The 54,304-nt window shown below is 64.7% G+C and carries 67 protein-coding genes (2 of these 67 only partly in view); 42 read left to right on the forward strand and 25 right to left on the reverse strand.

Translation table 11 applies throughout. The features are described from left to right. From U1702_RS09010 to U1702_RS09020, 3 genes are all read right to left on the reverse strand, one after another. Window positions 1–83 carry the beginning of a UDP-2,3-diacylglucosamine diphosphatase gene (locus U1702_RS09010; RefSeq protein WP_332723677.1) on the reverse strand. It extends 805 nt beyond the left edge of the window, so the window shows 83 of its 888 coding nt (coding positions 1–83); it begins with the start codon at window positions 81–83; its stop codon lies beyond the left edge, outside the window. A gap of 84 nt (window positions 84–167) precedes the next feature. After that, window positions 168–788: a glutathione S-transferase family protein gene (locus U1702_RS09015; RefSeq protein WP_332723678.1), complete on the reverse strand. Its 621-nt coding sequence runs from the start codon at window positions 786–788 to the stop codon at window positions 168–170. After that, window positions 785–1,789 carry an NAD(P)H-quinone oxidoreductase gene (locus U1702_RS09020; RefSeq protein WP_332723679.1) on the reverse strand — a complete coding sequence of 335 codons (1,005 nt, stop codon included), beginning with the start codon at window positions 1,787–1,789 and terminating at the stop codon, window positions 785–787. The genes U1702_RS09015 and U1702_RS09020 overlap by 4 nt, the downstream gene beginning before the upstream one ends. 120 nt (window positions 1,790–1,909) lie before the next feature. Between U1702_RS09020 and U1702_RS09025 the strand changes: the two genes are divergently transcribed. Then, window positions 1,910–2,104 carry a DUF1192 domain-containing protein gene (locus U1702_RS09025; RefSeq protein WP_332723680.1) on the forward strand — a complete coding sequence of 65 codons (195 nt, stop codon included), beginning with the start codon at window positions 1,910–1,912 and terminating at the stop codon, window positions 2,102–2,104. A 105-nt stretch (window positions 2,105–2,209) separates the two neighbouring features. Beyond that, window positions 2,210–4,534 (forward strand): ATP-dependent Clp protease ATP-binding subunit ClpA, encoded by a 2,325-nt coding sequence (clpA, locus tag U1702_RS09030; RefSeq protein WP_332723681.1) that lies wholly within the window; start codon window positions 2,210–2,212, stop codon window positions 4,532–4,534. A 44-nt stretch (window positions 4,535–4,578) separates the two neighbouring features. On the opposite strand, the gene U1702_RS09035 is transcribed toward clpA, so the two are convergent. After that, complete coding sequence (locus U1702_RS09035; RefSeq protein ID WP_332723682.1) at window positions 4,579–5,142, reverse strand: FMN-dependent NADH-azoreductase; 564 nt, start codon at window positions 5,140–5,142, stop codon at window positions 4,579–4,581. A gap of 97 nt (window positions 5,143–5,239) precedes the next feature. Here U1702_RS09035 and U1702_RS09040 point away from each other — a divergent pair, with 97 nt between their 5' ends. Further along, complete coding sequence (locus U1702_RS09040; RefSeq protein WP_332723683.1) at window positions 5,240–5,623, forward strand: winged helix-turn-helix transcriptional regulator; 384 nt, start codon at window positions 5,240–5,242, stop codon at window positions 5,621–5,623. Here the strand turns inward: U1702_RS09040 and U1702_RS09045 are convergent. Next, the gene (locus U1702_RS09045) at window positions 5,610–6,002 is read right to left on the reverse strand and encodes a UrcA family protein (RefSeq protein ID WP_332723684.1); all 393 of its coding nucleotides are present in this window, start codon (window positions 6,000–6,002) and stop codon (window positions 5,610–5,612) included. The two genes, U1702_RS09040 and U1702_RS09045, sit on opposite strands and share 14 nt — an antisense overlap. 212 nt (window positions 6,003–6,214) lie before the next feature. On the opposite strand from U1702_RS09045, the gene U1702_RS09050 reads away from it, so the two are divergent. From U1702_RS09050 to U1702_RS09060, 3 genes are all read left to right on the forward strand, one after another. After that, window positions 6,215–7,882, forward strand: a complete 1,668-nt coding sequence (locus U1702_RS09050) for a GGDEF domain-containing protein (protein WP_332723685.1) — start codon at window positions 6,215–6,217, stop codon at window positions 7,880–7,882. An 85-nt stretch (window positions 7,883–7,967) separates the two neighbouring features. Beyond that, on the forward strand, window positions 7,968–8,180 hold the full coding sequence (locus U1702_RS09055) for a hypothetical protein (protein WP_332723686.1): 213 nt from the start codon (window positions 7,968–7,970) through the stop codon (window positions 8,178–8,180). Between the two features lie 52 nt (window positions 8,181–8,232). Further along, window positions 8,233–9,951 carry an AMP-binding protein gene (locus U1702_RS09060; protein ID WP_332723687.1) on the forward strand — a complete coding sequence of 573 codons (1,719 nt, stop codon included), beginning with the start codon at window positions 8,233–8,235 and terminating at the stop codon, window positions 9,949–9,951. Between the two features lie 136 nt (window positions 9,952–10,087). On the opposite strand, the gene U1702_RS09065 is transcribed toward U1702_RS09060, so the two are convergent. Continuing rightward, window positions 10,088–11,446: an NAD-dependent succinate-semialdehyde dehydrogenase gene (locus tag U1702_RS09065; RefSeq protein ID WP_332723688.1), complete on the reverse strand. Its 1,359-nt coding sequence runs from the start codon at window positions 11,444–11,446 to the stop codon at window positions 10,088–10,090. 85 nt (window positions 11,447–11,531) lie between these two features. Between U1702_RS09065 and U1702_RS09070 the strand changes: the two genes are divergently transcribed. The 9 genes from U1702_RS09070 to U1702_RS09110 all read left to right on the forward strand — a co-directional run bounded on the left by U1702_RS09070 (window position 11,532) and on the right by U1702_RS09110 (window position 17,720). Further along, on the forward strand, window positions 11,532–11,777 hold the full coding sequence (locus U1702_RS09070; RefSeq protein ID WP_332723689.1) for an exodeoxyribonuclease VII small subunit: 246 nt from the start codon (window positions 11,532–11,534) through the stop codon (window positions 11,775–11,777). Continuing rightward, window positions 11,774–12,685, forward strand: a complete 912-nt coding sequence (locus U1702_RS09075; RefSeq protein ID WP_332723690.1) for a polyprenyl synthetase family protein — start codon at window positions 11,774–11,776, stop codon at window positions 12,683–12,685. The genes U1702_RS09070 and U1702_RS09075 overlap by 4 nt, the downstream gene beginning before the upstream one ends. Further along, window positions 12,682–13,134, forward strand: a complete 453-nt coding sequence (locus U1702_RS09080; protein ID WP_332723691.1) for a hypothetical protein — start codon at window positions 12,682–12,684, stop codon at window positions 13,132–13,134. Before U1702_RS09075 ends, U1702_RS09080 begins: the two co-directional genes overlap by 4 nt. Beyond that, a complete protein-coding gene (gene coaD, locus U1702_RS09085) occupies window positions 13,131–13,637 on the forward strand; it encodes a pantetheine-phosphate adenylyltransferase (RefSeq protein ID WP_332723692.1) in 507 nt (168 codons plus the stop codon). The genes U1702_RS09080 and coaD overlap by 4 nt, the downstream gene beginning before the upstream one ends. Window positions 13,638–13,800: 163 nt before the next feature. After that, on the forward strand, window positions 13,801–14,481 hold the full coding sequence (locus U1702_RS09090; RefSeq protein ID WP_332723693.1) for a peptidylprolyl isomerase: 681 nt from the start codon (window positions 13,801–13,803) through the stop codon (window positions 14,479–14,481). Window positions 14,482–14,515: 34 nt separating this feature from the next. Next, entirely contained in the window at window positions 14,516–15,553 is a 1,038-nt protein-coding gene (gene queA / locus U1702_RS09095; protein ID WP_332723694.1) for a tRNA preQ1(34) S-adenosylmethionine ribosyltransferase-isomerase QueA, read from the forward strand. Next, window positions 15,550–16,077: an EF-hand domain-containing protein gene (locus tag U1702_RS09100; RefSeq protein ID WP_332723695.1), complete on the forward strand. Its 528-nt coding sequence runs from the start codon at window positions 15,550–15,552 to the stop codon at window positions 16,075–16,077. The genes queA and U1702_RS09100 overlap by 4 nt, the downstream gene beginning before the upstream one ends. Window positions 16,078–16,129: 52 nt before the next feature. Next, entirely contained in the window at window positions 16,130–17,065 is a 936-nt protein-coding gene (locus tag U1702_RS09105; RefSeq protein ID WP_332723696.1) for a cation diffusion facilitator family transporter, read from the forward strand. Then, window positions 17,058–17,720 (forward strand): HAD hydrolase-like protein, encoded by a 663-nt coding sequence (locus tag U1702_RS09110; protein WP_332723697.1) that lies wholly within the window; start codon window positions 17,058–17,060, stop codon window positions 17,718–17,720. Before U1702_RS09105 ends, U1702_RS09110 begins: the two co-directional genes overlap by 8 nt. On the opposite strand, the gene U1702_RS09115 is transcribed toward U1702_RS09110, so the two are convergent. After that, a complete protein-coding gene (locus U1702_RS09115) occupies window positions 17,700–18,314 on the reverse strand; it encodes a cupin domain-containing protein (RefSeq protein ID WP_332723698.1) in 615 nt (204 codons plus the stop codon). The two genes, U1702_RS09110 and U1702_RS09115, sit on opposite strands and share 21 nt — an antisense overlap. Window positions 18,315–18,342: 28 nt before the next feature. On the opposite strand from U1702_RS09115, the gene tgt reads away from it, so the two are divergent. The 6 genes from tgt to U1702_RS09145 all read left to right on the forward strand — a co-directional run bounded on the left by tgt (window position 18,343) and on the right by U1702_RS09145 (window position 24,933). Continuing rightward, window positions 18,343–19,470: a tRNA guanosine(34) transglycosylase Tgt gene (gene tgt, locus U1702_RS09120; RefSeq protein ID WP_332723699.1), complete on the forward strand. Its 1,128-nt coding sequence runs from the start codon at window positions 18,343–18,345 to the stop codon at window positions 19,468–19,470. Then, complete coding sequence (locus U1702_RS09125) at window positions 19,460–20,248, forward strand: GNAT family N-acetyltransferase (RefSeq protein WP_332723700.1); 789 nt, start codon at window positions 19,460–19,462, stop codon at window positions 20,246–20,248. Before tgt ends, U1702_RS09125 begins: the two co-directional genes overlap by 11 nt. A gap of 51 nt (window positions 20,249–20,299) precedes the next feature. Next, window positions 20,300–20,506: a hypothetical protein gene (locus tag U1702_RS09130; RefSeq protein ID WP_332723701.1), complete on the forward strand. Its 207-nt coding sequence runs from the start codon at window positions 20,300–20,302 to the stop codon at window positions 20,504–20,506. 24 nt (window positions 20,507–20,530) lie between these two features. Further along, a complete protein-coding gene (locus U1702_RS09135; RefSeq protein ID WP_332723702.1) occupies window positions 20,531–23,359 on the forward strand; it encodes a M16 family metallopeptidase in 2,829 nt (942 codons plus the stop codon). 160 nt (window positions 23,360–23,519) lie between these two features. Next, window positions 23,520–24,518 carry a cell wall hydrolase gene (locus tag U1702_RS09140; protein WP_332723703.1) on the forward strand — a complete coding sequence of 333 codons (999 nt, stop codon included), beginning with the start codon at window positions 23,520–23,522 and terminating at the stop codon, window positions 24,516–24,518. 31 nt (window positions 24,519–24,549) lie between these two features. Beyond that, window positions 24,550–24,933, forward strand: coding sequence for a hypothetical protein (locus U1702_RS09145; protein WP_332723704.1), 384 nt, complete (start codon window positions 24,550–24,552; stop codon window positions 24,931–24,933). A gap of 64 nt (window positions 24,934–24,997) precedes the next feature. Here the strand turns inward: U1702_RS09145 and U1702_RS09150 are convergent, their stop codons facing one another. Further along, window positions 24,998–25,327: a hypothetical protein gene (locus tag U1702_RS09150; RefSeq protein WP_332723705.1), complete on the reverse strand. Its 330-nt coding sequence runs from the start codon at window positions 25,325–25,327 to the stop codon at window positions 24,998–25,000. A gap of 195 nt (window positions 25,328–25,522) precedes the next feature. Here U1702_RS09150 and U1702_RS09155 point away from each other — a divergent pair, with 195 nt between their 5' ends. Continuing rightward, complete coding sequence (locus U1702_RS09155; RefSeq protein WP_332723706.1) at window positions 25,523–25,750, forward strand: hypothetical protein; 228 nt, start codon at window positions 25,523–25,525, stop codon at window positions 25,748–25,750. 54 nt (window positions 25,751–25,804) lie between these two features. On the opposite strand, the gene U1702_RS09160 is transcribed toward U1702_RS09155, so the two are convergent. Next, window positions 25,805–26,416 (reverse strand): glycine zipper 2TM domain-containing protein, encoded by a 612-nt coding sequence (locus U1702_RS09160; protein WP_332723707.1) that lies wholly within the window; start codon window positions 26,414–26,416, stop codon window positions 25,805–25,807. 94 nt (window positions 26,417–26,510) lie between these two features. Next, entirely contained in the window at window positions 26,511–27,335 is an 825-nt protein-coding gene (locus U1702_RS09165; protein WP_332723708.1) for a cupin domain-containing protein, read from the reverse strand. Window positions 27,336–27,644: 309 nt separating this feature from the next. Between U1702_RS09165 and U1702_RS09170 the strand changes: the two genes are divergently transcribed. From U1702_RS09170 to U1702_RS09180, 3 genes are all read left to right on the forward strand, one after another. After that, window positions 27,645–28,514, forward strand: a complete 870-nt coding sequence (locus U1702_RS09170; protein ID WP_332723709.1) for an outer membrane protein assembly factor BamD — start codon at window positions 27,645–27,647, stop codon at window positions 28,512–28,514. Between the two features lie 192 nt (window positions 28,515–28,706). Beyond that, window positions 28,707–30,368, forward strand: coding sequence for a DNA repair protein RecN (gene recN, locus U1702_RS09175; protein ID WP_332723710.1), 1,662 nt, complete (start codon window positions 28,707–28,709; stop codon window positions 30,366–30,368). Next, window positions 30,365–31,444 (forward strand): M23 family metallopeptidase, encoded by a 1,080-nt coding sequence (locus U1702_RS09180; RefSeq protein ID WP_332723711.1) that lies wholly within the window; start codon window positions 30,365–30,367, stop codon window positions 31,442–31,444. Before recN ends, U1702_RS09180 begins: the two co-directional genes overlap by 4 nt. On the opposite strand, the gene U1702_RS09185 is transcribed toward U1702_RS09180, so the two are convergent. Genes U1702_RS09185 through U1702_RS09205 form a run of 5 tightly spaced genes read right to left on the reverse strand, consistent with a single transcriptional unit; the run spans window position 31,445 to window position 35,480 of the window. After that, a complete protein-coding gene (locus U1702_RS09185) occupies window positions 31,445–32,005 on the reverse strand; it encodes a class I SAM-dependent methyltransferase (protein ID WP_332723712.1) in 561 nt (186 codons plus the stop codon). Further along, on the reverse strand, window positions 32,002–33,321 hold the full coding sequence (locus U1702_RS09190) for an APC family permease (RefSeq protein WP_332723713.1): 1,320 nt from the start codon (window positions 33,319–33,321) through the stop codon (window positions 32,002–32,004). The genes U1702_RS09185 and U1702_RS09190 overlap by 4 nt, the downstream gene beginning before the upstream one ends. 25 nt (window positions 33,322–33,346) lie before the next feature. Continuing rightward, window positions 33,347–33,640 (reverse strand): winged helix-turn-helix domain-containing protein, encoded by a 294-nt coding sequence (locus U1702_RS09195; RefSeq protein WP_332723714.1) that lies wholly within the window; start codon window positions 33,638–33,640, stop codon window positions 33,347–33,349. Window positions 33,641–33,645: 5 nt separating this feature from the next. After that, window positions 33,646–34,263: a hypothetical protein gene (locus U1702_RS09200; RefSeq protein ID WP_332723715.1), complete on the reverse strand. Its 618-nt coding sequence runs from the start codon at window positions 34,261–34,263 to the stop codon at window positions 33,646–33,648. Further along, on the reverse strand, window positions 34,260–35,480 hold the full coding sequence (locus U1702_RS09205; RefSeq protein WP_332723716.1) for an acyltransferase family protein: 1,221 nt from the start codon (window positions 35,478–35,480) through the stop codon (window positions 34,260–34,262). The genes U1702_RS09200 and U1702_RS09205 overlap by 4 nt, the downstream gene beginning before the upstream one ends. A gap of 159 nt (window positions 35,481–35,639) precedes the next feature. Between U1702_RS09205 and U1702_RS09210 the strand changes: the two genes are divergently transcribed. The 7 genes from U1702_RS09210 to U1702_RS09240 all read left to right on the forward strand — a co-directional run bounded on the left by U1702_RS09210 (window position 35,640) and on the right by U1702_RS09240 (window position 41,647). Then, a complete protein-coding gene (locus tag U1702_RS09210) occupies window positions 35,640–37,397 on the forward strand; it encodes a DUF885 domain-containing protein (protein WP_332723717.1) in 1,758 nt (585 codons plus the stop codon). A gap of 205 nt (window positions 37,398–37,602) precedes the next feature. Then, window positions 37,603–38,346, forward strand: coding sequence for a hypothetical protein (locus tag U1702_RS09215; protein WP_332723718.1), 744 nt, complete (start codon window positions 37,603–37,605; stop codon window positions 38,344–38,346). 149 nt (window positions 38,347–38,495) lie between these two features. Next, complete coding sequence (gene crcB / locus U1702_RS09220; RefSeq protein ID WP_332723719.1) at window positions 38,496–38,873, forward strand: fluoride efflux transporter CrcB; 378 nt, start codon at window positions 38,496–38,498, stop codon at window positions 38,871–38,873. After that, window positions 38,870–40,093, forward strand: coding sequence for an RluA family pseudouridine synthase (locus U1702_RS09225; RefSeq protein ID WP_332723720.1), 1,224 nt, complete (start codon window positions 38,870–38,872; stop codon window positions 40,091–40,093). The genes crcB and U1702_RS09225 overlap by 4 nt, the downstream gene beginning before the upstream one ends. Next, on the forward strand, window positions 40,090–40,749 hold the full coding sequence (locus U1702_RS09230; RefSeq protein ID WP_332723721.1) for an HAD-IA family hydrolase: 660 nt from the start codon (window positions 40,090–40,092) through the stop codon (window positions 40,747–40,749). Before U1702_RS09225 ends, U1702_RS09230 begins: the two co-directional genes overlap by 4 nt. After that, window positions 40,746–40,961 (forward strand): hypothetical protein, encoded by a 216-nt coding sequence (locus tag U1702_RS09235; RefSeq protein ID WP_332723722.1) that lies wholly within the window; start codon window positions 40,746–40,748, stop codon window positions 40,959–40,961. Before U1702_RS09230 ends, U1702_RS09235 begins: the two co-directional genes overlap by 4 nt. Beyond that, a complete protein-coding gene (locus U1702_RS09240) occupies window positions 40,958–41,647 on the forward strand; it encodes an ATP12 family chaperone protein (protein WP_332723723.1) in 690 nt (229 codons plus the stop codon). The genes U1702_RS09235 and U1702_RS09240 overlap by 4 nt, the downstream gene beginning before the upstream one ends. Here the strand turns inward: U1702_RS09240 and U1702_RS09245 are convergent. From U1702_RS09245 to U1702_RS09280, 8 genes are all read right to left on the reverse strand, one after another. After that, window positions 41,633–42,217, reverse strand: coding sequence for a hypothetical protein (locus tag U1702_RS09245; RefSeq protein WP_332723724.1), 585 nt, complete (start codon window positions 42,215–42,217; stop codon window positions 41,633–41,635). The two genes, U1702_RS09240 and U1702_RS09245, sit on opposite strands and share 15 nt — an antisense overlap. 74 nt (window positions 42,218–42,291) lie before the next feature. Further along, window positions 42,292–42,966 (reverse strand): guanylate kinase, encoded by a 675-nt coding sequence (gene gmk / locus U1702_RS09250; RefSeq protein WP_332723725.1) that lies wholly within the window; start codon window positions 42,964–42,966, stop codon window positions 42,292–42,294. 339 nt (window positions 42,967–43,305) lie between these two features. Further along, entirely contained in the window at window positions 43,306–43,503 is a 198-nt protein-coding gene (locus tag U1702_RS09255) for a hypothetical protein (protein WP_332723726.1), read from the reverse strand. After that, a complete protein-coding gene (locus tag U1702_RS09260) occupies window positions 43,500–43,697 on the reverse strand; it encodes a hypothetical protein (protein ID WP_332723727.1) in 198 nt (65 codons plus the stop codon). Before U1702_RS09260 ends, U1702_RS09255 begins: the two co-directional genes overlap by 4 nt. Beyond that, a complete protein-coding gene (locus U1702_RS09265; RefSeq protein ID WP_332723728.1) occupies window positions 43,694–43,828 on the reverse strand; it encodes a hypothetical protein in 135 nt (44 codons plus the stop codon). Before U1702_RS09265 ends, U1702_RS09260 begins: the two co-directional genes overlap by 4 nt. A 65-nt stretch (window positions 43,829–43,893) precedes the next feature. Then, window positions 43,894–45,279, reverse strand: coding sequence for a class II fumarate hydratase (fumC, locus tag U1702_RS09270; protein ID WP_332723729.1), 1,386 nt, complete (start codon window positions 45,277–45,279; stop codon window positions 43,894–43,896). A gap of 57 nt (window positions 45,280–45,336) precedes the next feature. Further along, window positions 45,337–45,807 carry a MarR family transcriptional regulator gene (locus U1702_RS09275; RefSeq protein WP_332723730.1) on the reverse strand — a complete coding sequence of 157 codons (471 nt, stop codon included), beginning with the start codon at window positions 45,805–45,807 and terminating at the stop codon, window positions 45,337–45,339. A 103-nt stretch (window positions 45,808–45,910) separates the two neighbouring features. Further along, window positions 45,911–46,393 carry an SspB family protein gene (locus U1702_RS09280; RefSeq protein ID WP_332723731.1) on the reverse strand — a complete coding sequence of 161 codons (483 nt, stop codon included), beginning with the start codon at window positions 46,391–46,393 and terminating at the stop codon, window positions 45,911–45,913. A gap of 102 nt (window positions 46,394–46,495) precedes the next feature. Here U1702_RS09280 and hisB point away from each other — a divergent pair, with 102 nt between their 5' ends. The 10 genes from hisB to U1702_RS09330 all read left to right on the forward strand — a co-directional run bounded on the left by hisB (window position 46,496) and on the right by U1702_RS09330 (window position 52,567). Then, window positions 46,496–47,083, forward strand: coding sequence for an imidazoleglycerol-phosphate dehydratase HisB (hisB, locus tag U1702_RS09285; protein ID WP_332723732.1), 588 nt, complete (start codon window positions 46,496–46,498; stop codon window positions 47,081–47,083). Beyond that, window positions 47,083–47,394, forward strand: a complete 312-nt coding sequence (locus U1702_RS09290) for a YciI family protein (protein WP_332723733.1) — start codon at window positions 47,083–47,085, stop codon at window positions 47,392–47,394. The genes hisB and U1702_RS09290 overlap by 1 nt, the downstream gene beginning before the upstream one ends. Continuing rightward, window positions 47,391–47,990 (forward strand): imidazole glycerol phosphate synthase subunit HisH, encoded by a 600-nt coding sequence (hisH, locus tag U1702_RS09295; RefSeq protein ID WP_332723734.1) that lies wholly within the window; start codon window positions 47,391–47,393, stop codon window positions 47,988–47,990. Before U1702_RS09290 ends, hisH begins: the two co-directional genes overlap by 4 nt. Then, window positions 47,987–48,703 (forward strand): 1-(5-phosphoribosyl)-5-[(5-phosphoribosylamino)methylideneamino]imidazole-4-carboxamide isomerase, encoded by a 717-nt coding sequence (gene hisA / locus U1702_RS09300; protein WP_443026816.1) that lies wholly within the window; start codon window positions 47,987–47,989, stop codon window positions 48,701–48,703. The genes hisH and hisA overlap by 4 nt, the downstream gene beginning before the upstream one ends. A 103-nt stretch (window positions 48,704–48,806) precedes the next feature. Next, complete coding sequence (gene hisF, locus U1702_RS09305; RefSeq protein WP_332723736.1) at window positions 48,807–49,574, forward strand: imidazole glycerol phosphate synthase subunit HisF; 768 nt, start codon at window positions 48,807–48,809, stop codon at window positions 49,572–49,574. A gap of 83 nt (window positions 49,575–49,657) precedes the next feature. Further along, window positions 49,658–49,927 (forward strand): PEP-CTERM sorting domain-containing protein, encoded by a 270-nt coding sequence (locus U1702_RS09310; protein ID WP_332723737.1) that lies wholly within the window; start codon window positions 49,658–49,660, stop codon window positions 49,925–49,927. A 41-nt stretch (window positions 49,928–49,968) separates the two neighbouring features. Further along, the gene (locus U1702_RS09315; protein WP_332723738.1) at window positions 49,969–50,169 is read left to right on the forward strand and encodes a hypothetical protein; all 201 of its coding nucleotides are present in this window, start codon (window positions 49,969–49,971) and stop codon (window positions 50,167–50,169) included. Between the two features lie 32 nt (window positions 50,170–50,201). After that, window positions 50,202–50,525 carry a phosphoribosyl-ATP diphosphatase gene (locus U1702_RS09320; protein ID WP_332723739.1) on the forward strand — a complete coding sequence of 108 codons (324 nt, stop codon included), beginning with the start codon at window positions 50,202–50,204 and terminating at the stop codon, window positions 50,523–50,525. 2 nt (window positions 50,526–50,527) lie between these two features. Beyond that, window positions 50,528–50,905 (forward strand): HIT domain-containing protein, encoded by a 378-nt coding sequence (locus tag U1702_RS09325; protein ID WP_332723740.1) that lies wholly within the window; start codon window positions 50,528–50,530, stop codon window positions 50,903–50,905. Window positions 50,906–51,091: 186 nt separating this feature from the next. Beyond that, on the forward strand, window positions 51,092–52,567 hold the full coding sequence (locus tag U1702_RS09330) for an amino acid permease (protein ID WP_332723741.1): 1,476 nt from the start codon (window positions 51,092–51,094) through the stop codon (window positions 52,565–52,567). Between the two features lie 98 nt (window positions 52,568–52,665). Here U1702_RS09330 and U1702_RS09335 read toward each other — a convergent pair whose 3' ends face one another. Beyond that, the gene (locus tag U1702_RS09335; RefSeq protein WP_332723742.1) at window positions 52,666–53,616 is read right to left on the reverse strand and encodes an L-lactate dehydrogenase; all 951 of its coding nucleotides are present in this window, start codon (window positions 53,614–53,616) and stop codon (window positions 52,666–52,668) included. A 66-nt stretch (window positions 53,617–53,682) separates the two neighbouring features. Next, window positions 53,683–54,304, reverse strand: the 3' portion of a protein-coding gene (locus tag U1702_RS09340) for an adenosine kinase (protein WP_332723743.1). It continues 374 nt past the right edge of the window; only the last 622 of its 996 coding nucleotides appear in the window; its start codon lies beyond the right edge, outside the window; its stop codon occupies window positions 53,683–53,685.

A 54,304-nucleotide genomic window follows, 5' to 3' on the forward strand; every position in this document is an offset into this window, starting at 1 on the left:
TCCGGGATCGACGGCGCGGACGCCGTGAAATCCGCGAGATCGGTGACGTTGCCGTCGAACGGAAGCCGTGTGATCGTGGCCATCTGGTCGCCCCGCGCTAGCCCTTGCCTGCGCCGCCTATGGCTACCGAATGTTACAGCTCGAATCGTTCGCGCGTCACCGAAATGTCATGCGGTGATCGGGATATAGCCAGCCAGTGCTTCGACCCGCTTGAGCCACGCCCGCACCGCCGGCCACGGCGACAGCGCGAACCCGCCCTCCTCCGCGACATGGGTATAGGCATAGAGGCACACATCGGCGACGGTCGGCCCATCCCCGACGAACCAGTCGCGCCCCGCCAGATGCTCGTCCATCAGCTTCAACGCCGCATCGCCGCTGTCACGCTTGCCGGGCAACATCGCGCGTTGCAGGTCGGAGAGGTTCGCCTCCCCGACCCAACCCATCCAGAACCGCACCGTCGCAATGTTCGGTTCGTGATTATACTGCTCCCAGAACATCCAGCGCAGCATGTCCGCCCGGTCGAAAGCATCGGCCGGGATCAGCGCGCTGTCATCTGCGACATAAAATGCCGCCGCATTGCTCTCCGGCAATAACCGGTTGCCATCCTGCAATACCGGAATCCGCCCGTTGGCATTGACGTTCGCCAGAAACGCAGGCGTCCGCGTCTCCCCCGCCACAATGTCATATTCGCGCCGCTCGATCGTCTTGCCGACAAGCGCCCCCGTCAGCCGGATCTTGTAGCAATTCCCCGACGCGGCATATTCATGCAGGATCAACGCGCCGCTCATGGTCTGACCGTCAGCACGATCTTCCCCATATGCTCGCCCGCTTCCATCCGCCGGTGCGCCTCGGCCGCCTCGGCCAGCGGGAATACCTTGTCGATCACCGGCTTCAGCCGCCCCGCCTCGACATAGGGCCACACCGCCCGCGACAGTTCGTCGGCGACCAGCGTCTTGAACGACACGCTGCGCGCCCGCAGCGTCGATCCGGTCAGCGTCAGCCGCCGCCGCATGATCTCGAACACCGGCACCGTCGCTTGTCCGCCGCCCTGCACCGCGATCGAAACGTGCCGTCCATCCTCGGCCATGCACTGCATGTTGCGCGCGACATAATCGCCGCCGACCATGTCGAGCACGACATTGACCCCGCGCCCCTCGGTCAGGTCCTTGACCCGCGCGACGAAATCCTCGGTCCTGTAGTTGATCGCATGATCCGCCCCGTGCGCGATGCAGGCCGCGACCTTGTCGTCGCTGCCCGCCGTCACGATCACCGTCACCCCGAACAGCTTGCACAGCGAAATCGCCATCGTGCCGATGCCGCTGGTCCCGCCATGCACCAGCGCGACATCGCCTTCGCTGGCATAGCCGCGCTCGAACAAATTGGTCCACACAGTGAACAGGGTTTCGGGCATCGCCGCCGCCTCGATCATGCTCAGCATTTCCGGCACCGGCAAACACTGGCCCAGCGGCGCGACCGCATATTCGGCGTAGCCCCCGCCCGCGATCAGCGCGCACATCGGCTGGCCGATAATCTCCGGCGGCACATCCGCGCCTACCGCGACGACCTCGCCCGCGACTTCCAGCCCCGGAATGCTCGTCACCCCCGGCGGCGGCGGATAGGCACCCATGCGCTGGATCACGTCAGGGCGATTGACGCCCGCCGCAGCAACGCGGATCAGCACCTCGCCCTCCCCCGGCACTGGCACGGGACGTTCGATCGTCACCAGCACTTCCGGCCCACCGGGTTGTGCCGGGTCGATCGCCGTCATCCGGTCTGGCAGGTCGGTCATGCTTGGTTCCCCTTGCCTGTCTGAATCGGGATGCAAGCCCGCGACGTCAAGGCTTCGCTGCCCCAATTCGACTGTATATCGCGGTTGACATCGCCACCGGCTGGCCCGACCTTGCCGCATATGGACGCCGACGATCTTCCCCGTCGCCCCGACGACACCGCCGCGCACCTCGCCCGGCAAGACCTCGATCCGTTCTCGGTCGAGGAACTGGCCGAACGCATCGAATTGCTGGAGGCGGAAATCGCCCGTGCCCGGCAAAAAATGGAACGCGCCGTTAACCATCGCGCAAGCGCTGATTCCCTATTCAAGCGATGACACAGGCCGCGACGCTTCCCGCGACAAGGCTTGATGCGGGTGCTCGCACTTCCAACATTGGAAAAGACGGGTCCTGTTCCGATGGCCCGACTGGAGTTCCCCTGAATGCCTAGCTTCGCCTCCGCCCTCGAATCGACCCTTCACCGCGCGCTCGAAGCGGCCAGCGCGCGCCGCCACGAATATGCCACGCTGGAGCATCTCCTCCTCGCCCTCGTTGATGACGAGCATGGGTCGAAGGTGATGGAGGCATGCGGCGTCGATATCGGCGAACTCAAAACCACCGTCGCGCATTACCTCGATACCGAGCTTCAGGCGCTGCGCGTCGACCAACAAACCGATCCGTCGCCGACCAGCGGCTTCCAGCGCGTCGTGCAGCGCGCGATCCTCCACGTCCAGTCCTCGGGCCGCGATGAGGTGACCGGTGCCAACGTGCTGGTCGCATTGTTCAGCGAGCGCGAAAGCTATGCCGTCTATTTCCTGCAACAACAGGATATGAGCCGCCTCGACGCGGTCAGCTTCATCAGCCACGGCGTTGGCAAGGGCAGCAACCCGACCGATTCCACCCCGCCCAAGGGCGCGATGGAAGAGGAAAAGCCGCAAAAGGGTGAGGCCAAGGGCAAGGGCGAAAGCGCGCTCAAGCAATTCTGCGTCGATCTCAATGAAAAGGCGAAGGCGGGCAAGGTCGATCCCCTGATCGGTCGCGGTCCGGAGGTCGATCGCACCGTTCAGATCCTGTGCCGCCGCAGCAAGAACAACCCGCTCTATGTCGGCGATCCCGGCGTCGGCAAGACCGCCATCGCCGAAGGTCTGGCGCGGAAAATCGTCGAGGGCGACGTTCCCGAAGTGCTGCTCCCCGCCGTGATCTACTCGCTCGACATGGGCGCGCTGCTCGCGGGCACCCGCTATCGCGGCGATTTCGAGGAGCGCCTGAAGCAGGTCGTCAACGAGCTGGAGAAGCTGCCGCACGCGGTGCTGTTCATCGACGAAATCCACACCGTGATTGGCGCGGGCGCGACCAGCGGCGGCGCGATGGACGCCTCGAACCTGTTGAAACCGGCGCTGTCCGGCGGCACGATCCGCTGTATCGGATCGACCACTTACAAGGAATTCCGCAACCATTTCGAAAAGGATCGCGCGCTGCTGCGCCGGTTCCAGAAGATCGATGTCAATGAACCGACGATTGAGGATACGATCAAGATCATCACCGGCCTGCGCTCGGCGTTCGAAGACCATCACAAGGTGAAATACACGCCCGACGCGATCAAGACGGCGGTGGAATTGTCCGCGCGCTATATCAACGATCGCAAGCTGCCGGACAAGGCGATCGACGTGATCGACGAAGTCGGCGCGATGCAGATGCTGGTGCCGCCATCGAAGCGCAAAAAGACCATCACCACACGTGAGATCGAACAGGTCATCGCGACGATGGCGCGGATCCCGGCCAAGACCGTCTCGGCCGACGACACCCGCGTCCTCGCCAGCCTCGACACCGACCTGAAGCGTGTCGTGTTCGGTCAGGACAAGGCGATCGAGGTGCTGTCGTCCGCGATCAAGTTGTCGCGCGCCGGCCTGCGCGATCCGTCCAAGCCGATCGGCAATTACTTGTTCAGCGGCCCGACCGGCGTCGGCAAGACCGAAGTCGCCAAGCAGTTGGCCGAAATTCTGGGCATCCCGCTCCAGCGCTTCGACATGTCCGAATATATGGAGCGCCATTCGGTCAGCCGCCTGATCGGCGCGCCTCCGGGTTATGTCGGTTACGATCAGGGCGGTCTGCTGACCGACTCGGTCGATCAGAACCCGCATTCTGTGCTGCTGCTCGATGAGATCGAAAAGGCGCATCCCGACCTGTTCAACATCCTGTTGCAGGTGATGGACAACGGCAAGCTGACCGATCACCACGGCAAGACCGTCGATTTCCGCAACACGATCCTGATCATGACCACCAATGCCGGTGCGTCCGATATGGCCAAGGAATCGATCGGCTTCGGCGAAAGCAGCCGCGAGGATGTGCAGGAAGAGGCAGTGAAGAAACTCTTCACCCCCGAATTCCGCAACCGCCTCGATGCGATCGTGCCGTTCGACTATCTGCCGCCCAAGGTGGTCGAGCGCGTGGTGGAGAAGTTCATTCTCCAGCTCGAACTCCAGCTGGCCGATCGCAACGTCCATATCCAGCTGGATGACGAGGCCCGGGAATGGCTGATGCAGCGCGGCTATGACAAGCTCTATGGCGCACGCCCGATGGGCCGCCTGATTCAGGAGAAGATCAAGCAGCCGCTGGCCGAGGAACTGCTGTTCGGCAAGCTCGTCCATGGCGGCGAGGTCGAGGTGAAGGTCAAGGACAACGTCCTCGTCTTTGCCACCGTATCCGCTCCGCCCAAACGCCCCAAGAAGGGCGGCGGGAAGAAAACCGAGGCGGCAAAAGCCAAGTGAAGAAAGGGCCGGGAGCGATCCCGGCCTTTTCCTTATCATGACCGTCAGGCCGCGATCGCCTGCGCATCCGCCAGACCCTGCGCAATTCCCGAAGCGCGCGCTTCCTCGCCCATCGCAAGTCCATCGGCGTGGACGAATACGGGGTTGCCGATCCCGATGAACTCCAGCACGCCTCGCAAATAGGTTTCGGCATGCTCGAGCGACACGACCGGCGAGTCCACGCCGAACAAGCCGCCCCGCGCCAGTGCAACGAACACGCGCTTGTCGCCTGAAAGCCCCTTCACGCCATCGGGTCCGTAACCGAAAGTCCGGCCCGCCACTATGATCCGGTCCAGCCACGCCTTGAGTTGGCTGGGGATCGAGAAATTATACATCCCCGCGCCGATCACCACGATATCGGCGGCCTCGAACGCGCGTAGTTCGGCATTGGCTTCGGGGTCCGCCAGCACGTCCAGCGTCAGATGCGGCAGCGGATCGGTAGCGAGGTCGCGATAGGTGACGGTGAGCGCAGGATGCGCGCCGCGAAGCCGCTCAACCACCGCCGCGCTGATGCTGCGGCTCGCTGATTGCGCGCCCTGGATGCTCGAATCGATATGAAGCAGGTTCATTGGTCAGTCCTTAAGTCTGGATTTGTGACCAGGACCAGTTATGTGACCGACATGCCCACGCCAAGAACGCATATTTTCAGGACCTGGTCACACCGATATGACTGACTCCCAACCCACCCACAGCGAATGCCGCACCGTCACCGGCATCCTCGCGCGCGTCGGCGACAAATGGACGGTGCTGGTGGTGATGACGCTGCGTCAGCAACCGCGCCGCTTCAACGACCTGAAACGCGCGGTACAGGGCATCTCGCAACAGATGCTGACGCGCACGCTCAAAGCGCTGGAGCGCGATGGACTGGTGTCACGCACCGTTCACGCGACCGTCCCGCCGCAGGTCGAATATGGCCTGACCAATCTCGGCCATTCGCTCGCCGAACCCGTCAAAATCCTCGGGCAATGGGCGTTTGAAAATCTCGGGACGATCTACGATCACCGCGACCGCTATGACCGCACGGACGACGCGCGCGTCAGTTCCGGATGACGATCACCGTCGTCGCGGCGGGCTGCGGCGGCGCATAATAACCGGCGGGCTGCGAACAGCGCTGGCGGCACACGCGCAGTTGCGCCGCGCGCTCATTTGCCAGCCGCCGCCATGCCTGCGCCCGGTCGATCAGTCGGCCGACCTGCCACTCGGTGCTTTCCCATGCCTCTTCCCGGCATCGGCGATCGCCACCGCAGATTCGCTTGACCGCATGGTCGATCCGGGCGGCCAATATATCGACGCCCGCGTCGCTCGACAGATCCAGCCCCGCCGCAGGCACGGCGATCTGGCGTTCCTCATAGCGGTCCGAATCGCGCGCCGACGCTGGTGATGCCAGACATGCGGACAACGCAACTATGCTCGTCACGGTTCGCAGCATTTTCACGGCCTCCTTCCCGACAGTCTAGCGCTGGCGCAGACCGCCGTTAACCATTCTTGTCCGCAGATCGTCCCGGCGTCGGACATGTCGCATCGCTCCGGATATCGGCGTCGGGCCGTCCGATTCATCGCTAACAGCCGGTAATCTTTACCAGTTGTTCGCCATCCGCCGCCTAGAATGCATTCATGGGTCGGGGGATCATATCGTGCTTTGTGGCAGTTTTGGTCGCGGCGCTGGCGTTCGTCGTCGCGCCCGCCCATGCGCAACCTGCGGGTCTCAGCGCGGGTCAGGTCGGCCGCCCCTTGCAGGTTTGCGTTCGCGCCGTGCGACCCGGCGACGATCCGGCCAGGCTGATCCGTCAGCCACAAAGCTTCGACTGCACCACCAGACAAACCGCGTTCGGCCCGGGCAGTTACTGGGTAATCTCCAGCCCGATCGACCAACGATCGCGCTCGCGGCAACCGCTGGCGGCGCGCATCGGCAGCGTCTGGCAGGACAGGCTGACGCTCCATATACTCTATACCGACGGTCGCATCGCCACGATGGCCGACGACCGATACAGTGTCAGCCGCCGCATTCAGCTCGGCGCGATCATCGAATACCCGCTGCCGCGCGATCGGGCCAAGGTCAAACGGCTGATGTGGCGGGTCGACGGTGCGGCAAATTTGCGCGGCATCGTCGTCGGGGCGCGGCTGGCGACCAAGGCGGAAAGCGATCTGTCGAACCTCACAATGGCCGCGATCTACAGCGGCTTTGGCGGACTCGCGCTGGCGCTGCTCACCTATAATCTCGCTTTATGGGCGTCGCTGCGTCACCGGTTCCAGCTCGCTTACTGCCTGATGGTAAGCGCGCTGATGGCCTATGCCTTCACTTCGTCGGGCGCGATGGCATGGGCGTTTCCCGATGTCGCCAACAATGATCGGCTGCGGATCAACTATCTGCTGCTGACACTCGCCTGCGCCTCGGCACTGCTGTTCGCCCGCGCCTTTTTCGAGGAGCATGTCTTCGGCCCGCGCTTGCGGCTGACCATGCGCATTGCCGTCGGCGTGCTGGTGGCCGCCGGACTGTTCTTCGTGCTGCTCGCACCCATTGGCGTCCAGATGGTGGATCGCATCTATTCCTGGGTGTTCCTCGGCGTCATCATCAGCGTCGTTGCGACCTTGTGGAGCGCGTGGCGCAACCGTTCCAATTTCCTGTGGCTGTTCGCCATCGCCTGGGCCGTGCCGATCTTCGCCGCCAGCCTGCGCGTCTTCGCCAATCTCGGGCTGATCCGCTGGAACTTCTGGCTCGACAATTCGACCATATTGTCGATGGCGGCAGAGGCGCTGATCTCGTCGGTCGCCATCGCCTATCGCATACGCCTGCTCAGCCAAGAACGCGATTCGGCTGTCGCGGCGGAGGCGGTGGCGCGCCGCCTTGCCGATACCGATCCGCTCACCGGCCTGTTCAACCGCCGTGCGTTCCTCGCCAATGCGATCGGGCGCGAAGGGCCGCAGACCCTGCTCGTCCTCGATCTCGATCACTTCAAACAGGTCAACGAGACGCTGGGCCATGATGGCGGCGACGAAGTCCTGCGCGTCGTCGCCCGCACGCTGCGCGCGCTCGCGCCATCGCACGCGCTGGTCGCGCGCATCGGCGGTGAGGAGTTCGCGGTGCTGACCGACATGGCCCATCCGCTGGATGCCGAGGCGCTGCTCGCCCGTCTGCGCGCGACCCGCATGCCGTTCGACCTGCGCGTCACCGCCAGCGTCGGCGCCGCGACCGGCCCGCTCGCCGTCGAGGCGCACTGGAAAACGATCTATCGTGCCGCCGACACTGCGCTGTTCGCCGCCAAATCCGCCGGCCGCGACCGCGTCAGGGCCGCACCGCTGGCGGCATAGCTTGCCGTCTCGGCGCGCTACCCACCCCAATTCAGTTGCCGTTCATCGGCCATAAGCGTAACAACGGAGCCATCGGGAGGACGCGATGGACAGGTTGGACAAGCGGAAGATCGCACTGATCGGCGGTGGCGCGGCATTGCTTGCGCTGACCGTCCTGCCGCATCCGACGGCGGACATCCGCATCCTCACCCACGACGTGACCGACACCGCCCCGCGCAAGGTTCAGGCGGCGGTCGATCTGGGCGTGATGGCCGTGTCCGTGCTCTATACATGGACCGCGAAACGCGCGCTGCGCTGACGTTTACGTCAAGCGCTTGCCTCGTTCGGGCGAGTTGCTTACACCTGTGTAAATGAGCGTTCCCGAACAGCTTTGGCCTGAGCAGGTCTGGCGCACAGCCTATCTCCATCCCGGCCCATGGGATCAGCATCTGCCGCCGCTCTCGATGGCCGCCGCCTTCGACGAATCGGCAAAGCGCATGGGGCACGCCCCGCTGCTCGACTTTCTCGGCCGTCATTACAGCTATGCCGAGACGCTGGATGGCGCGAACCGCGTCGCCTGTGGGCTGCGCGCACTTGGCTATGGCCCCGGCGACCGCATCGGCCTGTTCCTGCCCAACGTCCCACATTACGTCGCCGCTTACTACGGCATCCTCAAGCTCGGTGCGACGGTCGTCAATTTCTCGCCGCTCTATTCTGTCGAGGAACTCGCGGCCCAGGTAGCCGATTCGGGCACCCGTATCCTGTTCACAATCAGCGCCACGGCATTGCTGCCCACCGCGTTGAAGGTGCTGGACCAGAGCGGGCTTGAGCGATTGGTCGTAGGTTCGGTCGCGGGCGCGCTGCCGCCAACCAAGTCGATCCTCTACCGCCTGTTCAAGCGCAAGGAGGTCGCCGAAAAGCCCGACGATCCTCGCATCCTCGCCTTCTCGCACCTCATCGCCAATAACGGCGCATGCGAGACCGCGACGATCGATCCCGAAACCCACCTCGCGCTGATCCAATATACCGGCGGCACCACCGGCGTACCGAAGGGCGCGATGCTCACGCATCAGAACCTCACCGCCAACGCACGCCAGGTCGCCAAGCTCGACCCCGAACTCGGCGAAAGCCACGACAAGGTACTCGGCGTCCTCCCCTTTTTCCACGTTTTCGCCAACACCTGCGTCCTGAACCGCACGATCTTCACCGGCGGCGAAATCGTCATGCTCCCGCGCTTCGACGCAGCACAGGCGCTGGCGGCGATCCACCGTACCAAACCGACCGCGCTTCCCGGCGTCCCGACGATGTTTCAGGCGCTGATCGACCATCCCAACGCCGCGACCACCGACTGGTCGAGCCTGAAATACTGCATCACCGGCGGTGCCCCCCTCCCCGCCGAATTGCGCACCCGCTTCGAGGCGAAAACGGGTGCCCGCCTGATCGAGGGTTATGGCCTGTCCGAAAGCTCGGGCGTCGTCTCGACCAACCCGTATCAGAACCTCAACAAGTCCGGCACGATCGGCCAGCCGCTGATCGCCACGCGCGTGCGGCTGGTGGACAAGGAGGATGCCACCCGCCCCGCACCCGAGGGCGAACCGGGTGAAATCGTCGTCGCGGGGCCACAGATCATGGCTGGTTACTGGAACCGTGAAGAGGCGGACGACACCACATTCTGTGTCGATGCCACCGGCCAGAAATGGCTGCGCACCGGCGATGTCGGCCAGATCGACCAGGACGGTTTCATCTGCATCGTCGATCGCATCAAGGACATGATCGCGGTCGGCGGCTTCAAGGTATTCCCCAAGCATATCGAGGACGTGCTCTACCGCCACCCGGCGGTGAAGGAGGCTTTGGTGGTGGGAATGCCCGATGCCTATCGGGGCGAGACCCCGCGAGCCTATGTATCGCTCAACGACGATGCCGAACCCGTCACCGGCGAAACACTGCGCGACTGGGTGAATCCTCAGATCGGCAAACACGAGCGCGTCGATGCCGTGGTGATCCGCGAGAAACTGCCCAAGACGATGATCGGCAAGTTGAGCCGCAAGGATTTGTTGATCGAGATCGCGGCGGGAGCATGCCGCACCTGATAATCAATCGTCACCCCGGGCTTGACCCGGAGTCCCGCTTCTTGGCCGGGCGAGCTAGCCGGACCCCGGGTCCATCCCGGGGTGAGGAAAGATAGAATATCACAGTTGGCACATTGGCCTGGATAATAATCCCGCCCTAATCCGCCAGCATCACCCCCTTCAAATTCATGAACTCGTGCAATCCCCATGGCCCCAGCTCACGGCCATGCCCTGACAGCTTCACACCCCCGAATGGCGCTTCCGGCGTCGACGCCAGCATCGCGTTCACCGCGATCATCCCCGCCTCGATATCGCGCAAGAACCGCTCGATCTCCGTCTGATCCTGCGACCATACGCTCGACCCCAGCCCGAACGGCACGTCGTTCGCCAGCGCCACCGCCGCATCCACATCGTTCGCGCGAAACACCATTGCCACCGGCCCGAAAATCTCCTCCTGCGCAAAGTCGGCATCGGGATCGACGCCGGTCAGCACCCCCGGCTCCATCCACGCGCCGTCACGCTCGATCTTCACGCCACCCGTCAGCGTCGCCCCCGCCGCCACCGCCCGCTGCAGCTGCTCCAGCACCGTATCGCGCTGCTCGACACTCGACAGCGGTCCCATATCGACGCCGGTCATGGGATCGCCGACCTGCACCGCCTTCATGCCCGCGACGAACTTTTCCAGAAATGCATCATAGACGTCAGTATGCACGACCATCCGCTTGGCGCAGATGCACGACTGCCCCGCATTCTGGATGCGTGCCTTCACCGCCACCTTCGCCGCTTCGTCAATATCTGCAGAGGGCATCACGATGAACGGGTCCGACCCGCCCAGTTCCAGCACGACCTTCTTCAACGCCCGCCCCGCAGCCTCACCGACTTTTGCGCCCGCGCCCTCGCTGCCCGTCAGCGTCACCGCCACCACGCGCTTGTCGGCGATGATCCGCGACACCTTGTCCGATTTGACGGCCAAATTCTGGAACAGCCCGTCGGGTGCGCCCGCCGCGCTTACCAGCTGCTGGATCAACGCCGCGCACCCTTGCGTAAGCGAAGCATGTTTCAACAGCCCGACATTCCCCGCCATGATCGTCGGGGCCAGCCAGCGCACGGCCTGCCAATAGGGGAAGTTCCACGGCATGATCGCCAGGATCGGCCCCAACGCTTGCCACTGCGCCACCGCGCGCCCGGTCGGCGTCTTCGTCTCGACCGGCTCCAGAAACCCCGGCCCGTTCGCGGCGTAATAGCGAAACCCCGCAACGCATTTCTCGACCTCGGCCACGGCGGATGCCACCGTCTTGCCCATTTCCTGCGTCGCCACTTCCGCCAGATGCTGCTTGTTCGCTTCGAACTGATCGGCGATCGCACTCAGCAACGCCGTCCGCTGCTCCAACGCGCTCACCCGCCACGATCGATACGCCGCCGCCGCCCGCACCAGCGCCGCCTCGATCCCGGCGTCATCCAGTTCCTCAAACGTCGCACCGTCTTTGCCGGTCGCCGGATTGATGCTGGTGAACATGGGTATCTCCTTCGCGCTATATCTAGCGAACCCAACGAACGCACGGGAGGTTGAATCCGCCCCGCCCGTGTCGCATAGCGGCGGCATGACAGAGGCCCCCGACATCGCCGCGCTTTCGTTCGAGGACGCACTCAAGGAACTGGAACGTATCGTCGGTCGGCTCGAAAGCGGCGATGCACAGTTGCAGGAGGCGATCGACCTGTACGAACGCGGCGACGCGCTGCGCAAGCAATGCGCGGCCCGGCTCGACGCGGCGCAAGCGCGGATCGAGGCGATTCGCGTCGATGCCGACGGGCGCGTGACCGGCACCACACCTTTCGCAGCCGGATGAGCGTCGTCGTGGGGGATGCTTCGCTCACGCTCGAATCCGCGATCCGCGATGTCGCGAGCGAAGTCGATCGCCAGTTCGACCTGCTCCTTCCCGTCCCCGCTGACGCCCGCGCGCGCCTGTATGAAGCGATGCGCTACGCCGCGATCGGCGGCGGCAAGCGGCTGCGTCCGCTGCTCACTTTCTCGACCGCACGCCTGTTCGGCGTCGATCGCACTTGCGCTGCCCGCGCCGCCACCGCGATCGAGTGCATCCACGTCTATTCGCTGATCCATGACGACCTCCCCGCGATGGACGATGACGACATGCGCCGCGGCAAGCCGACCGTTCATCGCGCTTATGACGAGGCGACGGCGATTTTGGCGGGCGATTGCCTCCATGCCCTTGCCTTCGAAATCCTCGCCGATCCGGCGACTCACGCCGACCCGTTCGTCCGCGCCGAGCTGATCGCCGACCTCGCCCGCGCCGCCGGCCCGGCTGGCATGGCAGGCGGCCAGATGATGGACCTGGTCGCGGAAGGCACGACCTTCGACCTCGCCACCGTTACCCGGCTTCAGGCGCTCAAGACCGGTGCGCTGATCGCCTCCTCGGTCGAGGCAGGCGCAATCCTCGGCCGCATCCCGCCCGAAGGCCGCACCGGCCTGCGCGGCTATGCCCGCGACATCGGCCTCGCCTTCCAGATCGCCGACGACATCCTCGACGTCGAGGGTGACGAGGAAGCGGCGGGCAAGAAACTGCGCAAGGACGCCGAGGCCGGCAAGGAAACCTTCCTCTCCCTCCTCGGCCTCGACCGTGCGCGCGAACAGGCGCGGATGCTGGTCGATCAGTCGATCGCCCATCTCCACAGCTTTGGCGCGGAGGCCGACCTGCTACGCGCCATCGCCCGCTACGTGCTTGAGCGGGATCGGTGACGGCGACTGTCAGTGCCGGGCGCTTGAGGCCATGGCGGATTCGAAAGATCGCCGGAATCCTCGCAGCCTTGCTGTTTCTCTACCTGCTTATAACCGGCCCCGGCCGCCAACTCTACATGTTCGGCCAGCTTCCCTATCTCACTGACAATATACCAAATACAAATTGCACCGCCGCCCGATTTGCTTTGGTAGAAGAGAGTGTTGGGCTGCTCGGGGACGGCTATGTAAAGGTGGCCATTCACGGTCTCGATTGCGCGAAATCCATACGCACTTCGTTGGCCGCCAATGGCGCGCGTGAAGTCTATATCGCCGAGGGACTCGGCGGCTTGGCAATACCCGGCAAACATCGTCTTTTGGGGCGTCCTGAAGTCATGTTCAAAGGACCAGTGCTGAACGCATTCGCCTTCGGGGACGATGGCATCACAATCTGGTTGAGGTATTCAGAATGACCACCCGCACCGGCGTCTATCCCGGCACCTTCGATCCGATCACGCTTGGCCATATGGACATCATCCGGCGCGGCGCGAAGCTGGTCGACCGGCTCGTCATCGGCGTCACCACCAATCCGTCGAAAAACCCGATGTTCACGGTCGAGGAGCGAATGGACATGGTCCGCCGCGAGACCGCCGGGATCGGCGGCGACATCCGTGTCGTCAGCTTCGATTCGCTGCTGATGGACTTTGCCGAGCGCGAGGGCGCGAGCATGATCGTGCGCGGCCTGCGCGCCGTCGCCGACTTCGAATATGAGTATCAAATGGCCGGCATGAACCAGCAGCTCAATGGCCGGATCGAGACCGTTTTCCTGATGGCGGACGTTTCGCTGCAACCGATCGCCAGCCGCCTGGTCAAGGAAATCGCCATGTTCGGCGGCGAAATCGGTAAATTCGTGCCCGCCATGGTGCGTGATGAAGTCGTCGCCCGCGTCGATAAGATCGGACGTAAAGGATCATAGCGGCACCTTCGGGCATGCTGGGGGCATGCCCTGCCGCGAAGATCGACTGCAAAATGCAGCCGTCGAAGCCGTTCGCCGCAATTCCGCCACCAGCCGCATTCATTTTGCGGCCAGCGGCGAATTGCTCTAAGCCGTTCCAAACTGACCTCCGCTGGGGATATCGATGCGTTTTGTTGCCCTGTTTCTTGCCCTTGCGGGTTCGCTCTTCACTTTGTCCGCAAGCGCCCAGATCGTTCCCGCTCCCACCGGCCGAGCGACGCCGCCCGCCACCACGGACAAGGAGAATCTGTGGATTCTCGACCTGTCCACCGGCGGTCGCGTCACCATCTGGCTGCGTCCCGATGTCGCGCCCAAGCAAGTCGAGCGGATCAAGGAACTGACTCGCAAGAAATTCTACGACGGCCTGCTGTTCCACCGCGTGATCGAAGGATTCATGGCGCAGGGCGGCGATCCCAAGGGTGACGGCACCGGCGGCTCGGACCTTCCCGACTTGCCCAAGGAGTTTAACTATCTGCCCCACGTGCGCGGTGCAGTCTCGGCGGCGCGCAACGGGGCCCCCGACAATGCCCCGGCGGACGTGAAGGAAAAGGCGGAGAACAGCGCGAACAGCCAGTTCTTCATCATGCTGGTGCCGCGCCTCTCGCTCGATCAGAAATACACCGTCTTCGGTCGCGTGATCGACGGCATGCAATATGTCGATGCCATCCCGCGGGGCGAGCCACCGGCGAACCCCGCGCGCGTCGTCCGCGCCTATATCGCCATTGACAACCCGCCGGCCTATGTCGCAGCGCCCGCTGCGCCGGTCGAACAACCGGCGGCACTCCCGCCCGGCCCCGGCAAGTAATGCCCCGCCCGGCGCGTCCGGGCAAAGGCCGTCGATGAACGTCGATCTGTTCGATTTCGAGCTTCCGCCAGAGCGGATCGCGCTGCGCCCCGCGTCCCCGCGCGATTCGGCGCGCCTGCTGCTGCTCGACGGCGACGAGACAAGCGACCGCTCGGTCGCCGACCTCCCCGCATTGCTCCGGCACGGCGATCTGCTGGTCTTCAACGACACCCGCGTCATCCCGGCCCAGCTTGAAGGCACACGCGGTGCGGCGAAAATCGGCGCAACTCTGCACAAGCGCGAAGGCCCGCGTCACTGGATCGCCTTCATCCGCAACGCCAAGCGGCTGCGCGTGGGCGAAACCGTCGACTTCGGAACCGGCGTCACGGCAGTCGCCGAAGCCCGCCATGAAGACGGCAGCTTCACGCTATTTTTCTCGGGCGACGAGCCTGTCGAACTCCTGCTCGAACGCGCCGGGCGCATGCCGCTCCCGCCCTATATCGCCGCCAAACGCCCAACCGATGCGCGTGACGCCGCCGATTACCAGACAATGTTCGCAAACGAACCCGGCGCCGTCGCCGCCCCCACCGCCGCGCTGCACTTCACGCCCGAGCTAATTGCCGCGCTCGACGCAGCGGGCATCGGACACACCACGCTGACCCTGCATGTCGGCGCAGGCACCTTTCTGCCGGTCAAGGCCGACGACACCGCCGATCACAAGATGCACGCCGAATGGGGCCGCATTGACGCCGCCACCGCCGACCGCCTCAACGCCGTCCGCGCCGCCGGGGGGCGCGTCATCGCGGTCGGCACCACCAGCCTGCGCCTGATCGAGAGCGCGACTGGCGAAGACGATATCGTCCGCCCGTTCGCTGGCGACACCGCGATCTTCATTACCCCAGGTTATCGCTTCAAGGGGATCGACGGTCTGCTGACCAACTTCCACTTGCCTCGCTCGACCCTGTTCATGCTGGTATCGGCGCTGATGGGGCTCGACCGGATGCAGGCGGCCTATGCCCACGCCATCGACAATGGCTACCGCTTCTATAGCTATGGCGACGCCAGCCTGCTTTTACCGGACAAGCCTTCATGATCCTTGCCACTCTCCTCAGCCTCGCTGCGCAGACCTCGGAGGGGATGCCCAACCGCGGTCGCGTGCCTGTCACTGTCGATCTTCGGGGCCAGCCTCAGCAACCGGCCACGCCAGCCCCGATCCCGCTGATGATCGCTGAGCCGGTGGCCATGGCCATCGCCGCGTTCGATGCGGACGGCGACGGCATCGTCACCCGCACCGAATTCGACGCAGGGGTGAAGCGCTCGTTCGACGTGATCGCAAAGGGGCAGCCATCGTTCGGCTATATCGCGTTCGGCGACTGGTCCGATCGCTGGCTGGGCAACCGCAACGCCCTGCCCAGCCCGTTCGAGGTCGATCAGAATGGCGACAACCGCATTTCGCTGCCCGAACTTCAGGCGCGTTTCGACCTGTTCTTCACCCGTTTCGATGCCGACAAGGATGCTTCGATCCGCCGCAGCGAACTACTTACGATCCGTCAGCCGCCGCAACCGGGCGGCCGCCCCGGCGAGGAAAAAGATGATAAGCGGAGCCGCCGTCGCTGAGAGCAATCAGTGTCCTAGCATCACATGGTGCAGTGCGGCTAAGGTCGGCTCGATGCACGGCTCGCACAAACATTCGCACGGCGACCACGGCCACAGCCACGCCCCCGCCGATTTCGGCCGCGCCTTCGCGGTCGGCACCGCGCTCAACCTCGCCTTCGTTCTGGTCGAGGGTGCGGCGGGCATCCTCACCGGATCGATGGCGCTGCTCGCCGATGCGGGCCACAATCTCTCCGACGTTCTTGGCCTGTTGATCGCATGGGGCGGCGCGTCGCTCGCCAAGCGTCCGGCCTCGCCGCGCTTCACCTATGGTCTGCGCAGTTCCACCATCCTCGCCGCGCTCGCCAACGCGGTGCTGCTACTCGTCGCGGTCGGCGCGATCACGATGGAGGCGGTTCAGCGCTTCAACGATCCCCGCCCGATCGAGGGGCTGACGGTGATGATCGTGGCAGGGATCGGTATCCTCATCAACGGGGCGACCGCGATGATGTTCGCACGCGGTCGCAAGGGCGACATCAACATTCGCGGCGCGTATCTGCACATGGCCGCCGACGCCGCCGTCTCCGCCGGAGTCGTGATCGGCGGTGCGTTGATCCTGTACACCGCCGCCACCTGGATCGATCCCGCGATCAGCCTGGTCATCGTCGCGGTGATCCTGTGGAGCACCTGGGGGCTGCTGCGCGATTCGATCACGATGGCGCTCCACGCCGTCCCGCCCGGCATCGACCCGGAAAAGGTTGAGGCGACGCTTGCCGCGCTGCCCGGCGTCACCCGTGTCCACGATCTGCACATCTGGCCGATGAGCACGACCGAGGTGGCGATGACCGCGCATCTGCTGATTCCTTCCGGCCACCCCGGTGACGCCTTTCTTGACGATGCCCAGCACCGACTGGCGCACGATCACGGCATCGAACATGTCACGCTCCAGATCGAGATCGGCGACGGCGATCCCTGCCGCCTTCATGCAGGCCACGGTCAGCCAGATGCCTGACCCGGCCGCCCCGGTGCGGCTGGTGATCTTCGATTTCGACGGCACGCTATCGGACAGCGGCGGGTGGTTCCTGTCGGTCATGGACCACCTGTCCGATCGCTACGGCTTCCGCCGCGTCGCGCCGGAGGAGGTTGAGCCGATGCGCCGTCTCAGTTCGCGCGACGTCATCCGTCGCCTCGCCATCCCGCGCTGGAAACTCCCCTTCATCGCCCGCTATATCCGCCGCCTGTTCGGGCAGAACACGCATGCGGTTCACCTGTTCGACGGCGTGCCCGAAATGCTCGCGGCGATTCAGGCGGCTGGGGTGAAACTCGCCATCGTGACCTCCAACAGCGAAACCAATGCCCGCGCCGTGCTCGGTCCCGAAAACGCCGCCCGCATCAGCTGGTGGGCATGTGGCGCATCGCTGTTCGGCAAGGCGCCCAAGTTTAGCAAGGTGATGCAGGCCAGCGGCGTCCCCGTCGCGCACATCCTCTCGCTCGGCGACGAAACCCGCGACATCGACGCCGCGCGCGAAACCGGCATCCGTGCCGGGGCCGTGCTGTGGGGCTATGCCAACCCGGCGGCGTTCGCGCATCTGCATCCCGACATCGCGTTCGACAGCCCCGCTGCGGTTGCCGCCCACGTCGTCGCATCAGCCCAGATGGACGGCTAACCACACTGTCGGCACATCGGCGTCGGTCCGCGTCACCCGATGCCGCACCCCCGCCGGGATCGTCAGATGATCGCCCGGTTTCAACGAAACTTCCGCATAGCCGTCCAGCCGGATCGCCGCACTTCCCGCCAGCAACATCACCCATTCGTCCGCATCCTGCTCGAACGGCTTGTCTGCCGGCGTCACCTGCCCGCCCGACACGATCCGCTCGATCCGTACCCCGGGTCGCGCCAGCACTTCCGTAAACACCTCGTCGCGCTTGGCCGATGGGAGCTTCGCCAGCAGATTGGCCACCGCAAGCTTCTTCAACTTCGGCTTTGGCGCGGCCTTGGGCTTCGGCTCTGGCTTCCGCTTCGGCAACCCCTTCGCCGCTTCCGCCCAGTCGCTCCGGCTCGCCCCGCGCAGATAATCGGCAATCTCGTCGGCACTGGCGGTCAGCCCGTCCGCACCGAACCCGAACAACTCTTTCCCGCTCGCATCGGTCAGCCCGAACTTGCCTGCATCGCCGCCCGCCTTGCGCCGCCGCGACTTGACCAGTTTCAACCCCCGGTGCCGCGCACTTTCGCGCAGATCGTCGTCACGCTCGCTTGCCATCGGGCCTCCAACGCATCAATCGGGCGAAATGTCTCCCCGTTTCGACTTCACCATCTCCGCCACCGATGGCAAGGCCCGCACCGGGACCATCGCCATGCAGCGCGGCGATATCCGCACCCCCGCCTTCATGCCGGTCGGCACCGCCGCCACGGTCAAGGCGATGAAGCCACAGGACGTTTGCGCATCGGGCGCCGACATCATCCTCGGCAACACCTATCACCTGATGCTCCGCCCCACCGCCGAACGTATCGACCGGCTGGGCGGCCTGCACCAATTCATGGGTTGGGACCGCCCGATACTCACCGACAGCGGCGGTTATCAGGTGATGAGCCTGTCCGACCTGACCAAGCGCAGCGAGGAAGGGATTGTCTTCAAATCGCACCTCGACGGGTCGCGCCATATGCTCAGCCCCGAACGCTCGATGGAAATCCAGCGGCTGCTCGGCTCGAACATCGTGATGGCATTCGACGAACTGGTCCCCACCACGTCCACGCGCGAAGTGCAGGTCGCGGCGATGGAACGCTCGATGCGCTGGGCCAAGCGCAGTCGTGACGCCTTCGACAGCGGCGGCGCGCATGCTGAAAACAATGCCCTGTTCGGTATCCAGCAGGGGGCGCTCGACAAGGGTTTCCGCAAGGCCAGCGCCGATGCCCTGCTCGACATCGGCTTCGACGGTTACGCGGTCGGTGGCCTCGCGGTCGGCGAGGGGCAGGAGGCGATGTTCGCATGCCTCGACTACGCCCCCGGCCAGCTCGACGCCGCCAAACCGCGCTATCTGATGGGCGTTGGCAAGCCCGACGACATCGTCGGCGCGGTCGAGCGCGGCATCGACATGTTCGACTGCGTCCTGCCGACGCGCAGCGGTCGTACCGGCCAGGCCTTCACCGCACGCGGCCCGCTCAACATCCGCAACGCGAAGCATGCCGAGGATCAGGGGCCGCTCGACCCCAGCTGTGCCTGCCCGGTCTGCGCAACCAGCACCCGCGCCTATCTCCACCACCTCGTCCGCTCCGGCGAAATCCTTGGCGCCATGCTGATGACCGAGCACAACCTGTATTTCTACCAGAGCCTGATGGCCGGCCTCCGCACCGCCATCGCCGCCGGACGCCTGACCGATCACGCCAACGCCTTCCGTACCGGCTATTATGGGGGCTGAGCTCGCCGATCGCATTGCCGAAGCGTATCGCTGGCACCACGCCTTGGGCAATTCGACAATCGATGCCGGATTTTGCCGCATCGTCGCCAACCCGGCGATTCCACGCATCTGGGATGCCAATCATGCCGATGGCGTCATCATCGACACCGCTGCGGGGTTCACCGATCTGCTCGCGGTAATGGACCGCGAACTTGCCCATTGCCCTGACCGCATGGTCCATACCGATCATCGCAGCCCACCGGCGCTGCTCGCGATGCTCGCGCTGGCCGATTTCCGCGAGCAACTGACGATCATTCAGATGGCGTTGACCGGCCCCGTCAGGGGCGATCACCGCGCGCTCCACCTTCATCCGGTCGTGACTGATGCCAACTGGACGATGCTCGCCGATCTTGTCGCCACCGATTATGCCGAGGGTGCCCGCAGCGGCGGGGTCAGCCATGGCCGTGACATCAGCGACGCGCTCGTCGCCGGTTACCGCGCAAAGGGTGCCGCCTATCGCTTCCATCTTGTGATCGAAGATGATGAACCGGTCGCCTATGGCGCATCCGTCGTTTGCCCGGACGGCATCGGTATGATCGAGGATCTTTATACGCACCCCGAGCACCGCCGCCGCGGCATCGCAAGCGCACTGATCGCCGAATACAGCACGCGGCTGGTTGCGGTCGGCTGCGATACGATATTCCTGGGCGCGATCACCAGCGAGCCGGCCAAGCATCTTTACCACCGCCTGGGCTTTCAGCCGGTCGCACTTGCCCGCGCCTGGTTACGCGAAGGCTGATTGCACGACCCGGCCCACTGTCTTACTGTGTTGTCACGCAAGGAGTATCGCGTGACTGACAGCCCCGAAGAAGACGCTATCGCCAACGAAATTACCGCCGCCGCCCGCGCCGCCCGTGAAAGCGCCGAACGCGCCGAGGGGACGCCGGAACCCGCCGATAAAAAGAAGTGGCCGCTAACCCAGATCGGCATCGGTATCGGCTCCGCCGCGCTCGCTGCCGCCGTCATCTATGCCGCGCGCCCGCGCAAAGACGACTAACCTTTTTCCAGACCGGAGACCTTGATGCGCCTGACCCGTACCGCGCTGCTGATCGGCGCTGCCCTGCTTCCCTTCACCGCCAGCGCTCAGCAGGCGTCTCCTGCCCCGGCAAAAGAAATCGCGGTAAAGCCGCTCGATTTCACCGAGCGCACGCTGGCTAATGGCCTGAAGGTCTATGCGATCCGCGACACCACGACGGCGAACGTGTCGGTGCAGGTCTGGTATGACGTCGGCAGCAAGGACGATCCGGCCGGCAAATCCGGCTTTGCGCACATGTTCGAACATTTGATGTTCAAGGGCACCCGCAATCTGGTCGATGAGCAGTTTGATCGCCTGACCGAGGATGTCGGCGGCTACAACAACGCCTCGACCAACGCCGATTACACCAATTATTACGAGGTCGTTCCCGCCAACCACCTCGAGCGCCTGTTGTTCGCCGAGGCCGACCGCATGTCGAGCCTGGTCGTCAACGAAAAGATCTTCGCGTCCGAACGCGACGTGGTGAAGGAGGAATTGCGCAGCCGCGTTCTCGCTCAGCCTTATGGCAAGCTGTTCTACGTCTATTTCCCCAACATCTCTTACAGCGTCCACCCCTATGCCCGCCCCGGCATCGGCAGCATCGAAGATCTGGACGCCGCGACGATCGACGATATCCGGGCCTTCCACGCCACTTATTACCGGCCCGACAATGCCGTGCTGGTCGTTGCGGGCAATTTCGACGCCAAGCAGCTCGACCAGTGGGTCGACAAATATTTCGCCAAGATCAAAAAGCCCGACCGCGCCATCCCGCGCGTGACCGTCGCCGAACCGCCACGGACTCAGGCCGTGCGCCAAACGGTGTACGAGGCCAACACCCCGCTCCCCGCCGTGCTGCTCAGCTATCAGCTGCCCGCCGACAATAATCCCGACACGCCTGCGCTGACCGTGCTCGACGGCATATTGTCGGGCGGCGAGAACTCCCGCCTCTACCGCAACCTCGTCTATCGCGATCAGCTGGTGGCTCAGGCCGACACCTTCCTCGACACGCGCCAGTCGACAGGCTCCTATGCGATGTATGCGATCCTCGCCGGGGGAAAAACCGCCGCCGACGGCGAAGCAGCAATGCGCCGCGAGATCGCTGCACTGCGTGACACGCCGGTCAGCGACGCCGAACTGGCCGAGGCCAAGAATGAAATCCTGACCGGCGCGCTCAAGAGCCGCGAAACTGCGGAGGGCAAGGCATCGACCCTCGCCGCGTCGATCATCGTCGACCGCGATCCGCGCCACAGCGACCGTCAGCTGGCCGAAATCGCCCGCGTCACCGCCGCCGATATCCAGCGCGTCGCGCGCAAATATCTGGGTGACAACCAGTCCGCCGCACTCGTCTATCTGCCGGAGGAAAAGGACAAGAAGGGCGACACCATCGCCGTCGCCTCGACGGTCAAGGTCGCGCCGTTGGTCACGCCAAAGGACGTCGTCATCCACACCCAGGCAGCCGCCGATCAGCGCATCGCCATCCCGGCTCCCGGGGCGGCAATCACGCCCGCAATCCCCAAGGCGGTCGAGACCCGCCTCGCCAACGGCATGCGCGTGATCGTAGTCGAAAAGCGCGACCTGCCTATCGTCACTGCCACGGTCGTTACCCCCGGCGGCGGTGCCAAGGACGCGACGGGCAAGGCCGGCACCGCATCGCTCGCCACCGGCATCCTGACCAAGGGCACCAAGACCCGCTCCGCCGAACAGATCGCGCAGCAGATCGAATCGCTGGGCGGCTCGATCGGCGCGGGTGCGGACTGGGATGCCGCCTTCGCCACCGTCACGGTCAAGGCGGATCAGGTCACCCCGGCAATGACCCTGCTCGCCGATGTCGCGCGCAACCCGGCCTTCGCACAGGCCGAGATCGATCGCGCCCGCACCCAGACGATCGACGGCATCACCGTCCAGTTGAAGGACCCGGCAGCGATAGCCGGTTTCGCGGCATCGAAGGCGGTGTTCGGCACCGGTCCTTACGGCCATCTCATCTCGGGCTCACCCACGTCGCTGAAGGGGCTGACGCAAGCCGATCTGCAAACCGCTTACGCCCGCTCGTGGCAGCCCAACCAAGCCGCGCTCGTGGTCGTCGGCGACATCAGCCAGAAGGACGCGACCGCGCTCGCACAACGACTGTTCGGCGACTGGAAAAAGGGTGAGGTCACCGTCACCACCGGCCCGGTCACCGCCGCGCCTAAACCGCGCGTGATCGTCGTCGACATGCCAGGCGCGGGTCAGGCCGGCGTCGTCGTCGCGCGTCCCGGCATTGCCCGCAACGACAAGGATTTCTACGCGGCACAGGTCGCCAACGCCACGCTCGGCGTCGGCTTCACCTCACGCCTCAACCGCGAAATCCGCATCAATCGCGGCTTGGCCTACGGCGCGGGCAGTAGCGTCGATACGCGCCGCATGCCCGGCATCGTCACCGCCTCCACCCAGACCAAGAACCCGTCGGCCACCGAAGTCGTCGCGCTCCTGCTCGCCGAAATGAAGAAGATCGGCGAGGCCCCCGTTCCCGCCACCGAACTCGAATCGCGCAAGGCGGTGCTGGTCGGCAGCTTCGGCCGCCGCATCGAACGCACCGACGGCATCGCCGGTGCACTCAGCGATTACGTCGCGGAGGGCGTCTCGCTCGACGAGCTTCAGCGTTACATCCCCGCGATCCAGAGCGTCTCCCCCGCCGCCGTCCAGACCGCGGCGAAGAAGGTGCTCGATCCCATGGGCGCGAGCATCGTCGTGGTCGGCGATTCGAAGCTGTTCGTGGACGAACTGCGCAAGACCTATCCGCAGCTGGAGGTGATCCCGGCGGCGTCACTGAATTTGGATAGCCCGACATTGAAGTAACTGAATAAGCCCCTCCCCTGAAGGGGAGGGGCTAAAGAAGTTCCACACCCCCAAATATTACATTAACTATCAATCGTTTCACCCCGGGACGCCGCAAAATCCGGGGCAGAAAATCAATCCATTCCACGCTATGCCGCCGCCCTTGAGTGGGAAGAACAGCGTGCTGCGGCAATTTACGCGACTACAGCTTCGGGGCATTGCGGCGGCGCTGCTGGCGTCGTTGATCGGCGCCGGCTTTTCCGCGCATGCCGGACTGTCGTCGCTGCAGGCCGCCGAACAATCCGCCCGCGCCACCGCGCCTGCCCGCACCGGCTATGAAGCCGACGACCATTTCCCCGGCGCGGCCTATTACCAGCTCGCCAGCGACGAAATCGCGGCCCCGTCCAGCGGCGTCACCGGCACCGTCGCGCTCCCGGACGCCCCCGTCCCCGAAAACGCGGTTATCGATCCCACGCTGCGCCCCGCCGCGCCGTTCCAGCTGCGCGGCAGCGCACAGGACAAATCCCGCGCGCTCGAATGCCTCACCACCGCCATCTATTACGAGGCCGCGAACGAGCCCGATGATGGCCAACGCGCCGTGGCACAGGTCATCCTCAACCGCGTCCGCCACCCCACTTTCCCGTCCACCGTCTGCGGCGTGGTCTATCAGGGGTCGGAAAAGGCCGGTTGCCAGTTCAGCTATGCCTGTGACGGATCGATGGCCCGCGCCCCGTCGCGCAGCCACTGGCAGCGCGCCGCGCGCGTCGCTTCCGCAGCACTTTCGGGCGAAGTCTTCGCGCCCGTCGGCATGGCGACGCACTACCATACCTATGCGGTGACCCCAAGCTGGAACAAATCGCTGGTGATGACCGGCGTGTTCGGCGCGCATTTCTTCCACCGGTGGAAGGGCTATTGGGGCACCGGGGCCGCATTCAAACAGGCCTATCGCGGCGACGAACCCTATCCCGGCCCGAAGACGCGCCTTGTCACGGTCCCTGCGATCGTGCCGGTGGCGCTCGCCGCGATCACGCCGCCAATGCCCGGTAGACCTGCGAAAACCGAAAAAGCCGCCGTTCAGCGCGAATATGTCCAGAGCGGCGACGTCCAGCCCGAATATGCGGGCGCGCCCGAAACGCAGGTGCTCGACAAGTGGAAGGACAGCGGCCAGCCGATCCGTTAGGCTCGCTCCGACTTATGGAGGGACCAAGCCCATGAAGCTGTTCTGCCTGACCGCACTGCTGCTGCTGCCCGTCCCAGCACTCGCCGCCGACTTCAGCTGTCGCAACGAAGCCGCCGAACTCACCTGCGACCAAGGTAAATGCGACGTGAAAACTGCCAACGACTTCACCCCGATGAGCATCTCGCGGCGCGGCACTACGCTTACCGCCTGCGCCTATTCGGGCTGCTGGTCCGGCACCGCCGACCTGCGTCGCGCACGCGGCCACCTCGAATTCCTCCACGCGCGCGTCCGCCAGGAAAATCGCACCGATGGCAAACCCGGCCCACCCGAATCGCTCGCCATCATCCACGATCGCACCGGTCGCACAGCCCAAATCCGCTTCCTCGCTTTCTCCAACTCGATGACCTGTGACTGACAGCGAAACGGCCCCCGCCAGCTAGGGCGGAGGCCGTCATCGTCAGTCCAGCGGGACGCGCGCTTTAGCGGCGGTTCTGCCAGTCGCGGCGTTCCCAGCGGATCTTCTGCGCCAGCACGGTGAAGCGGCGATCCAGATCGCGGCGCTCCGCCATCGTCAGGCCGGGGGCCGAACGACGGTAGCGATTTTCCAGCTGCGACAGCTGACGGAACTCGGTGCGCAGACGGGTCGCCTCACGGCGGTTCAACTGACCCGACTGGATACCGCGGTTGATCCGCTGCTCAAGCTGTGCCTGGCGCTGGTTCATGCCCCACCAGCCCTGCTGAGCCGACGCGGCGGGGATCGTTGCGGCGGCAATGCCGAGACCGGCGATCATCAATGCAATCTTTTTCATGGTATACTCCTCACTCGAAAACCTGACCGTCTCTACGGTCGAATGCCGTTATCGTTGCAGAGTGTCGCAACGATTTGGCGGATTTGCCGCTTTTGTGTCGCGGCTTGTCGCAAGTCCGGCGGGTCCGTTCAGATTGGTTAACGCGAGTGCGTGTCGTATCTTGCCAAAACACCCGGAAATGCCCATCTTCGTGAAATGTTGAACATTCTTTCGCTCGTCACCGGTGCCGTGGCCTTGCTCATCGCGCTGGTCGGTATTCTTCCGATCCCGCTGCTTCCGCTCGTCAACTGGATCGCGTTTCCAATCGCCGTGGTCGGGTTGGTATTCGGCCTGCTGTCCAGCGGGACAGCCGGCCGCAATCTCAATATCGTCGTGCTGGTTATGAGCGGGCTTCGCCTGTTCCTGACCGGCGGCCTGATCTGAACGAAAAAGGGACCCGGTTTCCCGAGTCCCTCCTTTCGTTAAGCTAGATCACCCTTAGCGGCAGCGCACGTTGCCGCGATCGACCGACGAACCGATCGCCGCACCGCCGGCTGCGCCCAGCAACGTGCCGAGCACGCTCGAACGACCGTTCGACAGCGCATTGCCCAACAGGCCGCCGGCGATGCCGCCAACGATCAGTCCGGTCGTGCCATCGCCACGACGGCAATAATAGCGACCGTCCTGCCCGCGATAGACGCGGTCCTGACGGGTCAGGCGGCGTTCCTGATAGTAGCGGCCGTCGCGATAATATTGATCGGCATAATATGCGCGCTGGCCGCGTGCCGGACGATTCCAGTCGTAATTGCGTGACTGGCGCCAATCGCGACGATCGCCTCGGCGGTCATCACGACGGTCGTCGCGGATATCCCGGCGATCCTCACGATAGTCGCGGCGCGCATCGCGCACATCCTCACGATATTCGCGTTGGGCTTCGCGTGCCTCACGGGGATTGTCGGCGTCGCGGGCGTCACGGCGATAGTCGCGCTGTGCATCGCGGACTTCGTCTCGATATTCTTCGCGCGCCTCGCGCGGCGTGTCCTGTGCCGATGCCGCGATCGGGGCGAAAGCCACCGATGCCATGATGGTGGCGATGATTGGGGTACGCATATTCGTTCTCCTGCCTCTTACTGCCGTTGAACGAACGCCTATGGGCAGAGTTGCGTGAACCAGACACTACGCCGCGTTCACACGGCAGCCACATTCACACCCGCATCGTGCCGGGATAGGCAAATAACAGGTCGCTGTCGGCAGTGGCGGTCAGCTCCACCGATCCTGTCACAGTCACGCACTGACCCGCCTGCCAGTCGACGCCGTCCACATCGCCGGAACCGCGAACCGGCACCAGCCAGCCCGTCACACCCTCGGGCATTGCGATCGAGCGCGTCCCGCCCGGCCAGCGTTCCAGTACGAATTTCGGCCCTTCGACCAGGATCCTCCGTCCCGGTTCCACGTCGCCCGGCATCGGCGCGGCCACAAACGGTCGCGCGTCGGACACCGCAACGCCATCCTCCAGATGCAACTCGCGCGGACGCCCATAGTCGTACAGGCGATATGTCGTTTCGCTGTTCTGCTGAATCTCGATCAGCGTGATCCCCGCGCCGATCGCATGCACCGTGCCCGATGGCGCGTAAAAGAAATCGCCGGCCTTTACCGGCTTCCAGTCGAGCAATTGCTCGATCGACCCGTCCAGCGCCGCCGCGCGCAGCGTGTCGGCATCGGCTGGAACATGCGTCCCCAGCGCGATCGTCGAATCGGGTTCGGCGTCCAGCACGACCCAGCACTCGTCTTTCCCTCGCGGCAACCCCCTCGCGCGGGCCTGTTCGTCGTCGGGATGCACCTGAACCGACAGTTTCTCGCTGGTGAACAGATATTTGACGAGCAGATCGGGTTCGCTGTCGCCCGGTGTCTGGAACCAGACCTCACCGACCGGCTCGGCACCGGGTGCGGGGTCGGCGAATCCCGGCCACAGCTTATGGCGTCCCCACGGCTTTTCGACACGATGCGTGGCCAGAAGTGTCGCGGGCATTGGGTTCTCCGTGCGGTTGAGTGTTGCCGGGGCAACGTGCCAAACCTGACCTTCGATCCGGTTCGCCGCAAGCACTCTAAAAAACATTTCGCGCGGGGGCATCGCGCCCGTTTGTGAGAAGCGGTACCGGTCCGCTGCCCCACCCGGCCGCCCAGCGACAGTGTATTCTATGGGTGGCCGGGTGGGAAGTGTCCGGCCCGTGACGCCCCCGGCATCACTGAACAGCGCGGGGCGCTGTTCACCGGTCACTGGCCGGTACCGCGAAATGCGCCCTTGGCGCATTTCCAAACAGCCTATAAGAACCGCGCCATGCGTATGCTTCCCACCCGTCCTCTCGCGCTCCTACTCGTTGCCGCGCTCGCCCTTCCGCTCGCCGCGTGCAACCGTGGCGGCGGCACCCGTGCCGACCTTCCTTACGTCGCGCGCGACGTGGGCACGCTCTATGCTGCGGCCAAGCAGCGGCTGGACAACGGCCAGTACAAGCTGGCGGCCGCGCTGTTCGACGAGGTGGAGCGCCAGCATCCCTATTCCGTCTGGGCGCGCCGCGCTCAGCTGATGGGTGCCTTCGCTTATTATCTCGACAAGAATTACACCCAGTCGATCCAGTCGTCGCAGCGTTTTCTGGCGGTCCACCCCGGCAACCGCGACGCGCCCTATGCCTATTATCTGATCTCGCTCAGCTATTATGAGCAGATCAGCGACGTCACCCGCGATCAAAAGATCACGCAACAGGCGCTCGATTCGCTGGGCGAACTCAACCGCCGTTTTCCCAACACCCGCTACGCCGCCGATGCCCGGCTGAAGATCGATCTGGTCCGCGACCATCTTGCGGGCAAGGAGATGGAGGTCGGCCGCTATTATCAGGTTCGCGGCCAGTGGCTGGCGTCGATCATCCGCTTCCGCGCCGTGATCGATACCTATCAGACCACGACTCACACGCCCGAAGCGCTGATGCGCCTGACCGAATCCTATTTCGCGCTCGGCATTAAGGAAGAGGCGAAGAAGGCGGCGGCCGTGCTGGGTGCCAACTATCCCGGCACCGAATGGTATCAGCGCGCATACGAACTGGCGCAGAAACATGGTGAGCCGGTTCCTGTCCCCGTCGCCACCGCGCCTGTGGGAAAGCCGGCGCGCGACGAAACGCCAAGCCCGGCCCCCACGACCGATCCGGCCAGCTGATATTCAACCGTCAAGGGTGGGTGGACATTTAGTCCAGGCGGAGCCGAGAAGGGTGATTTGTGAGCACCGGAGCGCAGCGTGCTTATGGCACGTGAGCACCGGAGCGCAGCAAATCGCGCTTCGCAGGCCCGCATGGGCTGAATGTCCATCCACCCTGTCGCCAGACGGAACAAATAGGGGTAATGCGGCGCGATGCTGACCGCACTCTCTATCCGTGACGTGGTGCTGATCGAGGCGCTCGACCTCGATTTTCACGGCGGCCTTGGCGTGCTTACCGGCGAAACCGGGGCTGGCAAGTCGATCCTGCTCGATTCGCTGGGGCTGGCACTCGGCATGCGCGCCGACAGCGGCCTGGTGCGACAGGGCGCGGCACAGGCGGTGGTCACCGCCAGCTTCGATCTTGCCGACCCGGCACCCGCTGCGGCGCTGCTCGCCGACAGCGGCCTCGACTTCGACACCAGCGAACCGCTTACCATCCGCCGCATCGTCAAGGCCGATGGCGGCAGCCGCGCCTTCGTCAACGACCAGCCGGCGTCCGCCGGCCTGCTCCGCGAACTCGGCACGCATCTGGTCGAAATTCACGGCCAACACGACGATCGCGGGCTGTTGAATCCACGCGGCCACCGCGCCCTGCTCGACACCTTCGGTCGCCTAAACATCGCCGCCGTCGCCACCGCACACCGCGTGCTGCGTATAGCCGAAGAGGCCCTGACCACAGCCCGCGTAGAGCAGGAAACCGCCGCCCGCGACCGCGAATGGCTCGAACATGCCGTTGCCGAACTCACGGCGTTCGCCCCGGAACCCGGCGAGGAAGCGATACTCGCCGAACGTCGCGCGACGATGCAACGCGGCGAAAAAATCACCGGCGACCTGCAATCCATCGCCGACCTGCTCGACGGCAGCGACGGCGCGCTCACCCGCTTCCGTCAGGCCGCCCGCATCCTCGAACGCGTTGCGGAGGATCACCCCGCCCTCGCCGAATCGCTCGCTGCGCTCGACCGCGCGCTGATCGAGGGGGCCGTCGCCCAGGAAAAGGTCGACGAAGCCGCCGAAGCGCTTGCTTTCGATCCCGCCGCACTCGACGCCGACGAGACTCGTCTGTTCGACCTGCGCGCCCTTGCCCGCAAGCATCGCGCCCAGCCCGATGATCTCGCCGACCTCACCGAAACCCTTGCCGAACGCCTGTCGCGGATCGAGGGTGGCGAAGGCACCATCGCCCGCCTCACCGCCGAACTCGCCACTGCCGAATCGGCCTATGTCGCCGCTGCCGAAACGCTTTCCGCCGCGCGCACTGCCGCCGCCGCACGCCTTGACGCCGCCGTCGCGACCGAACTCGCCCCGCTCAAGCTCGACTCCGCCCGTTTTCGCACCGTCGTCGATCCGCTCCCGCGTGACGCATGGTCGGGCTCGGGCCGCGACCGCGTCGAATTCGAAGTCTCGACCAACCCCGGCGCGCCCTTCGCCCCGCTCATCAAGATTGCATCCGGTGGCGAACTCTCGCGCTTCATCCTCGCGCTGAAGGTCGCGCTCGCCGAAAAAGGCGGCGCAAACACGCTAATCTTCGACGAAATCGACCGCGGCGTCGGCGGCGCAGTCGCCAGCGCGATCGGCGAACGCCTGTCCCGCCTTGCGACTGGGACGCAACTCCTCGTCGTCACGCACAGCCCCCAGGTCGCAGCGCGCGGGAGTCATCATCTGCTGATCGCCAAGAGCCATGACGGCCTCGTCACCCGCACCGGCGTCCGCGCGCTCGATGAAGCCGCCCGCCGCGAAGAAATCGCCCGCATGCTCTCCGGCGCGACGGTTACCGACGAAGCGCGCGCGCAGGCCGAACGACTGCTTGAGGCGGCGTGAAGCCCAGCCTGCCCATCATCGCGCTGGCAATCGTCGCGCCCGTCTCAGCGCAGATGCCCGTCGCTCTGGAACTAACGCTTCCTGCCCCGCCCGCTTTGGTGACGCGATCGGACGGCGCGCAGATCGCGTATGAGGTTCGCGTCGGCAATCTCCACCACCAGCCGATCCGTCTGCGGTCGCTGGAGATCGTTACTGCCGATGGCCGGACGCTCCAGCGCTACGAAGGTGAGAAACTCTCGGCGCTGATCGGCGGCCAATGGGTCGCCGACGATGCCGACCGCAGTTTGATCCCGCCGGGCAGCCGCGCCTTGCTGTTCGTGAATCAGCCGGTTTCAGGACCGCTTTCCGGGATTCGTCAGCGCGTCGCCTACACGATTGGCGAACGCGCGCCCGTGACGGTCGAAACGCCGATCAGTCCGATCACCGCTGCGCCGCGCCCGTTCGGCCCGCCCCTGCGCGGCGGTCCGTGGACCGCGGTCTATGCACCAACGCTCGAATTCGGACACCGCCGCTACATTTATGCCATCGGTGGCACCCCGCGCATTCCCGGCCGCTTCGCAGTCGACTTCTTCAACGCCAACCGCGACGCCAAACAGCAGCATTACGCCGCCGACCCCGGCTTCGGTGCCGAGGTGCTGGCGGTCGCCGATGGCCGTATCGTCGCCGCCCGCGACGATTTCACCGATCCCGACCGCCGCGATCCGGACGCGCGCATCGATCCCGAAAACGCCGCCGGCAACTATGTTGCGCTCGACATCGGCGGCGGACGGACGGTGTTCTACGAGCATCTGAAGCGGGGCCTTGCCGTCAAACGCGGCGATCGCGTCCGCCGCGGCCAGCTAATCGGGCGCGTCGGTGCCACCGGGCAAGTGGGCGGTACCCACCTCCATTTCCACGTCGCCGACGCCAATTCGCCGCTTGGTGCCGAAGGCCTGCCGTTTGCGTTCGACGGCTTCGACCAAATCGGCAGCTATTCCTCGATCGACGCAGTGTTCGCGTCGAAATGGCAGGCAACACCATTGCGCCGCATCACCGCCGCGATACCGGCGCCCAACATCGTCGTCCGCTTCCGCTGACTATTTCGCCTTGGCCGGCACCGTCCAGAAATACACCATCCGTCCGTTCACCTCGCGCTCCTGCTCCGGCACCCAGTCGCCCATGCGAAAGGCGTGGCTGACGATCCGCGTCCCCGGCTTCAGTTCGGCGAGCAGCTTGGGCCGCAATTTCTCGTTCAGCGTGTCGAGCAAGTACAGCGTCACCACTGTCGCATCGCTGAAATCGCTCTTGAACAGATCGGCTTGCTTGAACGTCACTTCATCGGTCACGCCCGCCGCCTTGGCGTTCGCCTTCGCCTCCACGATGCGCTGCGGGTCGATGTCGATCCCCGTCGCGCGCACCTTCGCTCGCTTCGCGGCAGCGATCGGGATGCGCCCGTCGCCCGATCCCAGATCGTAGAGCACATCGCCATCCTTCACCTGCGCCATGTCGAGCATCGCCTCGACCACTTCGGGCGGGGTGGGGACATAGATCACGTCGGGCGTGCGGTTCTGTGTCGCGGGAACCGGGGTCAAGGCGGGCGGCGGCGTCACTGCGCTGCCCGCCAGCACCAGCGCGGTGGCGGTGAGGATCAACTTCATTGAGAAAACTCCTCTTCGGGCTTCAGGAACAGGAGCAGGACAACGCCCACTCCCAACACAGCAACCCCCGCAAATGCCCCCCACCCGGTATAAGCCAGACTCGACCATAGCAGATATGCCGTCGTCGCACAGAAGATCGCGGGCAGCACCGGATAGAGCGGCACACGATACGGCCGCGCCACATCCGGATAACGCCGCCGCAACACGAACAAGGCGATGCCGGTTAACAGCAGAAAGAACCAGAATACCGGCGCGGTATATTCCACAGCCATCTGAAACCCGTCGCGCGCAAGCCCGCCCGCGACCACCAACGTCAACGCGATCACGCCCTGCGCGACCAGTGCATTGCCCGGCGTATCGCGCCGCAAATCCCACACCCCCAGCCAACTCAGCGCACCGACTCGCCGCCCCAGTGCCGCAGCCGTCCGCCCGCCGGTAATCGCAGTGGCATTGGCACTGGTCAGCGCCGCCACCGCGATCGCCGCGCTAATCGCTGCCGCGCCACCATCGCCCAATGCGCGCCGCATTACCTCTGCCGCCACTGCATCCGACCCGGCCATGCCCGCCAGCCCCAGCGAATTGAGCGCGGCAAGATTCATCAGCACATAGAGCAACGTCACCAGCGCCAGCCCCGCGCTCATGATCGCCGCGATCCGCTTCGGCGGTGCCTTCATCTCGGCGGATACGTACACCGCCTCGCTCCACCCACCATAGGCCAGCAGCACGAACACCATCATCAAGCCCACTGACCCGCCATCGGTGACCGGCGCGGGTGCGGCCCCGGCGGGCGCAACCATGAAGCCCGCGACGATGATCGCCACCAACCCGAGCACCTCGACCAGCGTCAGCCATTTCTGCGTCGCAGCGCCCCAGCGCACGCCCAGCCAGTTAACCGCGCTCACCGCCACCACCGCCAGCCCGGCCCAGATCGACGGCCCGACATCACCCAGCGGCAGCAGAATTTGCAGATAATCGCCGACGATAAACGACAGCAGCGCCAGCGATCCCGTCTGGATCACCGCCAGCCGCGCCCATGCGTAAAGAAACGCCAGCCGCTCGCCATAGGCACGGCTCAGGAAATGATAATCGCCACCCATATGCGGCCACGCCGCCGCCATCTCGGCATAGCAGAGCGCCCCGGCGATCGAGAGCAGCCCGCCGACCACCCATGCCGCGATCATCGTCGTCGCATCGGGCGCGACTCCGGCGACCAGAGCAGGCGTGCGGAAAATCCCCGCGCCGATCACGATGCCGACGGTCAGCGCAAACACATCCAGATCGCCCAGCGTGCGGCGCGGAAGTGCCGATCGGCTCATCGGGCGTTCGACATAATCAGCATTTCTATTCGATCAGCTTGCCGAGCGCCTCAAGATAGGCGGCGAACGCCTTGCGCCCCTTTGCGGTGATGCGGGCGCGGGTCAGCGGCTTGCGGCCTAGAAAACTCTTTTCGATTTTGATAAATTCCGCCTCCTCCAGCTTGCGCAAATGGACTGACAAATTGCCCTGCGTCGCCTTCAGCAATTCCTTCAGCTCGTTGAAATCGGCGGCATCCGCATCGGCAAGATAGGCCATGATCCCCAGCCGCATGCGGCCGTGGATCACGTCGTCAATCTGTCCGATGTCGAACCCGCTCATCGCTGTCAGTCGTCGCGCGCGCTTCGCATCAGCACCCAGCCGGGTAGTGCCATCAGCAGCAGCAACGCGGTGCCGATCAGCAGCAGGAACAGATCGACCCGCTGGAGACTGAGCGCGGCGAGGAAAGCGGTGACGAACCAACCGATCGACACCAGCCCGATCCAGCCACGGCGGCGGATCGCAAAGGCGATATACCAGACTGCCCCCTGCACCACGCACACCATCAGCGGGTGAAGCAGCCAGATCCCCATATTCTGCTCGCGCCAGGCGAGATAACCGAAGATCGCGGCGGTGGTCATGGCGGCAAGGCCGGAGCTTCCGAACGCCGCGTTGAGCGCGCGCATCGCCATGCCGTGCGGTGCGGCATTGCCATTGCGCCGCATCAGCCAGACGATTGCCCCCAGAAAGATCAATGTTGGCAGGAACCCCGCCGTCAGATGCACGGCATCGGGCGCCCGCCAGCCGCTGACAAGGATCAGCCACTGAACGACGCACTGGATGCCGTAACACAGCCCGCCCGCCAGCAGGACTTGCCCCAGCGAAGACTGGATCGAACCGCTCTCGCTCACCAGCGCGCGGACGAAGGCAAGATCGTCACGCGCGCTTTCGGCCGGATCGGTCATGCGGTCTGAGCCTCCATCGCCGGTTTCGCTGCGGTCCGGGAATAGGCCCGCCCGTTAAGCCAGCGGCCCACAAAGCTGCGCCGCACCAGCAGGTGATAGCTGGCGAGCAGGATAAGGGAAGCGCCCGTCACGACGATTGCGAATTTGACGAGCACCGGCAGCGCGAGCGGGAACACCGCCACCTGAAGCGCCATCACCACCGGCAGATGGAGGAGATAGATCCAGTAGGACGCATCGGCGAGGTAACGGACCCAGCGGCGTTCGGCATCGAGGAAACGGATCGCCGCGCCGAGCAGCCCCAGCGTCCACGCCCAGCTGGCAATCATATAGGCACCGGCGAGCAGGATGCGGGTCATCGGATCGGCCTCCGTTCCGAAAAAAGGCATTCCGGCACGGCTCCACAATATCCAGCCGGAGAGCAGCACGGCACCGGCAAGATGAATCGCCCAGCCGCGCGCCAGCCGCTCGAGCAACAGCGGCTGGCGATGCAGCAGCCACCCCGCAAAGAACGCGGTCGCATAGGCCGCCAGCGCCGCCTTGTTCGGGATCAGGCCCATGTCGGGGGTCGGAATGCCTGCGGCCGGCACCCAGCCCGGTGAACTGGCCAGCGCCAGAAAGCCGGGAATGGCCAGCAACACGCAGGCCGCGCCATAGCTCACCGCGTTGGCCAGTGCCGGATCGACGATCCGCTCGGCGACCCATCCCTTGCGGTCGATCAGTCGCGCAACACCGCGCACCGCCAGCGCCGCGAGATAGAGCCAGGTCAGCAGGTACAGGAACCACAAATGCGTCAGCGGAAACGTGCCGACCGTCAGCGGCGGAGGCGGTGGCGAATCAGTGGGCAACGCACCCCCGTTCATCGCCGCCGCGCCCCATACAAAGGCGGCAATCGCGCCCGCCAGGATCAGCGGCCAGAAGACGAGCAACGGCCCGACGATGCGCTTGCCCCGGTCGCGGACGAACCCGGCAGTGCCGCGACGTTCGAGCAACATGCGGCCAAAGAATCCGGCAATCACGAAGAACAACGTCATCCGAAACATGTGCGAAACGATGAAGAACCCGCCCAGCACCGGATCGGCGGCATCGCGCACCACCCAGATTTGCGGTCCGGGCAGGAAACTCAGACTGGCGTGAAATCCCACGCCCAGCAAAAGCGCGCCGCCACGTACCGCGTCCAGCGCATGCAGCCGGCCGGGCTGCGACTCGGTTCTGTCCACCACGATTCTCCTTCAGCGCCGCAACGACGGCAGACGCTGAATACAGCATATTGTTTGTTATACAAACTGGTTTGTATTCACTCTTTCGTAGTGCGACGACGGTTGCACATCGGCGGGCGGCGCGTGATAATCGTGGCAACACGGATCGGGAGGAACAAAATGCGCAACTTTTTGAGGTGGGTCGCCACCGCAGCGTTGATCGCCTCTGCGCCAGCAGCGGCCTCCCCCTCGGATGATTTTAAGGCAGTGCTGGCGGAGCATTGGGCGTTGTTCGCGAAGAACAGCCCCGTCTATGCCTCGATGGTCGGTGTTCGCGATTACGACACCGAAATCGGCGAGTTCAGCCTCGAAGCAGCCGATCGTCGCGCGCAGGAAAACAGCGCCCTGCTAAAGAAACTCGACGCGATTCCCGATGGCGGTCTCAGCGTTGCAGACCGCACCAGCAAGGCAATCCTGCGCCGCATGATCGCCGAGGATATCGAAGAGAATCGCTTCGGCCAGCGCATGGTCACGTTCTCCAGCTATTCCTCCCCGTGGCAGAATGTCGCCGGACTGGGCGATCAGCTGCCGTTTCGCAGCAAGGTCGACTACGCTAATTATCTGACGCGTCTCGAAAAATTCCCCGCCGCGAACAACGTGCTGCTCGCGATCACGGCGCGCGGCGTGAAAGAGGGCTATGTCCAACCCTGCGTCGCGGTCAGCGGCATCGAGAAATCCATTCGCGGCGTCGTCGTCACCGACGTCACCAAATCGCGCATCTACGCGCCCTTCGCCGGGGCCAAGCCGGCCGACGCGACCGACACCGAATGGGCGGCGCTGACGGATCGCGCGGACAGGCTTATCACCACCAGCCTCAACCCCGCTTTCACCAAGGCGGCGGACTATATGGTCCGCGACTATCTGCCCAAATGCACGCAGAAGGTCGGCGTCTCGAACCAGCCGCGCGGTGCCGAATATTATGCGCTGCAGATCCGTCGCCAGACCACCACGACGCTGACCGCCGACCAGATCCACAAGATCGGCCTGAGCGAAGTCGCCCGCATCCGCACCGAAATGGATGCCGTCAGCAAAAAGACTGGCTTCCCGACGCGCGAGGCTTTCGTGAAGGACCTGCGCACCAACCCGAAATATTACGCGAAGACGCCCGAGGAACTGATGGAAGTCGCCTCGCGCCTCGCCAAGACGATCGACGGCAAGATGCCCGGCCTGTTCACGCGCCTGCCGCGCCTGCCCTATGGCGTGAAGGAAATCCCAGCCGAGATCGCCGAAGGCACGACCACCGCCTATTATAATCCGGGCAGCCCTGACAACGGCATCGCCGGCTTCTATTTCGTCAACACGTCGAAGCTCGACCAGCGCCCGCTGTACGAAATGCCCGCGCTGACCTCGCACGAAGCAGCTCCCGGCCACCATCACCAGCTCGCCCTTCAACAGGAACAGGACCTCCCCTTGTTCCGCCGCCACCTCGCCGGCTTCACCGCTTTTGTCGAAGGCTGGGGGCTCTACTCGGAGCGGCTCGGCATCGAGATGGGGCTGTACGACACGCCCGAAAAGGAAATGGGCCGGCTCAGCTACGAAATGTGGCGCGCTACCCGGCTGGTGGTCGATACGGGCATCCATTCAAAGGGGTGGACGAAGGCGCAGGCAGTCCAGTTCATGCTCGACAACACCGCGCTCTCCGCCGCGAACATCGACGCAGAGGTGAACCGCTATATCAGCTGGCCGGGTCAGGCGCTGGGCTACAAGCTGGGCGAGCTGAAAATCCGCGAACTGCGTGCCAAAGCGGAAAAGTCGCTTGGCCCCAAATTCGACCTCCGCCATTTCCACGATGCAGTGCTCGGCCAAGGCGCCGTCCCGCTCGACGTCCTCGAAGCGCAGATCGACACCTGGATCACGGCGGAGAAGGCGAAGGGGTGAAAAACATATCCTCCCCCGCCAGGGGGAGGTGGCACGCGCAGCGTGACGGAGGGGGAGGACGCACATCGCTAATGTTCTGGAATCCTCCCCCTCCGTCGCTTCGCGCCACCTCCCCCTTGCGGGGGAGGATAAATCGACAAACACATCCCCAACGCTTCCTTAACCCCGTCCTGTCATGACGCTTTCCCAAATGTGGAGCGTGATTATGGGCCGTCGTCCCGAAACCCTTGCCGTCTTGTTATTGCCACTCGCATTGCTCGCCTGCAGCGGCGGCGACGCACAGCAGAATGTCGATGCGCTGGATAACGAGATCACCGGCAACGGCTCGGACCCCGCACTGATGGGCGCGTTGCAGGACCAGATCATGGTCGATCCGCAACTCGCCCAGCAATCGAACAAGGACGCGATCCGCCCGCCCAGCCAACCCTATTCCGCCCCGATTCCATCGGAAACGGTCGCGGCGGCAAAAGCCGCGATACCCAAGGATGGCGAACTGCTCAAAGCACCCGCTCCCGTCGAGGGCAGGTCGGATATCGTCGATTCGCGTGAGCAATCGGTCACGCTCGGCGCGCTCGCGTCCCGTCAAAAGGACAAGCGCACCGCCGGTTGCGCCGCCAACCTTAACTACTCCGCCGCCTGGGCTGCCCGCCTGCCCGCGGCGATGCCGCTCCACCCACAGGCCCGGATCGTCGAGGCCGCCGGCTCGCAGAGCGACGACTGCTCGCTCCGCGTCGTCACTTTCTCTACGCCGCAGCCGCTCCAGACGATGATCGACTGGTATTACACCAAGGCAAAGCGCGGCGGCTACACGGCCGAACATCAGCTGAAGGACGGCCAGCACGTCCTGGGCGGCACCCGCGCCAGCGATACCGCCGCCTATGTTGTGTTCCTCTCCGCCCGCGCCGATGGCGGCACCGACCTCGATCTCGTCGCCAGCGGCGGCAGCTGATTTTGTTGCGCTCTATGGCGCGTAGCGGCACCGGCCCGCTCCCCCACCCGGCCACCCACAGCGTATTCTGAATGGGTGGCCGGGTGGGGGAGCGGGCCGGTGCCGCTTCAAACCTTGGTTCAGACTCCAATCCGCGCTAACGGGGCGCGATGTTTCATCTCCTCCTCGTCATGCTCGGCGGCGCGATCGGCGCCGGGGCGCGGCACCTGACCGGGCGCGCGGCGCTTGCGCTGTGGGGTCCGGCCTTCCCATGGGGCACGCTGATCGTGAATGTCGTCGGCGGCCTGCTGATGGGCGTTCTCGTCGGCGCACTCGCCGCCCGTGCCAGCGGGGACGAAGCGCTGCGCGCCCTGCTCGGCGTCGGCGTGCTCGGCGGCTTCACCACATTTTCCGCCTTTTCGCTCGACACGCTGCTGATGCTTCAGCGCAACGAAGTCTGGACTGCCTTGTTCTACATCCTCGCCTCGGTGATCCTTTCGATCGCCGCGCTGTTCGCCGGACTCCAGATGACGAGAGCAATGGCATGAGCGACGACACGCCCCAGACCGCACCCGACGCCGCGCCCGCCGCTGGTGCCGCGCAGAATGTCCGCCAGTTCACCGTCGGTCTCGACGATGACGGCATCCGCCTCGATCGCTGGTTCAAACGCCATCTACCCGACGCCAGCTTCAATATCGTCTCACGCTGGGCGCGCACTGGGCAGCTGCGCGTCGATGGAGCGCGCGCCAAGCCCGGCGATCATATCCAGGCCGGACAGGTGATCCGCGTCCCGCCTGCCGAACCGGTCAAGGAAGCGACCGCCAAGCCCAAAAAACCACGCCCGCAACTCACCCCCGAACAGGCCGAGTTCGCGGAGAGCATGGTGATCCACCGCGATGCCCAGGCGATCGTCATCAACAAGCCCCCCGGCCTCGCGACTCAGGGCGGCACCAAGACGCACGAGCATGTCGATCAACTGCTCGACGGCCTGTATTTCGATCTCGATACCCGACCAAAACTGGTTCACCGGCTAGACAAGGATACGTCGGGCGCGCTCGTCCTCGCCCGCACCGCCCGCGCCGCCGCCTATTTCGCCAAGAGCTTTTCGGGCCGCACTGCCCGCAAAACCTATTGGGCGATCGTCGTCGGCGTGCCCGATATCGAGGATGGCTTCATCGACCTGCCACTGGGCAAACAGCCCGGCACAGGTGGCGAGAAGATGCAGGTGGACGAGGAGAACGGTCAGCCCGCCCGCACTCGCTATCGCGTGATCGACCAGGCCGGCAACCGTGCCGCCTGGGTCGAACTGCAGCCGCACACCGGCCGGACGCATCAGTTGCGCGTCCACATGGCCGCAATCGGCAACCCGATCGTCGGCGACGGCAAATACGGCCTGGCCGAAGCCTTTCTGACCGGCAGCATCAGCCGCAAAATGCACCTCCACGCCCGCCGCATCCGCATCGACCATCCTGATGGCGGCAAGCTCGACGTGACCGCCGACCTGCCCACCCATTTCGCAGAGACGCTGAAGCAACTCGGCTTCGACCTCGCAATGGGCGACGCGATGCCCTCGGACGAGAAGGTACCGCCGACCAAGGAACAGGAAAAAGCCTGGGCCAAAGCGCACGCCAAGAATTTCCGCAAAGAACGCCGCGGCGAACGCAAGGGCCGCCGCGACACGACCGCGAAAAAGGCCAAACCCGGCAAGCCCGAGAAAGCGGCAAAGCCTGCCCGGCCGCCAAAACCCGTAAAACCAGCGAAGAAGTGACTCGCCTTGCCGTTTTCGACTGCGACGGTACGCTCGTCGATTCGCAGGCCAATATCTGCCGCGCGATGGAGGCGTGTTTCACCGCGCACCGGCTCGACCCACCGGGCCGCGACGCAATCCGACGTATTGTCGGCCTCAGCCTGGTACCCGCCATTGCCGAGCTGCTGCCCGATGCCGACACGCATCAGCACGAAGCGATGGCCGAGGCATACAAGCAGGCCTTCTGGGCCATGCGCGCCGACAAGTCCCTCGACCCCGAACCGTTGTTCGACGGCATCGCCGACGCCATCGCCACGCTCGCCGACAGCGGCTGGCTGCTCGGCGTCGCCACCGGCAAGTCCGATCGCGGCCTTGCCCACATCCTCAATCACCACGGCCTGACCGACCGTTTCGTCTCGCTCCAGACCGCCGACCGCCATCCCTCCAAACCAAACCCGGCAATGCTCCACGCGGCCATCGCCGAAGCAGGTGCGACACCCGAAACCACCGCGATGATCGGCGACACCAGCTTCGACATCCTCATGGCGGTGAACGCCGGCGCGCATCCGGTCGGGGTTGCGTGGGGCTATCACGACGCGCATGAATTGCACGCAGCCGGCGCGCGTACCGTCAGCACCCACGCCCGCGACCTGCCCGCGCTGCTGGAGGCGTTATGATCGAAGACCCCGCCCGTGGCCGCTATTATATGATGGTATCCAGCCAGATCGCCGCCGTCGCAGGCGCGGTGTTCGGTCTGGTCATCATCGGTCGCTCCAACACCACCGAGCTCAAGATTCTGGGCGCTGCGATCCTGCTCGCCGGACTCTATTGCGTCGCGGTCGTCCCCCGCGCGCTTGCCCGCCGCTGGCGCACCCCGCCCGAAGCATGAAGCGTTTCTGGAAGGACGTCGCTACCGTCCCCGCAACCGGCGGCCACGATATCCACCTCGACGGCAAACCGGTTCGCACGCCGGGCCGCGCCCCGCTGACCCTGCCGTCCCCCACGCTTGCTGAAGCCGTCGCCGACGAATGGCGCACCGTCGCTGAGACGATCGACCCGCGCGCAATGCCGCTCACCGGCCTCGCCAATGCCGCAATTGACCGGATTGCGCCCGACCCGCAAACGTTCGCCGCCGGTCTCGCGCAATATGCGGGCACCGACCTGCTCTGCTACCGCGCCGACCATCCGCTCGAACTCAGGTTGCGGCAGGACGCCGCATGGGATCCGCTGCTGACCTGGGCAAGCACACGCTATGGCGCACCGCTCAACATCGCCACCGGCATCGTCCACGTCGCCCAGCCGCCCGAGTCTCTCGCCGCGCTTGGCAACGCCATCGCCGCCCGCACGCCACTTGAACTCGCCGCGCTGTCGCCGGTCGTCACGATCACCGGCTCGCTGATCGCCGCGCTCGCCCTGCTGGAACGCGCAGCCACTGCCGACGACATCTGGTCCGCCGTCAATCTCGACGAGGATTGGCAGGTCGAACATTGGGGCGAGGACGACCTCGCGCGTCAGGCCCGCGCCGCCCGCCGCGCCGATTTCGACGCAGCGGTGCGCTTGCTAGAGTTGCTCTGACGAATACGCCTCAGGCGCGACCACAACTGGTTTCGGCAGCATCCGTGCAATCACCGCGCCCGCCGCCAGCCAGCCCGCAATCTCGCTGATCCACAGATAGACGAAATAGCCGGTCGGTGCATGGTTGAAGATCGGCTGACCCAACTGGCTATAAGCCGTAAACGCCACCGCCAGCAGCCCGACGATCGTCAGCCGTCCGCTGAACGACATGCCCGCAGTCACTCGCTGCAACGCAAACGCCAGCAACAGCGCGCAAACGATGCCCAACACCAGTCCGCCGATCAGCGCGGCCGTATCGGGCAGCGCAAAGCCATTGGCATTGAACAGCACCATCGCAATCGGCCCCTGCCCATAAGCGGTCGTCCCGGCGGGCGTCCCCGGCCACGGCACCGGATAGGCGCCGGTGCCAAGCGGCCCCAGATGCTGAACCAGTGCCGCCTGAATCGCCGCGCTCGCCGCATCGTCGGTCGGGCTGACCGCGATGCGGCTGAGCGGCGTGCCCCAGAAAATAAATCCGATGATCCACATGGCGAAACCACCCAGCAGGCCGCCCAGCAAAACCCTTGGCATCGAAACTCTCCCCTGATTGTTCGCGCAGACTATCGCGTTCCAGACGCGGGCGCGAGGGGGGCAGCGCCCGATTCTCAGCGAGTAGCGAGGCCCATTTCGATCGCCTCTTCTTGCCGCTCGCGGATGAACCCAATCAGGCCGGGTTTGCGCGACCGCTTCTCGCGCTCCGCATTCAGGATGTTGTGAACCTTGCTGAAACACCCGTCGACATCGTCGTTCACCACGACATAGTCATAGCCGTCCCAGTGGCTCAGCTCGCGTTCCGCGCGTTTCATACGGAACTGGATCACTTCTTCACTGTCGGTATTGCGGTCGCGCAACCGCCGCTCCAGCTCGCGCAGCGACGGCGGCAGGATAAAAATCCGCACCACATCCCCGCCTTCCAACTGGAACAGCTGCTGCGCGCCCTGCCAATCGACGTCGAACAGCACGTCCTGACCCGCCGCCAGCATCGCCTTTACCGGCGCGCGCGGGGTGCCGTAACGATAGTTGAAGACGTGCGCCCATTCGAGGAAATCGTGGTTCGCGGCGCGCGCCTTGAACTCCTCGGTCGACACGAAATGATATTCGCGCCCGTCCACTTCGCCTTCCCGAATCGGTCGCGTTGTGGCCGAGACCGAAACGCCCATATCAGGCTCGACCTCAAGCAATTTGCGCGCGATCGTGGACTTGCCCGCACCCGACGGGGAGGACAGCACGAACAGCACGCCGCGCCGGTCAAACTCATATTCGGATTCGCGTACCGCCATCAGCGGCCATTGGCGCGGGCAAGCCGCCCGCGTCAAGCGTCTGTCACGGCAAAAGGGTCAGGCTCAGGACCGATTACTGGCGATGGTCGTGATTGCCCGTGCTTGTTCATCGGCAAGGAACGGCGTGCAGCGCGCAGCGGCGCTACGCGCGATCGCTGTGACGCAGTCCAGCGGACGCGTACGGGCAACCGCTTTGCGGCGGGCGGATTTTGGCTCAGGGCGGCGTTATGAGCCAAAGATTCTTGGGGTCACGATGCAATTGCATCGCTCCGCTCTTCGTTTCTTGCCCTGAATCAAAATCCGCTCCGTCACGACCATCGCCAGTAATCGGTCCTGACCCTAAACCCGGCCGCGTCCCTTGCGACGATCATATGCCTTTTTGGCGACATATGCCCCGCCCAGCACCATGCCCAGCGGACCCATCCGCCGCAGCACACCGCTTGCCAGATAACCCAGCGCCGCGCCCTTCGCGCCACCGCTGCCGTCACGCTTGTCGATTTCACGCCCGACCAGTGCGCCGATAATCCCGCGAATCATGCCATCTTCTCCTGCCAGCGACGGCTGAGATACCGCGCACCCCATGCCGCCGCGCCGATCACCAGCAAGGCCGGAATCACGTTTTTGGCAACCTTCCACGTCACGACGCCGACGGCGGCACCCAATGCGCCACCCTCGCCATCGCTGGCGTCGATCTGGTGGCCGATGGCCCCTGCAATCGCTTCGCCGATCATCGTTTCGTCTCCTTTAATCCTTTGGAGAGGGCAAGCACATCGCCGATGCCGCGCACGAACGACCATCCGGCCATCGCGCCTGCCGCAACCACCACGCCACCCAGCAGCGCGCCGATCGTTCCTGCATCCATGAAAAGTCCCTCCCTCGTTCGAGGAGAGAAAAGCGCGAACCGCCAACAGGTTCCGTGTGGTTAATTCAAACCATCGTCTCGGGCCGCACCAGCCGGTCGAAGGTCGCCTCATCGACCAGCCCTAGCTTCAAACCCGCCTCGCGCAGCGTCAGGCCTTGCTCATGCGCCACCTTGGCGATCTTCGCCGCATTGTCGTATCCGATCTCGGGTGCCAGCGCGGTTACGAGCATCAACGACCGCTTGACCAGTTCGGCGATCCGCCCCTCATTCGCCACCAGCCCCTCGACGCAGCGTTCGGCAAAACTCTCCATCCCAACGCTCAGCAAATGGATCGATCGCAGCACCGCCGCGCCGATCATCGGCTTGAACACGTTCAGCTCCAGATGCCCCTGCATGCCGCCGACCGTCACGGCCATGTGATTGCCGATCACTTGCCCCGCCACCATTGTCAGCATCTCGCACTGCGTCGGATTGACCTTGCCCGGCATGATCGAGCTGCCCGGCTCGTTTGCGGGCAATTCCAGCTCGCCCAGCCCCGACCGCGGGCCGCTGCCCAGCAAGCGGATATCATTGGCGATCTTGGTCAGCGCCACGGCCAGCGTGTTGAGCGTGCCGGACAAATGAACCAGCGGATCGTTCGACGCCAGCGCCTCGAACGCATTTTCGGCGGGCATGAACGGATGGCTGGTAATCTCCCCCAGCGCCGCGCAGAATTCGCCCGCAAAGCCATCCGGCGCATTCAGCCCGGTGCCCACCGCCGTGCCGCCCTGCGCCAGCCGGTTGGTGCCATGCGTGATCCCTGGCTCGATCCGGCTCCTGGCGCGATACAGTTGATTGGCCCAGCCCGATGCTTCCTGCCCCAATGTTAGCGGCGTTGCATCCTGCAAATGCGTCCGCCCGATCTTCACGATCCCCGCCCACGCCTCGGCCTTCACCTCCAGCGCCCGCTGCAACCGCGCCGCCGCTGGGAAAAGGTCTCGGGTCACCGCCAGCGACGCCGCGATGTGAATCGCCGTCGGAAAGCTGTCGTTCGATGACTGGCTCATATTGACATGATCGTTGGGATGCACCGGCGACTTCCCGCCCCGCACGCCCGCCAGCATCTCGTTGGCGCGCCCAGCGATCACCTCGTTCACGTTCATGTTGGTCTGGGTGCCGCTACCGGTCTGCCAGATCACCAGCGGAAACTGGTCGTCCAGCTTCCCCGCCCCGACCTCCGCCGCCGCCGCCTCAATCGCATCTGCCAATCCAGCGTCCAGCCCATGCCGCCGGTTCACCCGTGCCGCCGCCTGCTTCACCAGCGCCATCGCATGCATGATCCCGATCGGCATCCGCTCGGTCGCGCCGAACGGGAAATTCTCGATGCTGCGCTGGGTCTGCGCACCCCAATAGGCGTCGGCAGGCACTTCGATCGCACCGATCGAATCACTCTCTGTGCGGGTGTCAGTCAATCCTCGTCTCCGCCGCGCCACATGTCGTTCGGCGCATGTCGGATCGCAGGACGATGATTACCAGAACAAATGCAGCAGCAACGTCAGCGGTGCCGCGACCAGAACGACTGCCAACGGCCATTTTTCCAGCAGCAATTGCAACCGCTGCCGACCCATCGACGTCAACCGGACGAGCACAACGCGCCGGTCGGCGGGATGTACGGACCGCTCCACCAGCCCTGCGGTTTCCAGCATTGCAAGGTATCGCAACGCCGTGGTTGGCGGGACTTCAGCGTCATAGCTGATCGCCGAAATCTGCACATCCGGCTTGGCCGGGTTCATCGCCGCCAGCGACAACAGGATATCCCAGGCTGGCTCAGTGAACAGGCCGGGGAACATCTTGTTACGTGCCTTGCGGTTCTTGAGCAGCAAACCGGCCACCTCGGGCATCGCGGACAAGCGCGCGCCGCCCTTGCCGGTAAGCCTGTGCAACTCGGTCTCGACTTCACTCACCTTGGACGTGAGCCGTTCGAGCTCGGAAAACAGCACGCTCGCCGCCTTCCGGTCATTATCGCTTGGGAGGTCGGACCATTCGCGCAGCATGTCCGAATCATATGCGATGCGGCACGCGCGTCAACGCTTCATGGAAACACTATTTCTTCCGCTTGAAATCCACCGCCACAACGTTCGAGCCGTCCTCAACCGGCACTGCGGTCGGCCCGTCATTCTCGGCCTCTTCATGCGGATCGGGACCGTCCGGGTCTTCCGCCGCCTGGAAGCGCAGCTCGAAATTGACCGCCGGATCGCTGAACCCGGTCACCGCCGAATAGGGTATCTCCAGCATCGACGGGATCTGGTTGAAGCTCAGCCCCACCGAAAACCGCTCGTCATCGACGGTCAGGTCCCAGTAACGATGCTGCATCACGATCGTCATCTCGTCCGGAAAGCGCTCGATCAGCCGTTCGGGGATATTCACCCCCGGCGCACGCGTCTTGAACGTGATATAGAAATGATGCGCCCCCGGCAGCGCGCCATTGGCGGAAACCTGCCCCAACACCCGGCCGACGACCGCGCGCAGCGCCTCCTGCACGATTTCGTCATAGGGAATCAGGCTATCTGGCACGTTACCGGTCATATGCCCTGACCTAGCGACCATCTGGCGACGGTCAAGATCAACTGCGCGGCCAAGTAGCGCAGCCATCATTGCATGCCCCCGCCAACCCGCTAAAGCGCGGCCATGCGTACCGCGACGATCAGCCGCAAGACCAGCGAGACCTCGGTCGACGTGACGGTCAACCTCGACGGCACCGGCGCCTATGCCATCTCCACCGGCATCGGCTTTTTCGACCACATGCTGGAACAGCTCAGCCGCCATTCGCTGATCGACCTCGACGTGAAAACCGTCGGCGACCTGCATATCGATCAGCACCACACGGTCGAGGATACCGGCCTCGCCATCGGCGAAGCGGTGGCGCAGGCACTGGGCGAAAAGCGCGGCATCCGCCGCTACGCCGATGCGCTCAGCCCGATGGACGAGACGCTGACCCGCGTCGCGATCGACATTTCCGGCCGCCCGTTCCTCGTGTGGAAAACCGAGTTCACCCAGAAACGACTGGGTGAAATGGACACCGAGATGTTCGAGCACTGGTTCCACTCGTTCGCGCAAACCGCGGGCATGACGCTGCACGTCGAAACGCTTTACGGCCAGAACAACCACCATATCGCCGAAGCCGCATTCAAGGGCCTCGCCCGCGCGCTGCGTCAGGCGGTCGAGATCGACCCGCGCAAGGCAGATACGATTCCCAGCACCAAAGGCACGCTGTAATGGCCGCACGGCTCGACGCTGCCCCGGTCTGCGTGATCCTGCTTGAGTATCTGGCATCCGAAGAGGACGTCGATGCCCAGCTGAAACCGCATGTCGAATGGCTGACCAAAGGCTTCGACGAAGGTTTGTTCCTGATCGCCGGAAGGCAGGTGCCGCGCACCAGTGGCGTCATCCTGTGCCGTGGCAAGCGTGCCGAGGTCGAGGCGCTGGCCGCGACCGACCCCTTCGTCACTTCCGGCGTCGCCAAGGCGAACGTCGTTGAAATGGCAGTCAGCTTCGCGGCCGACGACTGGGCACCGCTGCTGGGATGAAGATCGCGCTGATCGATTACGGCGCGGGCAACCTCCATTCGGTCCACAATGCGCTGAAAGCCGCCGGGGCAATGGCGATCGAGGTCACGGCCAATCCCGCCGTGATCGCTTGGGCGGACCGCATCGTCCTCCCCGGCGTCGGTGCCTTCGGGGCCTGTGCAGCGGGCCTGCGCGGCATCCCCGGCATGATCGAGGCGATGGAACGGCGAGTCCTGCGCGACGCCGTCCCCTTTCTTGGCGTCTGTGTGGGCATGCAGTTGCTGGCGAAAACCGGTGAAGAACTCGGCACGCATCCCGGCCTTGGCTGGCTCGACGGCACTGTGCGCCAGCTTCCGGCAACTGACGTCCGCGTGCCGCATATGGGCTGGAACGACGTGGTCCCTATTACCCCGCACCCGCTTATCGAGCCGGGCGAGGCCTATTTCCTCCACAGCTTCGCCTATTCGGGCGAAGCCGTTCTCGCCACCACCGACCATGGCGGCCCCGTCACCGCCGCCATCGGCCGCGACAATATTGCCGGGGTGCAGTTCCACCCCGAAAAAAGCCAGCGCTACGGCATCGCTCTCCTCGAACGCTTTCTAAGGTGGAACCCGTGATCGTCTTCCCCGCCATCGACCTCAAATCGGGCCAAGTCGTCCGCCTGGCCGAAGGCGATATGGCCCGCGCCACGATCTATGGCGAAGACCCCGCCGCGCAGGCCGCCGCGTTCGCCGAAGCAGGCGCAACCCACCTCCACGTCGTCGATCTCGACGCGGCCTTTGCGGGCGAATCGATCAACGGCGTCGCCGTCGCTTCGATTGTCGATCGCTTTCCGGGCAAGGTTCAGCTTGGCGGCGGCATCCGCAACCGCGCGTCGGTCGAGCGCTGGCTTGATTTGGGCGTGACCCGCGTGGTCATCGGCACCGCCGCGTTGGAAGACCCCAATTTCGTTAGAGAAGCCGCCGCCGCCTATCCGGGGCAGATTGTCGTCGCGGTGGACGCGCGCGACGGCTTCGTAGCCACCAAGGGCTGGGCCGACGTCTCCACCGTCTCGGTCGCCGAACTCGGCAAGCGCTTCGAGGACGCCGGTGTCGCCGCACTCCTGTTCACCGATGTCGGCCGCGACGGGTTGCTCAAGGGCTGCAACGTCGAAGCCACGGTCGCGCTCGCCCGCGAAGTCGCCATCCCCGTCATCGCCAGCGGCGGCGTCGCCGACATCAACGACATCCACGCGCTGGTCGGCCAGCCGGGGATCGAAGGCGTCATCACCGGTCGCGCGCTGTACGATGGTCGGCTAGACCTGGCCGAAGCGTTGAAGGCGGCGGCGTGAGAAAAAATAGCCGTCATCCCGGCGAAAACCGGGACCTCCCGCCGCATAGCGAGCAGCCCGCCGCACGAGACCCCGGCTTTCGCCGGGGCGACGGCGTCGCCGCGTGACCGTCCGCGCGCGCGTAATCCCCTGTCTCGACGTCGCCAATGGCCGTGTCGTGAAGGGCGTGAACTTCGTGAACCTGCGCGATGCCGGCGATCCGGTCGAGCAAGCCCGCGCCTATGACGCCGCCGGGGCCGACGAACTCTGCTTCCTGGACATCACCGCCAGCCACGAGGCACGCGGCACGATCATCGACGTCGTCCGCCGCACCGCCGAAGTCTGTTTCATGCCGCTTACCGTCGGCGGCGGCGTCCGCACGCCGGAGGACGCCCGCGCGCTCCTACTCGCGGGCGCGGACAAGGTCGCGGTGAACTCCGCCGCCGTCACCCGCCCGGAAGTCGTCAGCGACATCGCCGATCGTTTCGGCAGCCAGTGCGTCGTTGCCTCGGTCGATGCCCGCAGCGTCGCCCCCGGCCGTTGGGAGGTGTTCACCCATGGCGGGCGCAAGCCCACCGGCATCGACGCCGTCGAACACGCGCTCAACCTCGCCCGGCTCGGCGCAGGCGAAATCCTGCTCACCTCGATGGACCGCGACGGGACGCGCGACGGCTACGACCTCGACCTCATCCGCACCATCGCCGATCAGGTCACCATCCCCGTCGTTGCATCCGGCGGCGTCGGCAATCTCGACCACCTCGTCGCCGGAATCCGCGACGGCCATGCCAGCGCCGTCCTCGCCGCATCGATCTTCCATTTCGGCGAGGCCAGCATCGCCGACGCCCATGCCGCGCTCGCCGCCGCCGGGATCCCGGTGCGCACTGCCGGTTAACTTTACAGTTACCCAATTGGGCGCCACATGATTAACTATCTATGTCATTGTAATTGTTGTCATTTCATCACTTGGCCGCATTCTTGCTGCCGTTCTCCCGTATCGACAGGGAGAATTTCGTGATCTTCGCCATCCGACTGGCCATCTGCGCCGCCGCCATCGCGCTACCGGTCGCGCCAGCCTTCGCCGCCGACACGCCGCCCGCATCCTCTACTCCGCTGCCCCCCGGCAAGAGCGGCAGCACGCCTACCACCACGCCGACCTCGATCCCGGAGCCCGCCGCAATCGGCCTGTTCGCATTGGGCATCGCTGGCGCCGCGATCATGCGCCGTCAGCGCCGCAAGCCCGACTGATCCTTCATCATTTGGCAGGGGTGCCGAATTAAGCTCGCCGCATGATCCGCGCCTTGCTCCTCCTGCTGCTCACCACAGCTCCCGCGCTCGCCGCGCATAGCGGGGCGGTCACGCGGCGATCGATGCCCGAGTTGTCCGACCTCGCGCTCGCGGCGATGGCGGCGGGCGGCATCTGGCTCGCCCAGCGCACGATGCGCCGCCGCGCGCGGAAAGCACCCAAGCCTATCGCACCCAAGGATTGACACCCGGCGCGCGCTGATTGACTGCATAGCCTATGGCCACCGACATTCTCGACGCGCTGGAAGCAGTGATCCGCGAACGCCGCACCGCCGATCCATCCACCTCCTATGTCGCCAAACTCACCGCCAAAGGCCGCGCCAAGATCGCGCAAAAGGTCGGCGAGGAAGCCGTCGAAGCCGCCATCGCCGCCGTCCAGAACGACCGCACCGGCCTGACCGGCGAAGCCGCCGACCTGCTTTTCCACCTCCTCATCCTGCTCGCCGACATGGAGCTGTCCCTCGACGACGTCCGCACCGAACTCGCGCGGAGAGAAGGCCTGTCGGGCATCGAAGAGAAAGCCAGCCGACCGGGAGCCTGACCATGCCCATCGACGCCACCCTCCCCTATGACGACCAGAACATCTTCGCCCGCATCCTGCGCGACGAAATCCCGTCCAAGCGCGTGTATGAAGACGATTACGCCGTCGCCTTTTACGACCTGAACCCGGTCGCCCCCTATCACATGCTGGTGATCCCGCGCGGCCCTTACGTCTCATGGGACGATTTCACGGCCCGCGCATCGGATGCCGAAATCGCAGGGTTTGCTCGCGCCGTCGGCCTCGTCGCGCGTGAAGCAAGGCTGGTCGAACCCGGCTATCGCCTGCTCGCCAATACCGGCCTGCATTCAGGGCAGGAGATTCCCCACCTCCACGTCCATATTCTCGCCGGACAGCCGCTGGGTCCAATGCTGGCGCGATGAGCCGCGCTATTGGGGGATTGCGCGCGGTCGATTTGCGTTTAGGCTCCCGCGCAATAACAACTCTAAAAGCGCGTTTCAGGGCGCGGGGGAACATTGATGGCAACAGCACCCAAGGCGGGGATCGTAACGCGCATGTTTGCGCGAAAATCGATCGCACAGGTTCAACGGGAAACGGCTTCAAGCGAATTGAAGCGAACGCTCGGCAAATGGAACCTGTTGTTCTTGGGTGTCGGATGTATCATCGGCGCGGGTATCTTCGTCCGTACCGGTAGCGCGGCCGCGCTTCATGCCGGCCCCGCCGTGCTCCTGTCCTTCGTGGTCGCCGGCATCGTCTGCGCCTTTGCGGGTCTATGCTATGCCGAACTTTCCTCCACCCTGCCCGTGTCGGGGTCCGCTTACACCTATGGCTATGCCACGCTCGGCGAGTTCGTCGCCTGGGTGATGGGCGCACTGCTCCTCCTCGAATACGGGCTCGCGGCCTCGGTCGTGGCGGTCGGATGGGGCGGCTATGTGGTCAGTTTGCTCGCCGATTTTGGGCTACAGATACCGCCGCAATTCACCGGCCCGGCGGGCTACACGCTGATGAAGGACGGCGCGGCAGTGGTCGTCGATGGCCAGACGGTCACCACGATCTTCAACCTTCCGGCCTTCCTCATCTGTCTCGCGCTGTCGTGCCTGCTGGTCGTCGGCGTGTCCGAATCGGCCAAGGTCAATAACGTCATCGTCGCGATCAAGGTCAGCGTGCTGGTCGCCTTCATCGTCGTCGGCGGCCTCATCGTCCTTGCCAATTTCGGCGATCTCGCGGCCAAGAACTGGACCCCGTTCATCCCCCCATCGGAAGGTGAGGGCAAGTTCGGCGTCGATGGCATCATGCGCGCCGCATCGATCGTGTTCTTTGCCTATATCGGGTTTGAGGCTGTTTCGACCGCAGGGCAGGAAGCCAAGAATCCGGCCAAGGATATGCCGTTCGGCATCATCGGCTCGCTCGTCGTCTGCACGGTCATCTACATGCTGGTGGCTGCGATCATGACGTTGCTCGTGCCTTATGGTCAGCTGAACGTGCCCGATCCGGTCGCGGTGGTGGTCGATAATTTCGGCGCGCAGTGGAGCTGGCTGGCCAAGACGATTAAGATCGGCGCAATCATCGGCCTGACGTCGGTGGTGCTGGTGCTGATGTATGCCCAGACCCGCATCTTCTACACCATGGCCCGCGACGGCCTGTTGCCGAAGGTGTTCGCTATCGTCCATCCGAAGTTCAAGACGCCGTACATCAACACGATCGTGGTCGGCATCATCACCGCAATCGCGGCGGGCTTCTTCGACATCAACGTGCTCGGCGACATGACCTCGGTCGGTACGCTCGCGGCATTTGCGATCGTGTGCCTCTCGGTCATCTACCTGCGCCGCGCCGCGCCCGAACTGCCACGCGGTTTCAAGGTTCCGCTGTATCCGGTGCTGCCGGCAGCGGGTATCCTGTCGTGCATCTATCTCATCACGACGGTGCCGTGGGCCGTGCTGCAATTCTTCCTTTGGTACATGCTCGGGGCGGTGGTGCTGTATTTCGTTTACGGCATCTGGAACTCGAACCTCCAGCATGGCGAGCCGCAGGACGACGCGCCCGACATGGGCGAATATGTCGCCCCGGTCGGCGAACAGCCCTGATCGGAACCCGATCGAAATTCGGAAAGGGGAGGCTTCGGCCTCCCCTTTTCATTTGGTGGTCCAGCTGATCCGAAGAAGATTTCAGCGTTTCGCCACCACTACGCGCCGTCCAATACCGCCAATGCCTTTGCCAATGTCGTAGCGGACGCCCGCAATGCAGTTTCCTCGTTCGGCGTCAGCACTGGTCGCAGGATACGCTCGACGCCATTGCCGCCGATGATGCACGGCACGCTGAAGCAGATGTCGCCAAAATCGAGCGTCTGACCCGCCCAGGCACTGATCGGGAGCACAGCTCGCTCATCGCGCGCCACGGCTTCACAGATACGCACGATCGCGGTGGCAATGCCAAACGATGTGTACCCCTTGCCCTCGATAATCCGATACCCCGCATCCCGGACGTCCACGGCGATCTTGTCGGACTCGTAATCGGGTCCATCGGCGGCGAAGCTTGCGACCGGTTGTCCCCCGATACGGACGGTCGAGAATGCCGCGACTTCGCTGTCGCCATGCTCGCCCAGAACATAACCCTCGATCGCGCTCGGTGCGACGTTCAGCGCCCGTGACAATGCTTGTTTAAGGCGGCTGGTGTCGAGCAGCGTTCCGGTTCCGATCACGCTGGCCGGCGGAAGGCCTGCGTTGCGCATTGCGACGACGGTCATCAAATCGACGGGGTTCGACGCGACGATCAGAACACCGCCAAAACCCGCTTCGGCCAAACCGCGCGCGCATTCCGCGACGATCACCGCGCTGCGCGACGCCAGCGACAGCCGGGTTTCACTGCCATGCGAGGCGGCACCGGCCGTAATCACCGCAATCTGCGCCGACGCGGCGTCGGCATAGGAGCCGGCCCAGATCCGCGCGGGTCGGGCCAGCGCATTGGCATCGGCCAGATCGGCGGCCTCGGCCCGGGCCAGGTCGCCGTCCCGATCGATCAAGACGATTTCCTCGAATAGCGCACGCAGCATGATCGCATAGGCGGCGGTCGCGCCGACATGCCCGGCACCGACAAAGGCGATTCGGCTACGCGCGGCTTGGGGAATATGTGACATTGCGGGGGCTATAGGCCGCAATCCACATTGCCCCTAATCGGTCCCAATGCGCGCGCGGATAGGCCCCTATCCCAGCTTCGCCGCCACCGCCTTCAAATCCGCTTCGGGCCGCGCGCCATAATGGCTGATGATCTCCGCCGCGCAGGCCGCGCCCAGCTTCAGCGATTTGCCGACGTCCCAGCCCTGCGCCTGTCCGTGCAAGAAGCCCGCCGCGAACAGATCGCCCGCGCCGGTCGTGTCCACTACCTTGTCGATCGGCTCGGCGGCGACCGAAACCCGCTCGCCATTGGCGACGGCAATCGCGCCCCGCTCACTGCGCGTCACCACCAGCACCGGCACCTGCGCCGCGATCTTCGTCAGCGCAGCCTCGAAATCCTCGACCTCGGCCAGCGCCAGCAACTCATTCTCGTTGGCGAACAATATATCGACCAACCCTTCGGCGATCAGCGCGCGGAAATCGCCGCCGTGGCGGCTGATGCAGAACACGTCGGACAGCGTGAACGCCACCTTTCGCCCTGCCCCGCGCGCAATGTCGATCGCCGCCCGCATCGCCGCGCGCGGCTCTTCCGGATCCCACAAATAGCCTTCGAGATACAGGATCGCCCCGCCCGCGATGACATCGCGGTCCAGCGCGGCGGCGGGCAGGAACTGCGACGCGCCCAGAAACGTGTTCATCGTCCGCTGCCCG

It is taken from the genome of Sphingomonas sp. LT1P40, assembly GCF_036663835.1.
Lineage (GTDB): Bacteria > Pseudomonadota > Alphaproteobacteria > Sphingomonadales > Sphingomonadaceae > Sphingomonas.

Bases quoted from the DNA above. Each gene is read 5' to 3' on its own strand.
- queA (WP_332723694.1), top strand. From the start codon at position 14,516: ATGAACGTCGATCTGTTCGATTTCGAGCTTCCGCCAGAGCGGATCGCG.
- U1702_RS09315 (WP_332723738.1), top strand. From the start codon at position 49,969: ATGATCCGCGCCTTGCTCCTCCTGCTGCTCACCACAGCTCCCGCGCTC.
- U1702_RS09060 (WP_332723687.1), top strand. From the start codon at position 8,233: ATGAGCGTTCCCGAACAGCTTTGGCCTGAGCAGGTCTGGCGCACAGCC.
- U1702_RS09240 (WP_332723723.1), top strand. From the start codon at position 40,958: ATGAAGCGTTTCTGGAAGGACGTCGCTACCGTCCCCGCAACCGGCGGC.
- U1702_RS09075 (WP_332723690.1), top strand. From the start codon at position 11,774: ATGAGCGTCGTCGTGGGGGATGCTTCGCTCACGCTCGAATCCGCGATC.
- U1702_RS09195 (WP_332723714.1), bottom strand. From the start codon at position 33,640: ATGAGCGGGTTCGACATCGGACAGATTGACGACGTGATCCACGGCCGC.
- U1702_RS09105 (WP_332723696.1), top strand. From the start codon at position 16,130: ATGCACGGCTCGCACAAACATTCGCACGGCGACCACGGCCACAGCCAC.
- U1702_RS09025 (WP_332723680.1), top strand. From the start codon at position 1,910: ATGGACGCCGACGATCTTCCCCGTCGCCCCGACGACACCGCCGCGCAC.
- U1702_RS09320 (WP_332723739.1), top strand. From the start codon at position 50,202: ATGGCCACCGACATTCTCGACGCGCTGGAAGCAGTGATCCGCGAACGC.
- U1702_RS09045 (WP_332723684.1), bottom strand. From the start codon at position 6,002: ATGCTGCGAACCGTGACGAGCATAGTTGCGTTGTCCGCATGTCTGGCA.
- U1702_RS09260 (WP_332723727.1), bottom strand. From the start codon at position 43,697: ATGATCGGCGAAGCGATTGCAGGGGCCATCGGCCACCAGATCGACGCC.
- recN (WP_332723710.1), top strand. From the start codon at position 28,707: ATGCTGACCGCACTCTCTATCCGTGACGTGGTGCTGATCGAGGCGCTC.
- U1702_RS09210 (WP_332723717.1), top strand. From the start codon at position 35,640: ATGCGCAACTTTTTGAGGTGGGTCGCCACCGCAGCGTTGATCGCCTCT.
- U1702_RS09200 (WP_332723715.1), bottom strand. From the start codon at position 34,263: ATGACCGATCCGGCCGAAAGCGCGCGTGACGATCTTGCCTTCGTCCGC.
- U1702_RS09055 (WP_332723686.1), top strand. From the start codon at position 7,968: ATGGACAGGTTGGACAAGCGGAAGATCGCACTGATCGGCGGTGGCGCG.
- U1702_RS09155 (WP_332723706.1), top strand. From the start codon at position 25,523: ATGTTGAACATTCTTTCGCTCGTCACCGGTGCCGTGGCCTTGCTCATC.
- U1702_RS09020 (WP_332723679.1), bottom strand. From the start codon at position 1,789: ATGACCGACCTGCCAGACCGGATGACGGCGATCGACCCGGCACAACCC.
- U1702_RS09325 (WP_332723740.1), top strand. From the start codon at position 50,528: ATGCCCATCGACGCCACCCTCCCCTATGACGACCAGAACATCTTCGCC.
- U1702_RS09135 (WP_332723702.1), top strand. From the start codon at position 20,531: ATGCGCCTGACCCGTACCGCGCTGCTGATCGGCGCTGCCCTGCTTCCC.
- U1702_RS09255 (WP_332723726.1), bottom strand. From the start codon at position 43,503: ATGATTCGCGGGATTATCGGCGCACTGGTCGGGCGTGAAATCGACAAG.
- U1702_RS09070 (WP_332723689.1), top strand. From the start codon at position 11,532: ATGACAGAGGCCCCCGACATCGCCGCGCTTTCGTTCGAGGACGCACTC.
- U1702_RS09090 (WP_332723693.1), top strand. From the start codon at position 13,801: ATGCGTTTTGTTGCCCTGTTTCTTGCCCTTGCGGGTTCGCTCTTCACT.
- U1702_RS09040 (WP_332723683.1), top strand. From the start codon at position 5,240: ATGACTGACTCCCAACCCACCCACAGCGAATGCCGCACCGTCACCGGC.
- U1702_RS09215 (WP_332723718.1), top strand. From the start codon at position 37,603: ATGGGCCGTCGTCCCGAAACCCTTGCCGTCTTGTTATTGCCACTCGCA.
- U1702_RS09170 (WP_332723709.1), top strand. From the start codon at position 27,645: ATGCGTATGCTTCCCACCCGTCCTCTCGCGCTCCTACTCGTTGCCGCG.
- U1702_RS09125 (WP_332723700.1), top strand. From the start codon at position 19,460: ATGGGGGCTGAGCTCGCCGATCGCATTGCCGAAGCGTATCGCTGGCAC.
- clpA (WP_332723681.1), top strand. From the start codon at position 2,210: ATGCCTAGCTTCGCCTCCGCCCTCGAATCGACCCTTCACCGCGCGCTC.
- U1702_RS09165 (WP_332723708.1), bottom strand. From the start codon at position 27,335: ATGCCCGCGACACTTCTGGCCACGCATCGTGTCGAAAAGCCGTGGGGA.
- U1702_RS09235 (WP_332723722.1), top strand. From the start codon at position 40,746: ATGATCGAAGACCCCGCCCGTGGCCGCTATTATATGATGGTATCCAGC.
- hisB (WP_332723732.1), top strand. From the start codon at position 46,496: ATGCGTACCGCGACGATCAGCCGCAAGACCAGCGAGACCTCGGTCGAC.
- U1702_RS09035 (WP_332723682.1), bottom strand. From the start codon at position 5,142: ATGAACCTGCTTCATATCGATTCGAGCATCCAGGGCGCGCAATCAGCG.
- hisH (WP_332723734.1), top strand. From the start codon at position 47,391: ATGAAGATCGCGCTGATCGATTACGGCGCGGGCAACCTCCATTCGGTC.
- U1702_RS09160 (WP_332723707.1), bottom strand. From the start codon at position 26,416: ATGCGTACCCCAATCATCGCCACCATCATGGCATCGGTGGCTTTCGCC.
- U1702_RS09280 (WP_332723731.1), bottom strand. From the start codon at position 46,393: ATGACCGGTAACGTGCCAGATAGCCTGATTCCCTATGACGAAATCGTG.
- U1702_RS09100 (WP_332723695.1), top strand. From the start codon at position 15,550: ATGATCCTTGCCACTCTCCTCAGCCTCGCTGCGCAGACCTCGGAGGGG.
- U1702_RS09115 (WP_332723698.1), bottom strand. From the start codon at position 18,314: ATGGCAAGCGAGCGTGACGACGATCTGCGCGAAAGTGCGCGGCACCGG.
- U1702_RS09145 (WP_332723704.1), top strand. From the start codon at position 24,550: ATGAAGCTGTTCTGCCTGACCGCACTGCTGCTGCTGCCCGTCCCAGCA.
- U1702_RS09245 (WP_332723724.1), bottom strand. From the start codon at position 42,217: ATGCCAAGGGTTTTGCTGGGCGGCCTGCTGGGTGGTTTCGCCATGTGG.
- tgt (WP_332723699.1), top strand. From the start codon at position 18,343: ATGTCTCCCCGTTTCGACTTCACCATCTCCGCCACCGATGGCAAGGCC.
- U1702_RS09185 (WP_332723712.1), bottom strand. From the start codon at position 32,005: ATGAAGTTGATCCTCACCGCCACCGCGCTGGTGCTGGCGGGCAGCGCA.
- crcB (WP_332723719.1), top strand. From the start codon at position 38,496: ATGTTTCATCTCCTCCTCGTCATGCTCGGCGGCGCGATCGGCGCCGGG.
- U1702_RS09290 (WP_332723733.1), top strand. From the start codon at position 47,083: ATGGCCGCACGGCTCGACGCTGCCCCGGTCTGCGTGATCCTGCTTGAG.
- U1702_RS09265 (WP_332723728.1), bottom strand. From the start codon at position 43,828: ATGGATGCAGGAACGATCGGCGCGCTGCTGGGTGGCGTGGTGGTTGCG.
- U1702_RS09150 (WP_332723705.1), bottom strand. From the start codon at position 25,327: ATGAAAAAGATTGCATTGATGATCGCCGGTCTCGGCATTGCCGCCGCA.
- U1702_RS09015 (WP_332723678.1), bottom strand. From the start codon at position 788: ATGAGCGGCGCGTTGATCCTGCATGAATATGCCGCGTCGGGGAATTGC.
- U1702_RS09110 (WP_332723697.1), top strand. From the start codon at position 17,058: ATGCCTGACCCGGCCGCCCCGGTGCGGCTGGTGATCTTCGATTTCGAC.
- U1702_RS09225 (WP_332723720.1), top strand. From the start codon at position 38,870: ATGAGCGACGACACGCCCCAGACCGCACCCGACGCCGCGCCCGCCGCT.
- U1702_RS09065 (WP_332723688.1), bottom strand. From the start codon at position 11,446: ATGTTCACCAGCATCAATCCGGCGACCGGCAAAGACGGTGCGACGTTT.
- U1702_RS09190 (WP_332723713.1), bottom strand. From the start codon at position 33,321: ATGAGCCGATCGGCACTTCCGCGCCGCACGCTGGGCGATCTGGATGTG.
- U1702_RS09335 (WP_332723742.1), bottom strand. From the start codon at position 53,616: ATGTCACATATTCCCCAAGCCGCGCGTAGCCGAATCGCCTTTGTCGGT.
- gmk (WP_332723725.1), bottom strand. From the start codon at position 42,966: ATGGCGGTACGCGAATCCGAATATGAGTTTGACCGGCGCGGCGTGCTG.
- coaD (WP_332723692.1), top strand. From the start codon at position 13,131: ATGACCACCCGCACCGGCGTCTATCCCGGCACCTTCGATCCGATCACG.